We start from the raw sequence: 56,518 nt of genomic DNA, 5'->3' as shown, positions 1-56,518 counted from the left end.
GGCGGGACGTCGCTGTGGCACCCGTTTTCAGCGACCATCCAACTCGCGATGGCGCCGCAGAACGGTCCATCGGTCGCTGAATGCCTGGGCCAATTGCTCCACGAGATAGACGGATCTGTGCTGACCGCCCGTGCATCCGACGGCTACCGTCACATAGCTTCGGTGGTTTCGGTCCAGCATGTCCAGCCAATAGGAGAGAAATTTCTCGATGTGCTGGCCCATCAGCCCCACATCCACCTGCTGGCGTAGAAAGTCCGCGACGGGGGCATCCAGTCCTGTCAGATCGCGCAGCGCGGGCTCGTAATGGGGGTTGGGCAACATCCGGACGTCGAACACATAGTCGGCATCCACGGGAATTCCCCGCTTGAATGCGAACGACTGGAAAACCAGTGTGAGCTGCCCAGGCGCCGATGGCATCAGGTCTTTGACATAGCTCTGGAGCTGGGATGCCCTGATCGTGCTGGTGTCTATGACATGTGCCTGCTCCCGCAGATCGGCCAGCAACTCGCGCTCCAGTTCAATCACTTGCGTGAGTGCTCGACGGCCATCTGGAACATCATCATGCGACAAAGGATGGCGACGCCGTGTTTCAGAAAAACGGCGAACCAGTGTTTCTGTGGTGGCATCCAGGAAGATGGACTGAACAATCACCCCCTGTTTGCGCAGACGGTCCAGTTCCCGGGGTACTTGCGGTAGTGACGTGGCGCTGCGCACATCCATGGCGATTGCCACGCGGTTCCCGTGGTGCTTGTGTTCCAGTGCCACAAAGGCGGGGAGCAATTCAGGGGGCAGGTTGTCAACGCAGTAATAGCCGGAATCCTCCATCGCATGCAATGCCACGGATTTTCCCGAGCCAGACATCCCGGTGATCAGCACAATTTCCAGCGACATGGTCATCACACCTTTGGGGGGGTAGCGGCAAGGCCCAGCATTTCGCTGGCATGCGCCAGGGTGGTTCCAGTGGGGTGTTCACCGCCGAGCATGCGGGCCACTTCTGCAATCCGCTGCTCGCCCGAAAGCGGCGCGACAGTGCTGGTGGTTCCGGCCGCATCGCGACGTTTGGACACCATGAGGTGGTGGTCTGCATAGGCTGCCACCTGCGGCAAGTGGGTGACTGCCAGCACCTGCCGGTCGCGCCCCAGTTGCCGCATCAATCGACCCACCGTTTCTGCCACGGCCCCTCCGACGCCGGAATCCACTTCGTCAAAAACGAGGGTGGGTGCCGTACCCAGTTCGCTGGTGGTCACGGAGATGGCCAGGGAAAGCCGTGACAGCTCTCCGCCAGATGCGACCTTGCCGATGGGGCGCGGCGTCATGCCAGGGTGGCCTGCCACGAGAAAGGCAACGTCGTCCAATCCATGCAGTGCGGGTTCAGAGGCCTTTGTCACCGAAACCTCAAACACGCCTCCCGTCATTCCCAGGCCCTGCATCGCCTGTGTGATGGCTGCGGACAGCTGGGGAGCAGCCTTTGTCCTACCGCGCGAAATGGCGCGTGCGATGGTTTGGTAGGCTTTGGCGGTGCTCGCCTGGGTTGATTCGAGGCTGGCGAGGTCGGCTGCAGCGTCCAGACGCAACAGTTCTGTTTTCCAAGCTTGCAGCAAGGCGGGCAATTCTGAAGGTTGACGCTTGTAGCGCCTCGCCAGAGTCATCCATTGCGACACGCGCAGGTCGAGATCTGCAAGACGTTCCGGGTCCAGGTCGGTACGTCTCAGATAGGCTTGCAGCGAGCGGATGACATCGCTGGTTTGCGCCAGGCTGGACGAGAGGATATTTGCCAGGTCGCCAAATGCCGGTTCAAGCTGTTCGTGGTTTTGCAGTCGTGAGACCGCGCGCGTCAGTCTGGAATGTGCGCCCGACTCCTCCTCGTCAAGGGTTGCCAGTGCATCCTGAGCGGCTTCCAGCAGCGTGTGGGCGTGCGAGAGACGCTGGTGCTGGATTTCCAGGTCCACCCACTCATCGTCTCCGGGGGCCAGTTTGCTGATTTCAGCAATTTGCCATTGCAGCCGCTCGCGCTCTTGCTGAAGAGATGATTGGGCCGCACGTGCTTCCTCCAGGATCTTCTGGGCGACACGCCATTGGGTCCAGCTTGCGGCCAATTCCTGCAGCGAAATACCCGCATAAGCGTCCAGCAAGCCGCGCACGGAATCCGGGCGGGTCAGACTCTGCCATGCGTGCTGGCCATGAATGTCCAATAGTTGATCCCCGAGATAGCGCAGTTGTGTTGCGGTCGCCGGCGTGCCATTGATCCACGCTCGGCTTTTCCCCTGGGTGTCCACGGTTCTGCGCAGTAGCAAGATATCGTTGGCCTCTATCCCCGCTTCTTCGAGCCATGGCTGCAAGTGGTGGGGGGAATCGAATTCCGCGCACACATCGGCATGGCGGGCACCTTCACGCACGTACCCTGCATCCGCGCGAGCGCCCAGTGCCAGTTGCAGCGCATCCACCAGAATCGATTTGCCGGCCCCGGTTTCCCCGGTCAACACGGTGAAGCCTGTCTGTAGATCCAGAGCAAGTTCTCGAACAATCACGAAGTCCCGCAGGGTGATTCGCCTGAGCGCCATGATCAGGAGCCCCCTTCGTTCCAGCGTAACTTCTTGCGCAGTGTCGCGAAATAGTTCCAGCCGAGCGGGTGCAAGAACCGGACGCTGTGCTCGGAGCGCTGAACAAGAATCCGGTCACCGTGCAGCAGTGACGCCAGAGACTGCATGTCGAAATTGGCGCTGACGTCCCTGCCACTCACTATCTCGACGGCCACTTCGGTGGCGTCCGATAGAACGATAGGGCGGTTTGAAAGGGTATGGGGTGCAATCGGAACCAGTACCCACCCTGGGATGGACGGATGGAGCATGGGGCCGCCCGCGGAAAGTGCGTAGGCTGTTGATCCGGTGGGTGAAGCAATGATGAGCCCGTCAGCCCTCTGGTTGGCCACGAATTGCCCGCCCACTTCCACGCGAAGCTCCACCATGCCGGATGTGGCTCCGCGGTTCACCACGACATCGTTCATGGCAAGGGCTTCGAAAACCGTGGCCTGCCCACGAACCACGCGTGCGCGCATCAGGGGGCGCAAATCCTCTTCGTACTCTCCGCAAAGCATGGGAGTGAGCGCCGCCTGAAAGCTGCCGAAGGGGATGTCGGTGATGAAGCCCAGGCGCCCCTGATTGATTCCGATCAGCGGGGTGCCATAGCGTGCGAGCTGTCGACCGATGCCGAGCATGGTGCCATCTCCGCCAACGACGAGCCCCAGTTCGCATTGGGCACCAATGGTGTCCACGTCCATGGCGGGATAGGTGCTCAGTTTGGTGTTGATGGCGGTTTCTTTTTCAAGCACCACCTGACATCCCTGGCGAACCAGAAACTGAGCTATCTCTTCGAGGGCGTGGCGCGAGCTATCGGTCATGGCGCCTGCAGCAGTTGCCTGATACTTGCCGATAAGCGCAACATGGCGGAAATTGGACGTCATCGCGAAATTACATCATTAAAATCATTCCATGCTCGATGACCGTGCCAAGTTGTTGCTGAAAGCGCTGGTCGAGCGCTACATCGCCGATGGGCAGCCCGTGGGTTCTCGCACCCTTTCACGCGCTTCCGGGTTGGAGCTATCCCCGGCAACGATACGCAATGTCATGGCGGATCTGGAGGAACTGGGGTTGATCGCAAGCCCCCATACGTCCGCTGGAAGGATCCCCACGGCGCGTGGCTACCGCCTGTTTGTGGACACCATGCTGACGGTGCAGCGGGACCCCCTGACGCCGCCACAACTGGCGCCAGAGCAGCCGCAAAAAGTGATTGCCAATGCGGCGCACCTTTTGTCGAACCTCTCCCAGTTTGTGGGCGTCGTGATGGCGCCGCGGCGCACCTCCGTGTTCCGCCATATCGAATTTCTTCGACTTTCGGAGCGCCGGTTGCTGGTGATCATTGTTTCACCGGAGGGCGATGTGCAAAACCGTGTCATCTTCACCGAGGTGGACTATTCACAGTCGCAGTTGATCGAGGCCGCCAACTTCCTGAATGCCCACTATGCCGGTTTGGCCATGGAGCAAGTCCGTGAAAAGCTCAAATCGGAGGTGGACATGCTGCGAGGGGAGATCGCTTCATTGATGCAGGCTGCGGTCAACATCAGTTCGGAAGCCCTTTCCGAAGCCCAGGATGAAGTCGTCATTTCTGGCGAAAGAAACCTGCTGGCAGTGAGCGATTTCTCTAGCGACATGGGCAATCTTCGCAGGGCCTTCGATTTGTTCGAGCAGAAAACCCAGATACTTCGCCTTCTGGACATCTCCAGCCAGGCAGAGGGCGTCCGTATCTACATCGGCGGAGAGAGCCAAGTTGTGCCGTTCGAAGAGCTTTCGATTGTTAGCGCACCTTACGAAGTGGATGGCCGGGTGGTGGGTACGCTGGGGGTGATCGGCCCCACCCGCATGCCCTATGACCGAATGATCCAGATCGTGGACATCACTTCCAAGCTGGTGTCCAACGCGCTCAGTTACCGCAAATAAACACCCTACAATACTTGCAGTGTCCCGTCTGCTTCAGCGTTGGCGCGAGGGGCGTTAGCTCAGTTGGTTAGAGCAGAGGACTCATAATACATCGTTCAAGATGTTGAGGTGAGGAAATAAGCTCAATAAAATCAACAGCTTGCACGGGGGCGAAAGCGAAGCCACCGTGTAATAGCCAAGTAACAAAGCCAAAAATTTCGGGACGCTAGCTCATGCTTGGTTAGAGCAGTAGACTCATAATCTATTGGTGCCGTGTTCGACTCACGGGCGTCCTACCAAAACAAAACCCCAGCCCTCACCATCTGGGGTTTTTTCGTTATTGCACCCCGCGAAACCCCCGGCTACAAATTGTGCAGTGGCAACGCAGTTTTGTAGCGTACCTGCTTGAGTGCAAAACTGGAGCGGATTTTCTCTACCTGGGCAATGGGCGAGAGCTGTTCCAGGATGAAGCTCTCCAGCGTCGGCATGTCAGGCACGGCCACACGCAACAGGTAGTCGGCATCCCCCGTCATGAGGTAGCACTCCATTACCTCATCGCGGATGGTGATGCGTTCTTCAAATTCCTGCAGAGCCTGGCGGCTCTGCTGCTTGAGGCTGATGGAGATGAACACGTTCAGATGCAGCCCCAGCTGTTGTGCGTCAAGCAGCGCCACGTATTGCCGGACCAACCCCCGTACTTCCAGCGCCCGCACGCGGGCCAGGCATGGAGAGGGCGACAAGTGAACCCGGCGGGCCAACTCGACATTGGACAGGCTGGCGTCAGCCTGAAGCTCGGAAAGAATCTTCAGATCGGTGGCATCGAGGTAATTTGTGCTTTGATTCATGGTACTGGCAGTGTTTTGTGCCTTTTTTTGATTTTATAGATCGCAGTTCAACATCAACTGCCTGCCATTGATCCCTACAGTCTTGATCTTCTCGGGAGACCCTTGCCATGAACGACATGACCCAGCAGAGCCATTTCACTCAGCTGACTGCGGCGGACACCAATCCAACAGAAACCCAGGAGTGGCGCGATGCCTTGCTGTCGCTGGCCGCCACCGAAGGTTCGGCACGCGTGCGACAGATCCTGGATGAACTGGCCCGCCTGGCACGCACGCAGCGCATAGGCTGGCAGCCCGAGCTGAACACGCCTTACATCAACACCATCGGGGTTGAGCAGCAGCCGGTGTTCCCCGGCGACCTGGCCATCGAGGAGCGCCTGGCCTCGCTGATGCGCTGGAACGCGCTGGCCATGGTGGTGCGCGCCAACCAGGCCTACGGCGAACTCGGCGGCCACATCGCCAGCTACGCCAGCGCGGCCGATCTGTTCGAGACCGGTTTCAACCACTTCTTCCATGCGCGCAACGCCACGCACGGCGGTGACCTCGTGTTCTTCCAGCCGCACAGCGCGCCCGGTGTGTACGCCCGCGCGTACCTCGAAGGCCGTCTGAGCGAGGCCGATCTGATGCACTACCGCCAGGAGATCACCGCGCCTGAGAGCGGCGCGCGCGGCCTCTCCAGCTACCCGCACCCGTGGCTGATGCCCGACTTCTGGCAGTTCCCGACCGGCTCCATGGGCATCGGTCCGATCAGCTCCATCTACCACGCGCGCTTCATGCGCTACCTCACTCACCGCCAGTTGCTCGATTGCGGTGCACGCAAAGTCTGGGGCGTTTTCGGCGACGGCGAGATGGACGAGCCCGAGAGCATGAGCGCGCTCACGCTGGCCGCGCGCGAGAAGCTCGACAACCTGGTCTGGGTGGTCAACTGCAACCTGCAGCGCCTGGACGGTCCGGTGCGGGGCAACGGCCGCATCATCGACGAGCTGGAAAAGCTCTTTGCCGGCGCGGGCTGGAATGTGATCAAGCTGGTCTGGGGCAGCGACTGGGACGGCCTGTTCGCACGCGACACCACCGGAGCCCTGGTGCGCGCCTTTGCCAATACGGTGGACGGACAGATGCAGACCTTTGCCGCCAAGGATGGCCGCTTCAACCGCGACAACTTCTTTGGCCAGAACCCCGAGCTGGCAGCGCTGGCCCAGGGCATGACCGACGAGCAGATCGATCGTCTCAAGCGCGGCGGTCACGACCTGGTGAAGATCCACGCCGCCTATGCGGCTGCTTCGGCCCACACCGGCCAGCCCACCGTCATCCTGGCGCAAACCAAAAAAGGCTACGGCATGGGCAGCGCGGGCCAGGGCAAGATGACCACGCACAGCCAGAAAAAGCTGGACGAGACCGATCTGATCGAATTTCGCAACCGCTTCAATCTGCCACTTACCGACGAGCAGGCCAAGGGGCTGGAATTCTTCAAGCCCGCGGATGACAGCCCCGAGATGCACTACCTGCGCGAGCACCGCGCGGCGCTGGGCGGTGCCCTGCCGCAGCGCGAGACCGCGTGCGCCGTGGTGCCGGTACCCGCGATCGACCGCTACGCGCAGTTCGCGCTCAAGGCAGATGGCAAGGAGATGAGCACCACCATGGCCTTCGTGCGCATGCTCGGCACCCTGCTCAAGGAGCAGGAGCTGGGCCCGCGCATCGTGCCCATCGTGGCCGACGAGGCGCGCACCTTCGGCATGGCCAACCTGTTCAAGCAGGTCGGCATCTACAGCAGCGTCGGCCAGCGCTACGCGCCCGAAGATATCGGCTCGGTGCTCTCGTACCGCGAGGCGCTGGAAGGCCAGATCCTGGAAGAAGGCATCAGCGAGGCCGGTGCCATCGCCAGCTGGACGGCTGCGGCCACCAGCTACAGCGTGCACGGCCTGGCCATGCTGCCGTTCTACATCTACTACTCCATGTTCGGCTTCCAGCGCGTGGGCGACGCCATCTGGGCCGCCGCCGACCAGCGCGCACGTGGTTTCCTGCTGGGTGCCACCTCGGGCCGCACCACGTTGAGCGGCGAAGGTCTGCAGCACCAGGACGGCAGCAGCCACCTGGTGGCGGCCACCATTCCCAACTGCAAGGCCTACGACCCGGCGTTTGCGGGAGAGCTGGCCGTGATCATCGACGCGGGCATGCGCGAGATGCTGGTCGAGCAGCAGGACGTGTTCTATTACGTCACGCTCATGAACGAGAACTACGCCAACCCCGACCTGCCAGAAGGCGCGGCCGGGGGCGTGCTGCGCGGTGGCTACCACTTCGGCAGCTACGGGCCACAGGGTGGCGAGCGCGTCACCTTGCTGGGCTCGGGTGCCATCTTCACCGAAGTGGTTCAGGCCGCCCAGCAGCTGGCTGACCAGAACATTGGCGTGAACGTGTTCAGCATCACCAGCTGGAGCGAGCTGGCGCGCGACGGCATGGCGCAGGAGGCCCACGGAGCTGATGCCTACGTGGCGCAATTGCTGGCCGCCAGCGCAGGCCCCATTGTGGCCGCCACCGACTACGTGCGCGCCGTGCCCGAGAGCGTGCGCGCCTTCATGCCGCAGGGCCGGCGCTACAGCACGCTGGGCACCGACGGCTTTGGCCGTAGCGACACGCGCGCGGCCTTGCGCTCTTTCTTCAGGGTCGATGCGGAAAGCATCGTGGCACGCGCCTTGGCCGATATGGGAGTGAAGGCGTGGGTATCGTAGAGGTGACGGTCCCGGACATCGGCGACATCGACGAAGTGGGCATCATCGAAGTGCTGGTTCAACCCGGCGACACCATCAAGGCCGGGCAAAGTCTGATCACCGTGGAGTCTGGCAAGGCCTCGACCCAAGCTTTCTTGTATGAGAAAGTTCATGAATCTGGGGGAGGGACCCTTCCGGTTGCATTACAATCGCAGCTGTGATTTGAATGAGCGAACACTGACAGCAAATGATGCTGTGAGTGGTTGCCAAAAATAGTGTGAGGTTCAGATGAATCTGATTTTCATGCTATAATTCAAAGCTTAGCGGCTGTAGCTCAGCTGGATAGAGTACTTGGCTACGAACCAAGGGGTCGTGGGTTCGATTCCTGCCAGCCGCACCAATGTTTAAAGCCTGCAACTGAAAAGTTGCAGGCTTTTTCATTTGCCGATTGCTTTTCCTCTTTCGGGCAAGATGCAGCCATGAGCAAAGCCTTTACCAAGGAAGCGGATACCGACGATGATGGTGATCTGACTTCGCCACCGCTTCCGGCCGGTGGAAAAAACTACATCACCCCGCAAGGTTACGCTCGATTGCGGTCAGAGCTCTTGGCGTTGATCGACACCGAGCGTCCCAAGATCGTGGACATCGTTCACTGGGCTGCCAGCAATGGCGATCGCTCCGAGAACGGGGACTATCTCTATGGCAAGAAGCGATTGCGCGAAATTGACCGGCGAATCAGATTTCTGACCAAGCGACTGGAGATCGCGGAGATCGTGGATCCTGCCATCCACCAAGGAGGCGATCAGGTTTTTTTTGGCGCCACCGTTACGTACCTGGAAGATGGCAGCGTGGAGCGTACTGTCACCATCCTGGGGATCGATGAGGCCGATGGCAAACGTGGTCAGGTGAGCTGGATATCCCCGGTAGCGCGTGCGCTCCTGAAGTCCAGGGTGGGTGACGAAATCTCACTGGCCGCACCGAGTGGCTTGCATCGCCTGGAGGTGTTGGAAGTCCGGTATCCCGGCAAGCCAGTGCAAAAGGGAACCTGACGCTGTACTGTCGATGCCGTTGTTCTTTCATCAGGCGTGCGGGATGACGCGAGACGCTCGAATCACGGCCTGTGTGCGCCGCAGGCCCCGCAATGCCGTTTCGAGATGGGCTTGATCCCGCACCGCCACCACGAAGCGCAGATCTGTGGTGTCCAGCGCTGCCTCGTCGTCCATGTCCACGTGGGTGATATCGGCTTCCGAGTTGGCGAGTTCCGCGGCTACGCGTGCCAGCACACCTTTGCCGTTGCTTACGGTAACCACCACCCCCGTCTCAAACATGCGAGCGGGTTCGTCCGACCAGTCCACGGCGATAAAGCGTTCGCTGTCCTTGTGCTGCAGTCGTTTGGCTACGCCGCAATGGGCATTGTGAACCACCAGACCTTCTCCGCGGCCGAGATATCCGACAATGCTGTCCCCGGGGACGGGGCGGCAACAGTGTGCATACTGGACTGAAGCATTTTCGCTGCCATCCAGCGTCACTGCGCCCTGAGACAAGGTCTCATGGGATGTATAGCGTTCGCGGGTCATGAGCAGCGCATCGGGCCGGTGTCCATGCTCTGACATCAGAATCATGAGGCGCTTGGCCACAATGCTGGCGATGCGCTTGCCGAGGCCCAGGTCTGTCATCAGCTCATTGCGCGTGCGGTTTCCGGTGAAGCGCAGCAACTTGTCCCACATGGGCTGGGTTTCGGCATCCATGGGTGGGAGGCTCACCAGGCCTTCGGCACGCAGGGCCTGGGTCAGCAACTTTTCGCCCAGGCTTTCCGATTCTGTCTGCGCCAGGGTCTTGAGATAGTGACGTATCTTGGATCGTGCACGGCCCGTTCGTACAAACCCGAGCCATGCCGGATTGGGTGTAGAGACGGGGGCCGTGATGATTTCCACCACATCGCCATTTTTCAGCTCGGTGCGCAGCGGCACCAATTCATTGTTGATCTTGCCCGCAGTGGTGCGGTCACCCACGTTGCTATGGATGGCATAAGCGAAATCGACAACGGTCGCGCCCCGTGGCATGGCCATGATCTGGCTTTTGGGCGTGAAGACATACACGGCATCCGGGAACAGGTCGACCTTGACGTGATCCCAGAACTCGGCGGCATCACGGGTTTCATTCTGAATATCCAGCAGCGATTGAAGCCACTTCGTGCCCAGGCGCTCGGCCGCGTTGCCGTCGCTGTCCTGGGCCTTGTAAAGCCAGTGTGCCGCAACGCCTGCCTCCGCAACCACGTGCATTTCGTCCGTGCGCATCTGGAACTCGATGTTCACGCCCGAAGGGCCCACCAGGGTGGTGTGCAGTGACTGGTAGCCATTGAGCTTGGGAATGGCAATGTGGTCTTTGAACTTTCCGGGCACCGGCTTGTACATCTGGTGCAGGATGCCCAGGGCCGTGTAGCAGTCCGTGACGTTGGGGACAATCACCCGAAAGCCATAGATGTCCGTAACCTGTGCAAAGCTCAGATGCTTGAGATCCATCTTCTGGTAGATGGCATACAGCGTTTTCTCGCGCCCTGCCAGGCGAACCGACATGCCAATGCGGGAAAATGCAGCATCCACTTCCGCCTGCACCTTCTGCACCAGATCACGGCGCCGGTTGCGCGACTTGTTGATCGCCTTGGAGAGGGTGTGATAACGCCATGGATGCAAATGCCGGAAGGCCAGGTCCTGCAACTCGCGATACGTCTGGTTCAATCCCAGCCGGTGGGCAATCGGTGCATAGATCTCCAGCGTTTCAGAGGAAATCCGGCTCCATTTGGTGCGCGGCATGTCGGACAGCGTGCGCATGTTGTGCGTGCGATCTGCCAGCTTGATCAAAATCACGCGAACGTCGCGCGCCATGGCCAGCAGCATCTTGCGGAAGGACTCGGCCTGGTTTTCCTCGCGCGTATTGAACTGAAGCTTGTCGAGCTTGGTGAGTCCATCCACGAGTTCGGCCACAGGGGCACCAAAGCGGTCAATCAGATCGGCCTTGGTCACGCCGCAATCTTCCATGGCGTCGTGCAGCAGTGCCGCCATCAATGCCTGGGCGTCCAGCTTCCAGCTGGCGCATAACGCAGCCACGGCGATCGGGTGGGTGATATAGGGTTCGCCGCTGTTGCGCAGTTGGCCCAGGTGTGCTTCGTCGGCAAAGCGGTAGGCCTGTCGCACCAGTTCGATGCTGGCGGGGTCCAGGTAATCAAGGCGGTCTGTGAGCGCGGCAAAACTGGCCGCCGCTGCATTGGCGGCTGCCGCTGACGCACTGACCGTGCCCGAAACGGGGTTGTCGTCGGGCCGAATTTGCGTTGCGGAAAATGAATTGAGCACCGCGTTCATGCCTTAAATGTAGCGCGGCAGTGCGGGAGACGCCCATAGCGCAAAAAAAAGCACCGCTGTGCGGTGCTTTTTGTCCAAGGTGCCGGTTGAACAATCAACCGGGAACCTTCTTCAGCATTTCCAGGCCAACCTTGCCTTCGGCGATTTCGCGCAGGGCCGTCACGGCGGGTTTGTTGCGGCTTTCGATGCGCGGGGCATGGCCCTGGCTCAGCATGCGCGCGCGGTATGTGGCGGCGAGCACGAGCTGGAAGCGATTGGGAATCTTTTCCAGACAGTCTTCTACGGTGATGCGTGCCATCGGTGTTCTCCGGGAATCAGGTGATATTGAGCGACTGGAAGGTGTCAGCACGGGCGCGGCGCTGGGCGGCGTACTTGAGTCGCTGGGCGTGAACTACGGCTTTCAGGTCGAAAAGCGCGCGCTCAAACAACTCGTTGATTATAACGAAGTCGAATTTGCTCACTTGGGCCATCTCTATGGCTGCGTTCTTGAGGCGAACTTCAATGACATCCGCCGAATCTTCACCCCGCCGTTCCAGGCGCGAGCGCAACTCTTCCCAGCTGGGCGGCAGGATGAAGACAAGGATGGCGTTGGCAAAAGCTTTCTTGATCTGCAGCGCCCCCTGAAAGTCGATTTCCAGGATCACGTCCGAGCCCTGTGCGATGCGCTCCTCGATGGCCTTCTTGGAGGTGCCATAGCGGTTGCCATGCACCCTGGCCCATTCCACAAAGGCGTTGCCCTGCACCATGGCGTCGAACTCCGGTTCTGACGCAAAAAAGTACTCGCGGCCATGTTTTTCCTGCCCGCGCGGTGCACGGGTGGTGTGCGAAATGGATGGGTGAACGTGGGAGTCGAGTTCGAGAAGTGCCTTGACCAGGCTGGATTTGCCAGCACCGCTGGGAGCAGCCACTACAAAGAGATTTCCAGGGTAATCCATGGTTGATGTTCGCTGGGTGCTATCAAAAAATGAGTATCACTCGATATTCTGCACTTGCTCGCGCATCTGCTCGATCAACACCTTCATGTCGACACTGATGCGGGTGAGGTCCAGGGCTGCCGATTTGGAGCCCAGGGTGTTGGCTTCGCGGTGCAGTTCCTGGATCAGAAAATCCAGGCGTTTGCCGACTTCGCCGCCTTTTTGGAGCAAGCGCTCGATTTCGTCCAGGTGCGAGTTCAGGCGCGTGATTTCTTCTGCGACGTCGATGCGGATGGCAAAGGCCGTGGCCTCGGTGAGCGCGCGGTCGCGTGCCGCTTCTGGCAGGGTGGAGCCGTCGGTCAGGGCCATGGCTTCTTTCCAGCGTTCCATGAAACGCTGGCGTTGCTGCTCGACCAGCAGGGGCACCATGGGGCCCGCCTGTTGCGCCAGGCTGCGCAGCTGGCCGAGCCGGTCGTGCAGCATGGCGGCCAGGCGCTCGCCTTCGCGTGCGCGTGCCGCCAGCAATTGTGCGAGTACCTCTTCCGCCAGAGGGGGCACGGCCTCACTCCAGTCCTCGGGGCCGGCGCCGGCATTGGCGCACAGGCGCAGCGCATCCGCGACAGTCAGGGGCGCGGCCTGGGGCAGCCAGGATTTCACGGCATCCTGCAGCGAGTTGATGCGTTGCAGCAGGCGCGGCGCCGGATCCTGGAGGCTGCTGCCATCGTCGTTTTCCAGCGCGGCACGCACTTCCACCTTGCCTCGCTTGAGCTGCGCGGTCAGCAGACTGCGCAAGACGGGTTCCAGGGCGCGCAGTTCGTCGGGAAGCCGGAATGACAGGTCCAGAAAGCGGCTGTTGACCGATCGGATTTCAAGCCCCAGCCGGCGGCCGTGGGGGGCGCGGGTGTCGGTATCAGCGCCAGTGGCAGAGGCGCCATGCTGAGCGCTGGCGTATCCGGTCATGCTGTAAACTGGCATTGGACTTTTTGATGGTTGCTTGCGATCCGGCGATTATCCGGGTTCCGCTCTACACCCGCGTCATCTTCGCAAAATATGTCAAAAATCAAGCCGGCGCCCTTGCCTCCCGACACCACCATTGGGGGCTACCGTGTGGTCCGCCGGTTGTCCTCCGGCGGTTTTGGCGTGGTTTATCTGGCGCTGGATGCCGAAGGCCAGCAGATCGCCATCAAGGAGTATCTGCCATCCTCCCTGGCCACCCGTGCCCCGGGGGAGTTGCTGCCCAAGGTGCCACCCGAAAAGCTGTCGCTCTACCGCCTGGGTCTCAAGAGTTTCTTTGAAGAAGGCCGCGCGCTGGCTCAGATCTCGCACGCCTCGGTGGTCAGCGTGCTCAACTTCTTCCGTGAAAACGAAACCGTTTACATGGTGATGAACTACCTGGAAGGGGCCACCCTGCAGGATTTCATCATCACCGCGCGCGACCTCAAGACGCAGAAGGTGTTTCGCGAGTCCACCATCCGCTCGCTGTTTGACGAGGTGCTGCGCGGCCTGCGCATCGTGCACCAGCACAAGATGCTGCACCTGGATATCAAGCCCGCCAACATCTTCATCACCGACGACAACAAGGCCGTGATGATCGACTTCGGCGCCGCGCGCGAGGTGCTGTCCAAAGAGGGCAACTTCATCCGCCCCATGTACACCCCCGGCTTTGCCGCGCCCGAGATGTATAGGCGCGATTCGTCCATGGGCCCCTGGACCGATATTTATGCGATTGGCGCCTGCATCTACGCCTGCATGCAGGGCTTTCCGCCCAACGAGGCGCCCCAGCGCATCGAGAAAGACCGCCTGTCGCTGGCGCTGACCAAGCTGCGTGGCGTGTATTCGGACAACCTCATCGAGGTGGTGGAATGGTGCATGGCGCTCGATCCGCTGTCGCGCCCGCAGTCGGTGTTTGCGCTGCAAAAAGAGCTCAGCCGTGAAGGCGAGCGTCGCTATACCAAGCTTTCGGTGACCGAGAAAATGCGTCTGCAGCTCGACACCCTGGTGTCCGACACCAAGAAAAATGTGCAAAAAGTGGGTGAAGCCACGGGAATCGGGGCCAAACCCAAATGAAATTCTCTGTATTCCAGATCAGCCGCCGCGGGGGACGCGAGAAGAACGAAGACCGCATGGGTTACTGCTACACGCGCGAAGCGGGCCTGTTCGTGCTGGCCGACGGCATGGGCGGGCACCCCGAGGGCGAGGTGGCTGCGCAGATAGCGCTGCAAACCATTTCGTCCCTGTTCCAGCGCCAGGCCAAGCCGCAGCTCGACAATGTGCAGGAATTCCTGTCGTCCGCCCTGCTGGCGGCCCACCACCAGATCCTGCGCTATGCCTCCGACAAAGGCATGCTCGACACGCCGCGCACCACGCTGGTGGCTGCCGTGCTGCAGGCCGGCGCCGCCTCGTGGATCCATTGCGGCGACTCGCGCCTGTACATGGTGCGCGGTGGAGAGTTGCTGAGCCGCACGCGCGACCACTCCTACCTCGAATTGCGCAATGCCCCGCCGCCGGGGCTGGACCGCATCAATCGCAACGTGCTGTTCACCTGCCTGGGCTCGCCCACCAAACCCATTTACGACGTCACCGGCCCCGTTTACCTGGAGCAGGGCGATCGCATCTTGCTGTGCTCGGATGGCCTGTGGGGCTCGCTCAGCGATGAGGACATTGCCACCCAGCTCAGCCAGCAGACAGTGTCGTATGCGGTGCCCGATCTGGTCGAGAACGCTTTGCGCAAGGCAGGCGAGGGCAGTGACAACGTCACCGTGGTGGCGTTCGAGTGGGAAACCCCTGACACCTTCGAGTCCACGCAAGGTGTGTCGACCGACAGCATCAGCGACGATGTTTTCGCCTCGACCATCCAGGCCGGCCCGCTCGATGGGCTGGTGGATGATCTCGACGATGATGCCATTGAGCGATCCATTGCCGAGATCAACGAAGCCATCCGCCAGTCCGCTGCACGCAAAGCATGACAACCACCTGAGTCGCTGCGCACCTTCCCCCTTCTCCCGATTTGCGGGGCCTTTCGGGATAGGGGCACCGCCAGCGCGGCGGTTGCAGGCCTGGGCCGCGTGTATTGCAGGGGCCTGGTCTGACGGACGGGCTCGTTGACATGGGTCTTGGGGGCCATGCAGGAGTTCTGCCCATTTTTGACACCGGAAACCACATGACCACTTTCAACCGCACCGACGGCCGCGCCACCAACCAGCTGCGCCCCGTGCGCATCACGCGCCACTACACCATGCATGCCGAGGGCTCGGTGCTGATCGAGTTTGGCAATACCAAGGTGCTGTGCACGGCCTCGGTGGAAGACAAAGTGCCGCCGCACCAGCGCGGCACGGGCGAGGGCTGGGTGACCGCCGAATACGGCATGTTGCCCCGCGCCACGCACCGGCGCAGCGACCGCGAGGCGGCCAAGGGCAAGCAGAGCGGCCGCACGCAGGAGATACAGCGCCTGATTGGCCGCTCGCTGCGGGCGGTATTTGACCTGAGGCTGCTGGGCGAGCGCACCATTCAGCTCGACTGCGATGTGATCCAGGCCGACGGGGGCACGCGCACCGCCGCCATCACCGGCGCCTGGGTGGCGGCGCAGGACGCCGTGAGCCAGCTGCTGGCCAGCGGCAAGATCGCGGCGAGCCCCATCCTGGGGCCGGTGGCCGCCATCTCGGTGGGCATCGTGCAGGGCACGCCGCTGCTGGATCTGGAATATGTGGAGGATGTGGGCTGCGACACCGACATGAACGTGGTCATGACGGGGGCGGGCCACTTCGTGGAAGTGCAGGGAACGGCAGAGGGTGTGGCCTTTACCCGGGCCGAGATGGACCAGCTGCTGGCACTGGCCGACAAGGGTGTTGCCGAACTGGTGAGTCTGCAACAACAGTCGCTATTAAAATAATAGCTAATTGCGATTCATGCACAAGCGCTACAGACCATTTTTACTATGAAACTCGTTCTTGCCTCGAACAACCGCGGCAAACTGCTCGAACTGCAGGCCATGCTGGCGCCGCTGGGCATTGAGCTGGTGCGCCAGGCTGACCTGGGCGTGGGTGAGGCCGAAGAGCCGCACCGCACCTTCGTCGAGAACGCGTTGGCCAAGGCGCGGTTTGCCAGCGCGCACACCGGCCTGCCCGCGCTGGCCGACGACGCCGGCCTGTGCGTGGACGCCTTTGGCGGCCTGCCCGGTGTGGACACGGCTTATTACGCCACCCAGTTCGGCTACGAGAAGGGCGACGACACCAACGTGCGCGCCCTGCTGGAGCAGATGCAGGGCCAGGACAACCGCCGCGCAGCCATGGTCAGCACCCTGGTGGCCGTGCGCAGCCCGCAAGACCCCGAGCCCCTGATTGCCGTGGGCCGCGTGGTGGGCGAGATCACGCGCGCGCCGCGCGGCAGCAATGGCTTCGGCTTCGACCCCGTGATGTTCATCCCTGAGTTTGGCCAGGCCTTTGCCGAGCTGCCCACCGAAGTCAAGAACGCCCACAGCCACCGCGGCCGTGCGGCACAGCAGATGCTGGCGTTGATGCGCGAGCGCTGGTGTGTATGAAGTACCCCTCTGAGTCGCTTCGCGCCTTCCCCCCAACGGGATACCGCCGGCGCATGTACGCCGATGCATTGGCGGCCCTTGTGCGGCGGTCGCTCGTAGGGCCGCTCGCGCTACAAGCGGCGGCTGCGGCGTGAGTGCTCTGAACTTTTGATGCTTTCAATGGCTATTCCCATCCTTCCTGCAACGGATGCCGCCCCCGCCGTGGTGCGCGACATCCAGCACTACATGCGACCGGGGCTGCTGCAGCTCACCAGCCTGCCGCCGCTGGCCCTGTATGTGCACCTGCCCTGGTGTCTGAAGAAATGCCCCTACTGCGACTTCAACTCGCACGAGTGGCGCGAGACGGGCACTGCGGGCGCGTTGCCCGAGGCCCGCTACCTGGATGCCCTGGTGGCCGACCTGGAGGCGGCGCTGCCCCTGGTGTGGGGGCGCAGCGTGCACAGCATCTTCATCGGCGGTGGCACGCCCAGCCTGTTTTCACCCCGGTCCATCGACCGGCTGATCGGTGACATCCGCGCGCGCCTGCCGCTGGCCGCCGATTGCGAGATCACCCTGGAGGCCAACCCCGGTACCTTCGAAAAAGACCGGTTCCGCGCCTTTCGCGCGGCGGGTGTCACGCGCCTGTCGGTGGGCGTGCAAAGCTTCAACGATAGGCACCTGCAGGCCCTGGGCCGGGTGCACGACCGCGCCCAGGCCCTGGCCGCCGTGCAGGAGGCGGCCAGCGCTTTCGACACCTTCAACCTCGACATCATGTACGCGCTGCCGGGCCAGACGCTGCCCGAACTGGAGCAGGACATGGCCACGGCGCTGGCGCTGGCGCCGCAGCACATCTCCATCTACCACCTGACCATCGAGCCCAACACCTACTTCGCCAAGTTTCCGCCCGCCATTCCTGCGGACGATGACGCCTACGCCATGCTGGACCGCATCACCGAGATGACGGCGCAAGCCGGGCTGGCACGCTACGAGATTTCGGCCTACGCCCGGCCGGGCCATGCGTGTTTTCACAACACCAACTACTGGCAGTTTGGCGACTACCTGGGGCTGGGCGCGGGCGCACACAGCAAGCTCAGCTTTGCCCACCGCGTGGTGCGCCAGACGCGCTTTCGCGACCCGCGCCTGTACATGGACAACGCACTGGCGGGCCACGCCCTGGCGCAGGACGAGGAGGTGCGCCGCGCCGATCTGCCGTTCGAGTTCATGCTCAATGCACTGCGGCTGCGCGAGGGCTTTGCGCTGCAGGATTTTGTGGAACGCACGGGCCTGCCCCTGACCGCCATTGCCAAGGCGCTGGAGGAAGCCGAGCGCAAGGGCCTGATCACCCGCGACATGGCCCATGTGCGCCCCACCGAGCGTGGGTTTGATTTTCTGAACGATCTGCAGGCGCTGTTTCTGGCCGACTGACCGCCTGGTACACCGTCCCATTCTGTGAGAGGTGTTGGCATGAAATGGCCTAAAGCGCTTTAGGCCATTTCAACGGGAGCAAAAGGGCGATGGCCCCCGTGGTACCTCTGGAGGCAGAGCGTTGTTCAGCCGCAGCGCACCGCCGTGATGCGCCCATTGCTGTCCACCACCAGGTTCAGGCGTTCGGCGTTGAACTCCTGCGTCACCGGCTGGCGTGGGTGCAGCAGGCGTGCCATGGCGGCGCCCGAAGCCACCCGGGCCTGTTCGATCACCGAGGGCGTGCCCTGCTTGCCGATCACCCCCTGGGCGGGCGCCGCATTGCACACGCCACCCCGTGGCCCAGGGCCCACCGAGGCCGGAGGCGTCGCCCCGCCTGGCAAGCCCGAGCAGCCCGCCAGCAAGGCGGCGCACAGGCAGGTGGTCAGGGTGAAGGTTCGGCGCATTGGCATGGTTTTCTCCGGTGGGAATCTGGGGCGTGGCACGCCGGGTGAGGGGACACCTTATCTTGCGCCAGAGCCTGTGGCTGTCACCATGGGTAACCGGTGCGGTCTGGATTTTCGCCTCCCTTGCTCCGACGGTGCGCAGTTCTGGCCAAGACGTTGTGGTTCCGGGGCCGTGGTCGCGCGCACTGGGATGCGGGGCCGGCCGAGACGCGAGGTGTGCAGGGGGGGAATACCCATAATTGTTCAATAATTCGATAATTGTTGTATATTTGTCGAATGAACGAAATCGATGCTGTCCGTTCCCTCGCAGCCCTGGCCCAGGAAGTGCGCCTGCGGGTGTTTCGTGCGCTGGTCGTTGCCGGCAATGAGGGGCTGACACCCGGTGCGTTGGCGGAGTTGCTGGAGGTGGCACCCAATACCTTGTCGTTCCATCTCAAGGAGCTCACCCATGCGGGCCTGGTCAGCCAGGAGCGCCAGGGCCGCAACCTGATTTACCGCGCCTCGATCACCACCATGAACGAGTTGCTGGGATTTCTCACCGAAAACTGCTGCCAGGGCGCGGACTGCCTGGCGCCCCAGGCAAGGTCCTGCGCTTGCTGAAAATCAAGGAAACCCCATGAAAAGATTCTACGTCCACATCCATGTCGATGACCTCGCCAAGAGCATTGCGTTCTATTCCAGGCTCTTTGCGGCCGAGCCCGCACGCGTTGAAGCCGATTACGCCAAGTGGATGCTGGACGACCCGCGCGTGAACTTTGCCATCTCCACCCGGGGCAACCAGCCGGGGCTGGATCACCTGGGTTTCCAGGTGGACGACACCGCCGAGCTGGCGCAACTGAAGGCCCGGGCGGAATCGGCCGACATGGCGCTGCTGGACGAGGGCGCCACCAGCTGCTGCTATGCCCGCAGCGAGAAGCACTGGATCACCGATCCGCAGGGCATTGCATGGGAGCATTTCCACACGCTGGGCAATATCCCGGTGTTCAACGAGGCCGGCACTGCTGTGGCCACGGGTGCCTGTTGCACCCCGGCGTCGGGCCTCGAGACGGTGGCATCCGCGTGCTGCTCTCCTGAGGCCGGCGATGCCGGTTCTGCCTGCTGCACGCCTGCCGTCAAGGCAGAAAAGCCTGCTTGCTGTGCCCCGACCCCCTCCACGGAGCCCACCCGCAAACCCCTGAATGTGCTGTTTCTATGCACGCACAATTCGGCGCGAAGCATCCTGGCCGAGGCATTGCTCAATTCGATGGCGCAGGGCCGTTTCAAGGCCTATTCGGCAGGCAGCAGCCCCCGTCAGAACCAGCAGCCCCATCCCCTGGGCCTGCAGTTGTTGCAGAAAGCGGGCATCTCCATTGAAGGGTTGCGCAGCAAAAGCTGGGACGAGTTCACCCGGCCCGATGCGCCGCACATGGACCTGATCATCACCGTCTGCGACAACGCAGCCGGCGAGGTGTGCCCCGTTTGGCCGGGGCATCCCGCCTCTGCCCACTGGGGCTACCCCGACCCGTCCGAGGGTGATGCGCCTGAAGCCCAAAAAATGGAAGCTTTCCGCAAGACGATGCACATGCTCCATCAGCGTCTGGAGCTGTTGATCCACCTGCCCGGTGACAAGCTGGAGAAAGCCGCTCTGCAAGGCGCCGCGCGTGCGCTCGCCGTGCACTGACCCCGTGCGGCACCGTGATCGCGTGGGCTGGCTTGGTTTTCTGCGCACAGGCTGTGTGGAGCTGCGCAATGCCGGCGTGCGCTGGGGACGTTGAGCTCCCGTTGCGGAGTAATCGGATGGGGCGGCAGTGAACCAGGTGTTCAACGCCGTGCAGGGTTCAGTTTTTTGGATTGAATGAGGAAGAGGGTCACCATGGGGCTGTTTGAGCGGTATTTGACGATCTGGGTCGCGCTGGGCATTGCCGCCGGCGTGGCGCTGGGACTGGTTCTTCCAGATTTTTTTCAGGCCGTCGCGGGTCTGGAGCTGGCGCAGGTCAATCTTGTGGTGGCGGTGTTCATCTGGGTGATGATTTATCCGATGATGATCCAGATTGACTGGGCCGCCATCAAGGATGTGGGCAAGAAACCGCAAGGCCTGCTGCTGACACTGGTGGTCAATTGGCTCATCAAGCCGTTCACCATGGCTGCACTGGGCGTGCTTTTCTTTCAGCACCTTTTCGCCCCCTGGGTGGACCCCCAATCGGCCAGCGAATACATCGCCGGCATGATCTTGCTGGGCGTTGCGCCTTGCACCGCCATGGTGTTCGTGTGGAGCCAGCTCGTCAAAGGCGACGCGAACTACACGCTGGTCCAGGTGTCGGTGAACGATCTGGTGATGGTGGTGGCGTTTGCGCCCATTGCCGCGTTCTTGCTGGGTGTGACCAACGTCACCGTGCCTTGGGAAACCCTGGTTCTGTCCACCGTGCTGTATGTGGTGCTGCCCTTGGCCGCCGGCATGGCGACCCGCCACCTGCTGGCCAGGAGATCTCCCCTGGCGGTAGGCGCCTTGGTGGCGAAGCTCAAGCCCTGGTCCATCGTGGGTCTCATTGCCACCGTAGTGCTGCTGTTCGGCTTCCAGGCGGGAACCATCATTGAAAAACCAGCGGTCATCGGCTTGATCGCCATTCCCCTGGTGCTGCAGACCTACGGCATCTTCTTCATCAGCTGGTGGGGCGCCAAGCTGCTCAAGCTGCCCCACGATGTCGCCGGCCCTGCCTGCCTGATTGGTACCTCCAACTTCTTTGAGCTGGCAGTGGCAGTGGCGATTTCGCTTTTCGGCCTCAACTCGGGCGCTGCCCTTGCCACGGTGGTCGGGGTATTGGTCGAGGTGCCTGTGATGCTCTCGCTGGTGGCGATCGTCAATGCCTGGCGGCCCCGTGTTCACACGCCTCGCGCATGAGTTGGCGAGTGCTTGGGCTGACGCGTTTCATCGCTTCGAAAACCGAGTGCGATCCAGCGCCTGGATCTGGCTCTGCTCATCCACGCACAACACCATCGCCTTGACCGGCGGATCGGCGCTCTGTGTTGCGCTCTACCAAGTGGTGCGAACTCTCCGCAGATATAAAACCGGGTGCGGTGTGTCCTCGTCGACTTGACTGGTGATCGACGCTCAGCCTTGGTGGGATTCTTTGTTTGCTGTCTGGCGGAGACTGTGAGATTCGAACTCACGGACGGTTGCCCGTCGGCAGTTTTCAAGACTGCTGGTTTAAACCACTCACCCAAGTCTCCAGTTGGAAGCCGCGTATTCTAGCCCGCCCGCCGCAGTCCATTGGCGTGGCATGCCCAGTGACCCGAGCAGTGCGTTGGTGTCGCTGGCGGGCACCGGGGGCAGGGGCATTTCGGCGCCTGCGTTTGCGCAGGTCACAGCCCTGTCAAACAGTGTCCAGACACTCAGGCCCTTCTTCAACCCATGGGCCTTTTCATGCTGGAACCCTCTTTCCGCGACCCGTTCCGTATTTCGCGCCGTGTGGCCACCCTCGGCGTGGTCGCCGCGGCGGCCTTCCTGACCGCCTGCGGCGGTGACGGTTCCTCCAATGCTGGTGCCACCGCCACGCTGGCCGTGCTGGAGACGACCGACCTGCACTTCAATGTGCGCAGCTACGACTATTTCAAGCTGGCCGAAGACAAGACCTACGGTTTTGAGCGCACCGCCACGCTGGTGCGCGCCGCCCGCAAGGAATTTGCCAACACCTTGCTGGTGGACAACGGCGACACCATCCAGGGCACGGCGCTGGCCGATTACGAGGCCACGATCAGCCCCATCCCCTGCACGCAGCAGCTGTCGATGTACAAGGCCATGGGCGCGCTGGGCTTTGATGCGGGCACGCTGGGCAACCACGAGTTCAACTACGGCCTGCCTTTCCTGAACCAGGTGCTGGGCGGTGGGCTGGACGTGGAGGGCGTGGACGCCAGCAAGAAATGCGCGGGCGCCGGCTATCCCATGGCGCTGGCCAATGTGTACAGCAGCAAGACCCAAAAGCCGCTGGTGCAGCCCTACATGCTGCTGGAGCGCTCCCTCATTGCCAAGGGCACCGATGGCAAGGAAGTGAAGCTGCCCATCAAGGTGGGTGTGATCGGCTTCACCACCCCCGGCATCATGAACTGGGACAAGCGCTACCTCGAAGGCAAGGTCTATACCGAAGGCGCTGTGGAGGCCGCCAGCAAGTATGTGCCCGAGTTGCGCGCCAAGGGCGCCGACATCGTGGTGGCTCTGCTGCACGGCGGGCTGGACAGCTCGGCCTACTCGCCCACCATGGAGAACCCCGGCCTGTACCTGTCGAAGGTGGCGGGCATCGATGCCATGGTGATGGGCCACCAGCACAGCGTGTTCCCCGACACGGCGGCCAAGCCCGCCTATAGCCAGGCTGGGGTGGACAACAACGCCGGCACCATCAATGGCGTGCCCGCCGTCATGGCCAGTTCCTGGGGCAAGGCGCTGGGCGTGATCCAGCTGTCGCTGCAGTGGGACGGCACCAAGTGGGCCGTCAACAAGGCGGCCAGCAAGAGCGAGCTGCGCAACATCCAGAGCAAGAACGCTGCCGGCACCACGGTTTATGTCGACCCCGATGCCACCGTGGCGCCGCTGATCGAGACGCAGCACCAGGCCGCCATCCAGTATGTGAAGACGCCCATCGGGCAGACCGACTTTCGCATGAGCACGCTGTTTGCCGACGTGGGCGACCCCGGTGCCATCCAGATCGTGAACCAGGCCCAGCAGACCTACGTGGCGGCCTACATCCAGGCCAGCCTGCCGCAGTACGCGCAGCTTCCCGTGCTGTCGGTGAGCGCGCCGTTCAAGTCGGGCTTCCAGGGCGGGTCGGATTACACCGATGTGGCCGTGGGTCCCCTGGCCATCAACAACGCGGCCGACCTGTACCTGTACCCCAACACCGTGTATGCGGTGAAGGTGAACGGCGCCGACATCAAGAACTGGCTGGAGGCCGCAGCCCAGCGCTTCAACCAGATCGACCCGGCCAAGACCACCGAGCAGGCGCTCATCAGCACCTTCCCGGGCTACAACTTCGACATGTTCACCACGGCCGACGTGCAGTATGAGATTGATGTGACGCAGGCCAGGGGCAGCCGCATCAAGAACCTCATGTACCTGGGCAAGGCCATCGATCCCGCGCAGGAGTTCGTGATCGCCACCAACAACTACCGCGCCACCAGCGGCAGGAGTTTCAGCGACAAGCTCGACGGCTCGGGCACCATCTGGGCCTCGCCCGATGCCAACCGCGACGTGGTGATCGACTACATCCGCAAGAACCCCGCCGTGACCCGCGCCGCCAACGGCGCAGCCAAGAGCTGGCGCTTTGCCTCGGTGAGCGTGGCCGGGCCGGTGGTGTTCAGCTCGGGCGCCAACGCGCTGGCCGTGGCACAGGCCGCAGGTCTGAACAATGTGAGCCTGGTGGCCGCCGACGACGGCAGCGGCAAGGGAACGTCCAAGTACGCGGTGGACTTGTCCAAGTAAGCAGACGGGCCTGCTTACCCCATGGGTCGGGCAGGCCGCGTCATTCAAGCCACCCCGTGGGCATCTGCGGGGTGTTTTTTGTCATCTAAATAATAGCTTTTTGCGCTTGTTGGCCGGGCAGTAGAGCCGCTTTTGGCCTGAATGCCTGCGTCCTTCAGGCGTTGCGCCCAGCCGCAGGCTGCAGCAGCACCAGCAGCGCCCCTGCGCCGCCGTCGAGGGGGCGGGCCTGCACAAAGGCCAGCACCTCTTTCTTTTGCACCAGCCAGCTTTGCACGCGGCCCTTGAGCACCGGGTTTTTGCCGGGCGAGCCCAGGCCCTTGCCATGCACCACGCGCACGCAGCGCAGGCCTGTCTTGTGGGCGAGGCGGATGAAATCGCCCAGGGCCTGTCGGGCTTCGTCCACGCGCAGGCCGTGCAGGTCCAGCTGGCGCTGGATGCTCCAGTGGCCCGAGCGCAGGCGGCGGGTGATCTCCAACCCGATGCCCGGGCGGCGAAAGCTCAGCTGATCATCGGTGTCGAGCAAGGTGCTCACATCAAAGTCATCGCTGATGGATTCGAGCAGCACCCGCTCTTCGTCCAGCCAGTGCTGCACTGGCAGGGGCGGGGGCTGCAGCGGCTGCAGCTGCGCCAGATTGGGCTGGCGCAGGGGCGTGATGCGGCCGACGCTGCGGCTGAACAGGGTGCGCTCGGCCTCTTGACGGGCGGCGGCTTCGCGGCGGGCCTGGGCCTCGGCTGCGGCGCGCTGCTGCTCCTCGCGCAGGCGGCGGCCCACAGCCGCCAGGTCGCTCAGGTCATGCAGGCGCAGGCTGGGGCGGCGCGGGCGGGTCGGGGTGTGCTGGGCCTTGGCTGGTGGCGTCACACCAGCCCTTTCTCGGCCATCGACAAGGCCTGGCCCGGCGCCACGATGACATGGTCGAGCACGCGCACGTCCACCAGCGCCAGCGTGGTCTTGAGGGTCTGGGTCAGCGCCTCGTCGGCGCGGCTGGGCTGCACGCTGCCGCTGGGGTGGTTGTGCGCCAGCACCACGGCGGCGGCCTGGTGGTGCAGGGCGCGCAGCACCACCTCGCGCGGGTACACGCTGGTCTGCGTGAGCGTGCCCCTGAAGAGTTCTTCCATGGCCAGCAGGCGGTTCTGGCTGTCGAGGAACAGCACGCCAAACACCTCATGGCCCTTGGCGCCCAGGTGCAGCTGCAGGTAGTGCTTGACGGCGTCGGGCGAGTCGAACACCTCGCGCTCGCGCAGCTGCTGTGCCAGGGCGCGGCGCGCCAGTTCGAGCACAGCCACCAGCTCGGCGCGCTTGGCGGGGCCCAGGCCCTTGATGCGCTCCAGGTCGGCCGCGCTGGTGTGCAGCAACCCGGCTATGCCGCCGAAGCCGCCGGTGATGCCGCCCGTGGCCGGGTCCATGCCGGGTGGATCTAGCAGCTCCTGCGCCATCTGCAGCACGCCCTTGCCCACGATGCCGGTGCGCAGCAAGATGGCCAGCAGCTCGGCATCGGCCAGTGCGGCGGGGCCGCGCGCCAGCAGTTTTTCGCGGGGCTGGGCGTCGGCGGGCAGGTCTTTGAGGGGCATGGCGCGAGGAAAGTGCGTACGGGGCTGTGCACCGGTGGGTGCTGCCGGTAGGGGTTTGCCCGGTTTTCTACAATCGGGGCAGTTTATCGGGACTTTCATGACCACTACTGCCGCCTCCCTTCCCGCCGTCCAGCCGGGCTCTTTCCTTACGCTGCACTACCGCCTGGCCGGTCCGGCCGGGGATGTGATCAATACTTTCGAGGACAAGCCCGCCACCTTGTCGCTGGGCACGGGTGAGCTGTCGCCTGCCATGGAGCAGCGCCTGCTGGGCCTGCCCGAAGGCACGCACGCCACGTTCGAGCTGGCCGCCGGCGAGGCCTTTGGCGAGCGCAATGCCGACATGCAGCAATGGGTGGCGCGCAAGCTTTTGACCGAGCTGGGCGATCCGGACGAGAAATATAACGTGGGCGACGTGGTGCAGTTTCCCACCCCCGACGGGCAGGGCAGCTACGCCGGCGCGGTGATGCAGGTGCGCGATGACGGCGCCGTGCTGTTTGACTTCAACCACCCGCTGGCGGGCCAGCCGGTGACGTTTGAAGTGCAGATCATCGGCGTGCTCTGAACCATGAACAAACCCCAGGAAATCCTGCTGGCCGAGCCGCGCGGCTTTTGCGCCGGCGTGGACCGCGCCATCGAGATCGTCGAGCGCGCGCTGCAGAAGTTTGGTCGCCCCATCTACGTGCGCCACGAAATCGTGCACAACACCTATGTGGTCAACGACCTCAAGGCCAAGGGCGCGATCTTCATCGAAGAGCTGTCCGACGTGCCGCCCGGTGCCACGCTGGTGTTCAGCGCCCACGGCGTGAGCCGTGCGGTGCAGCAGGAGGCCCAGGCGCGCGGCTTCAGCATTTTTGACGCCACCTGCCCGCTGGTGACCAAGGTGCATGTCGAGGTGGCCAAGCTCGCGAAAGAGGGCTACGAGTTCATCATGATCGGCCACAAGGGCCACCCCGAGGTGGAAGGCACCATGGGCCAGCTCGACCATGGCATCCACCTGGTGGAAGAAGTGGCCGATGTGGCCCTGGTACAGCCCGCGCAGACCGACAAGCTGGCCGTGGTCACGCAGACCACGCTCTCGGTGGACGACGCCGCCGAGATCACCGCCGCCGTGCGTGCGCGCTTTCCCAAGGTGCGCGAGCCCAAGCAGCAGGACATCTGCTATGCCACGCAGAACCGGCAGGACGCCGTCAAGCTGCTGAGCCCGCAGGTGGACCTGGTGATCGTGGTGGGCAGTCCCACCAGCTCCAACAGCAACCGCCTGCGCGAGCTGGCGGCCCGCCTGGGCACCACGGCCTACATGGTGGACAGCGTGGACGAGCTGCGCCACGAATGGTTCGACGGCATTGCGCGCGTGGGCCTCACGGCCGGTGCCTCGGCCCCCGAAATCCTGGTGCAACAGGTGATCGAGCGCATCAAGGCGCTGGGCGCGGTGTCGGTGCGCAAGATGCAGGGCATCGAGGAAACCATCAAGTTCCCGCTGCCCAAGGGCCTCAAGATCGATGCAGCCACCGGCCTGGAAATTTCCGAGCGCCTGCCCGAGACGGGGCCGGCGGGGCATTGAGTGATTGCTTGGCGATTGCTTCTTGATTGAGAGCTCTTGCGTTTGATGGACATGCGCTGGCGGTCTTGTTGATTCAAATGCGGCACCCCGCTTGCTACAGCGGCACCGCCGGCCCGCGCCACAGATCCAGCGGCGGCATGCCGCTCACTTCCGCGCTGCGCGTGCGCAGAGCTTGGGGGCGCCCGTTTGTGGGTCTGCTCTGCCCGGCTTCGCGCTGCACCACCCTCTAAACTGCCTGTCTTTGCCCGTCCGGAGCTCCTGCATGATCGACCGCAACGCCATTGCCGCTGCCCGCCGTCAACTGGCCGCCCAGCCTGATTTTCTGCGCACCACGCCGCTGATGCGCGTGCCGGGTCGATCCCTGGGGGTGGGCTGCGGCGAGGTCTGGCTGAAACTGGAACACCTGCAGGTGGGCGGCAGCTTCAAGGCGCGCGGCATGCTCTACCGCCTGCTGGCCAACCCCGTGCCCGAGAGCGGCGTGATCATCGCATCCGGCGGCAACGCCGGCATTGCCGTGGCCGCTGCCGCCAGGGCACTGGGCGTGCGCTGCGAGGTCTTCGTCCCCGAGACCTCGCCCGAGGCCAAGCGTGCACGCCTGCGCGACCTGGGAGCGGAGGTGGTCGTCACGGGTGCGGCCTATGCCGAGGCGTTTGCAGCCTGCGTGGTCCGCCAGCAGGTCACCGGCGCCCTGCAGGCCCACGCCTACGACCAGCCCGAGGTGGTGGCGGGTGCTGGCACGCTGGCGCTGGAGATGGAGGAACAGGCCGGACGTCTGCCCGACAGCGTGCTGGTCAGCGTGGGCGGCGGCGGCCTGATCGGCGGTGTGGCTGCGTGGGTGGAGAGCCGCGCCGATGTAGTGGCGCTGGAACCCCAACGCGCGCCCACACTGCACTCCGCGCGTGCCGCGGGCCAGCCGGTGGACGTAGAGGTGGGTGGCGTGGCCGCCGACTCGCTGGGTGCCCGCCGCATCGGCGCCATCGGCTGGGAAGTGAGCCAGCGGCATGTGCACGATGCGCTGCTGCTGCCCGACGACGCGATTCGCGCTGCCCAGCGCTGGCTGTGGAAGGAGCTGAAGCTGGCCGTGGAGCCCGCTGCCGCGCTGGGCCTGGCGGCGCTGCAGACCGGCGCCTACCGGCCCCAGCCGCAGGAAACGGTGGCCCTCATCCTGTGCGGCGCCAACTTCGACCCTGGAACGCTTGCCTGAGCCGGCACCGACCGCCCCTTTAAAATCCAGCCCATGCTTGACATCCTTCTCCTCCGCAAAGACCTCGACACCGCCATCGCGCGCCTGGAAACCCGCAAAAAGCCCCAGGCCTTCCTGGACGTTTCCGCTTTCCAGGCTCTGGAAGCCGAGCGCAAGACGCTGCAGACCCGCACCGAAGAGCTGCAGGCCCAGCGCAACCAGCTGTCCAAGCAGGTCGGCATGCTGATGAGCCGGGGTGACAAGGACGGCGCCGAAGCCGTCAAGGCCCAGGTGGCTGCGGGCAAGGCAGAACTGGAACAATCCGCCGCCCGCCTGGACCAGATCCAGGCCGAGCTGCAGGCCATGCTGGCGGCCGTACCCAACCTGCCGCACGCATCGGTTCCCGTGGGCAGCGATGAGGCCGGCAATGTGGAAGTGCGCCGCTGGGGCACTCCCGCCACTTTCGCCTTCGACGTGAAGGACCATGTGGACGTGGGCACTCCGCTGGGCCTGGACTTCGACATGGGCGTCAAGCTCTCGGGCTCGCGCTTCACCGTGATGAAGGGCCCCATTGCCCGCCTGCACCGCGCACTCAGCCAGTTCATGCTGGACGTGCAGACGCAGGAGCACGGCTACACCGAGTGCTATGTGCCCTACGCCGTGAATGCCGATTCGCTCAAGGGCACCGGCCAGTTGCCCAAGTTCGAGGGCGACCTGTTCGCCGCCAAGAAGGGCGGCCAGGACGGCGAGCCCGTGCCCGACAACGCGGCCCTGTACCTCATCCCCACCAGCGAAGTGCCGCTGACCAACTTTGTGCGCGATGTGGTGGTGGCCGAAACCGAGCTGCCCATCAAGCTCACCGCCCACACGCCGTGCTTTCGCTCCGAAGCCGGCAGCTACGGCCGCGACACGCGCGGCATGATCCGCCAGCACCAGTTCGACAAGGTCGAGATGGTGCAGATCGTGCACCCCGACAAGAGCTACGAAGCGCTGGAAGAAATGACCCGCCACGCAGAAGCCGTGCTGCAGAAGCTGGGCCTGCCCTACCGCGTGATGAGCCTGTGCACCGGCGACATGGGCTTTGGCGCCGCCAAGACCTACGACCTGGAAGTGTGGCTGCCCGCGCAGAACACCTACCGCGAGATCAGCTCGGTGAGCAACTGCGAAGCCTTCCAGGCCCGCCGCCTGCAGGCCCGCTTCAAGAACGCACAAGGCAAGAACGAGCTGCTGCACACCCTCAACGGCTCGGGCCTGGCCGTGGGCCGCACCCTGGTGGCCGTGCTGGAGAACTACCAGCAGGCCGATGGCAGCGTGGTGGTGCCCGAGGTGCTGCGCCCCTATCTGGGCGGCATGGCCGTGCTCACTCCCTGAAAACCTTGCTATACTCGCAGGCTTCGACACACAGGAGAGGTGGCAGAGTGGTCGAATGTACCTGACTCGAAATCAGGCGTAGTGGCAACACTACCGTGGGTTCGAATCCCACCCTCTCCGCCAGTATGCACAAGGGTTTGTTGCTATGAAAATAGCAGCAAACCTTTTTTGCTTTCTGGTGTCCTGGCATGTAGCGGGCAGGTCTGGCCGCTGATTCTGTCCATGGGGACGCCACCGGAATTCGCGGAGGATGCGCCCTACAACGCCACGAAGGTGGGGGGCAGCAGGGCCGCCATTGCGGCAGCGCCGGGAGCGCCGCCACCGGTCACTTATCGGACCGGCCTGGTCAGGGGGCTCTCCGTACCGCTGTTTTATTTGCCGCCCAGCAGCGAGGAGATAAGGGCCATGCCAATGGGAGCGCCCGACTTGTCCTTGACGGACGTAATGGCCTTGAAGGCCGCCGCCTGCACGCGGTCTGGCAGGCGGACGAAATTGTTTTCCTGCACCAGCGTATCGCCATTGAGGAATGCCCAGGCAAAGAACTTGAGCGCTGCCAATGTTTGCCCGGGGTTGCTCGCTACCTTGGGGACGACAACGAAAGTACCCATGGTGATGGGCCAGGAGCCTTTTCCGGGCTTTTGGGTCAGCGTTTCCGAGAAGGAGCCGGAGGTGGCCCATTCACTGTTGGCCAGTGCGGCCTTGAATGAGCTGACCGAGGGGTGGACAAATTCGCCTTGTGCATTTCTCATCTGGGCAGCGGCCAGTCCATATTCCTTCACATAACCGTGGTCGATATAGGCAATGGAGCCCGGATTTTCCTGGAGTGCCTTGGCAACGCCATCGCTGCCCTTGGCCCCGATAAAGCCTTCGGGCCATTGGATGCTTGTTTTGGCGCCGTAGGCACTCTTCCATTTGGCAGACACCTTGCCGAGATAATCCGTAAAGTTGTAGGTGGTGCCGGAGCCGTCCGAGCGCACGATGACCTTGATGGCCTCATTGGGCAGGGCCAGGCCGGGATTGAGGGCGGTGATTTCTGGTGCATTCCATCGGCTGATTTCGCCCATGAAAATGCGGCTCAATACCTCGCCAGACAGGCGCAATTGGCCGTCGGCTATTTTGGCCAGGTGGAATACGGGCGATATTCCGGTGATGGCCACCGGGAAGGTGACCAGACCACCCTCGGTGAGTTCCTTGGTGGAAGGCGCCACATCCGATGCTCCGAATCCCACCTCGTTCTGGCGAATCTTCTTGATGCCGCCCGAGGAGCCCACGGGATCGTATTCAACGATGGCCCCCGTCGAACGGTTGTATGCCTTGGCCCAGCTGCGGTAAATGGGTGCGGCGGCCGAAGAGCCGGCACCGGTAATGCTTTGGGCCATGGCACCCATGGAACCCAGGGTGGAAAAAATACAAACCAATGCGAAAAAAATGCGAGTCATGACGTTGGGTTTTCTCTGCGATTGAAGTGGAATCAACCCAGAGAGTTTTTTGCGGAAGCCGAAGGGGGCAGTTTTCAATGCGAGGCCAGCTGCATCTTGTGCAGTGGAATGCCATGCGGGCATGGAGGGGCATTGAAATTCCTGATCATGAGAATGACCAGCAAACGAATCGTAGCAGACGCCCTGTTTCCCCCGGTGAGACCGGGAAACAAGGGGGCTGCAGATGGTTTCCAGCGCCCATCGCGGCGCAGTGCAGCGAGGGGTGCGCCTGCGGTCGTCAGCCTGCCGCCATCAGTGCTGCGGGCGGCGTGCTTTCTTGCCCGCGTGCTGGCTGCGCAGTTCTGACAGCCGCGCGCGCAGCGCGGTGTCGGGCACCAGGGCGCTGGTCGCCTGGCCTGCATAGATGGCACCGTCGTTGCCGTCCAGCGTGATCATGTCGTTCTCGTTCAGAGTCTGGGTGCCCAGGTGCAGGGTGCGCGCTGCTTCGTTGATGTGCAATGCTGTGCAGCCGACCAGGCAGGTTTTTCCCATCTGCCGGGCCACCACGGCGGCGTGCGATGTGCGGGCGCCGCGCTGGGTCAGCAGGCCCTGCGTGCCCTGCATGGCGGCAATGTCGCTGGTTTCGGCGTCCTGGCGGACCAGGATGGCCGGCACGCCGCGCTGCACCAGGCGTTCGACCGCCTGCGCATCCAGCGCAACGGCACCCGACACCACGCCAGAACAGGCCGGGTTGGCCAGGGCCAGGGGCGTTGGCGTGCTGTCGGTGTCGTCGCTGGCAACCATGCGCACGGTGCCCAGCGCGTCTTCGTGAATGGATTCGGTGCGGCGCAAGGCCTCGGTGCTGTCGATCAGGCCTTCGTCCAGCAGGTCCAGGGCAATGCGCACGGTGGCCAGCGGCGTGCGCTTGCCCGCGCGCGTTTGCAGCAGGTGCAGCACGCTGTCCTGCACGGTGAACTCGAAATCCTGCATGTCCTTGAAATGCTGCTCCAGTGCCTGGGCCGAGGCCTGCAGCTGCTGCCAGGCATCGGGCGCCACGGCAGCCAGGGTGGCGTGGCCGTGCGCGTTGCGCCGGCCCGAAACCACGTCTTCGCCTTGCGCATTGGCCAGAAAGTCCACCCACAGGCGGTTTTCTCCGGTGCTGGGGTCGCGCGTGAAGCCCACGCCGGCGCCAGAATGCCCGCCGGTGTTGCCGAACACCATGCGCTGCAGGATCACGGCGGTGCCCATGCCATGGTCGATCTGGTGGATGCGCCGGTATGCCACCGCCTTGTCGGCATTCCACGAGGCAAACACCGCCCCGATGGCGCCGGAGAGCTGTTCCCGCGCGTCCTGCGGAAAGGCCCGGCCGGCATGGGTTTCATAAAGGGCGAGAAAGCTGCGTGTGAGCTGGCGCAGCTGGCTGAAGTCGAGCAGCCGCTCGTCCTGGCCCTGGGTGACGCGTTCGATCTCGGTTTCAAAAAGCGCGGCCGGCAGTCCCTGCACCACCTCGCCGTAGCTGGCCACCAGGCGCCGGTAGGCATCCCAGACCATGCGGGGGTTGCCGGTCTGGCGCACCAGGCCGGGCAGGGTGTGGTCGTTCAGGCCGATGTTGAGCAGGGTTTCGAGCATGCCCGGCATCGATACCGGTGCGCCCGAGCGCACCGACAGGATCAGCGGGTTGCGCTCGTCGCCAAACAGCAGGCCGGTGCTCTCTTCGAGCGCGTGCAGGCCCACGGAGAACACCGGCAGAAAGCAGTCCTGCGGGGCGTGGGTGTAGTGCGTGCCAATCACCAGCGCCACGGGCACGTTCAGCCCGGCCTGGGTCATGCGGTGCAGATTGAAACCCTTGGAGCCCATGGTTTCCGGCGAGGGCTTGTGCAGGTTCGGGCTGGCCGGCTGTGCGATGAGGTACAGATGCTTTGGCAGACTGGAGCTGGATTTCATGCCGACATTCCGGTTTTGTTGAACACCATCTGGCGCAGTGCGTAGCCCACCCGCAGCAGCTTGTCGGTGGCTTTTTCGAGCGTGGCGGCCAGGTCGTTGGCCAGCATCAGGTCCACCGGGGCACTGCGCAGGCTCTTGACCATGGTGGTGCGGGCCTGGCGAAACAGATCGTCGCACTGGCGTTCGGCGCGCAGCATGCGCCACAGCGTCTGCAGGAACAGTTCGCTGTCGGGTCCGTCGGCCCGCTGGCTGACCTGGCGGGCGATTTCGATGGCCTTGACCAGATCCTGGATGGCCGACAGCGTGGTGGCCGCCAGCTGGCACAGTGCGGCGCGCACTTCGGCGGGCAGGCCTGGCGCCGGATGGATGAGGGTGAGCGAGTGCATGAAGGTGGCTTCTTCCAGCGCATCGGCCACATCATCGGCCTGGGCCAGGCAGTCCACCACCGGCAGCCAGCGGGGCCGGCGCTCGGCCCGCTGGCGGGCGTCCATGAGCAGGTGGTCGGCCTGGCGTTCCCAGTTTTTTGCGCGCAGCACCTGGGCCTGGGTCTGGGCGGCATCGCCGGGGTTTTCCAGGGCATCGCACAGGCCCTCGGCCAGCGCGTGCGTGAAGGCGGCGTGCTCGGCCAGCAGGTCGAATTCGAAGGTGCGCTGGCGCAGCACGCGGGCCAGCAGCAGACGGGCTTCATCGGCCACCAGCGACACGGGCTGCTGCTGGCGCAGCAGCATGCTGGAAATGCGCAGCAGCTCCAGCAGGTAGGCGCTGGCGGCGGCTTCACCCAGCACGTCATCGAGCCGGTCGCCGACGTGGAAGGCTTCGCTGTCCACGGCCTGCATGGCGTTATAGACCAGGCGCTCGGCCCCGGCCTGCAGCCAGGCCATGTGGCCCCAGTCGCTGCGCGCTGCCTGCGCGAGCAGCTGCTGCGCCCGGGGCTTGTTCACGAAATGCTGCAGGCGCTTGCGCGCCCGGTTCCAGTCGATCACGAAGACGATGCGCGAAGCCACGTTGTCCAGCCCGGTTTGCAGCTGGGCGCTGTCCTGCGCCTCCAGGCGGGCCTGGCCCACCAGGTAGGGCTTGCCGGCGTTGAGCCCTTCGGAGACCCGGGGGTCGAACACCTGCCACCCAAACCCCATGTCTTCGAGCATCTGCCGGAAAAAGCCGAAGCGGCCTGGGTGCAGGTCGGAATAGGTGAGCGAGATGGTGCTGTCCTGCACCTCGATCACCAGCACATGCACGTCGTTGGTGCCGATATCGTTCTGGATCAGCAGCCGCTTGCCGTCGCGCGTCACGGCGGTGTCCAGCCCGGGGTGCGAGAACTTCAGGGCGGCCGTACGGTGCAGTCCGCGCATGAAGGCGCGGATCAGCGGCCGGTCGTCGTCCTGCACCTGCCAGGCGTGGGCGCCATCGATGTCTTCGGTGGCGAGTTCGTTCGACAGCGCATTGATCTGCCTGTGCAGGTCCATCACCAGCAGGTGCAGGCTGTCGCCCCGTTGGCGATCTCCGTGGGTGAGTTCGGTCAGGGCGGCATGGCGCAAGCCCTCATCGTCGGCCAGGGCGTGCAGTTGCTGCAGCCAGTGGTCGCGCCGCACGGTCAGCGCCGCGGCGCTGGGCTGCCCGGTGTCGCACAGGGGGCGGGCCATGGTGGTCAGGTCGTTCGACAGCGCCTCCAGCAGGTTCTCCAGGTGCGGCAGGATCAGCAGATCGTCGTCGCAATAGGCGCCGCCCACCAGCTCCAGGGCCCAGGGCGCGTCCTGCAGTTCTGTGCGCGCAAGGCTTTTTTCCCATTGCCCTGCCGGCGCATCGGGCGTGGATGCGTGCTGCGCTGCCGATTGCAGCAGGGTCAGGTACAGCTTGAGCCGGTCATTGGCCGCCAGGGCGGATTGGATCCACGCGGGCATCAGCAGCGAGGGCTGCCCCAGGGATGCCACCGCTTTTTCCTTGAGCATCGGTAGAGTCTCCGCAAGTTCAAGGGGATTAGCGCCCGTGCGGATGGCACGGTGATGACACCGCCGGCAGTGGCGGGGCCCCTGCGCTGCTCAGCGGGCGGCTGGTGCAGCCAGGGCGGGCAGGTAGATGCGGCAAAACTCCTCGGGCATGCGCCGCGGTTTGCCGCTGCCCAGATCGATGCACACCAGCTCCCAGTGGCCCCGCAAGATGGTGGCCTGATCGCGGTTGCGGATGAGCTGGAAGCGCCGCTCCATGGTCAGCTTGCCGTCGCTGGCCGTCAGCCAGGTGCCCAGGGTGAGCGCGTCGCCCAGCACCGAGGGCAGCTGGTAGTCGTAGGTGCTGCGGCGGATGGCCATGGCGCGGTCCAGGCGGTGGTAGTCGGCAAGGTCCAGCCCCAGGGCCTGCGAGTGCGCCCAGGCGGTTTTTTCGCACCACTGCACATAGACGGCATTGTTGGTGTGGTTCAGGCCGTCAATGTCGTGCGCCTGCGGCGCAGCGGCCTGCGTGAACGGTTGTGGATAGTCCCATGGCATGCGGGCCATTGTCGCCTGCGTCGGCGGCGGGCAGAACAGCGCAGACATCCATTCGCATCAACGCGCTCGGGGCCGCCCGATTTCGCGCACCAGGCGCATGCCCACCAGCGTGTAGCGCGTGTCGGGGCTGTTCCAGTTGCGGTAGCCGCAGCGGGCATAGAACGCCCAGGTGTGCCATGAGCCGCCCCGGCGCACCCGCACGCTGCCATCGGCGGGGCCTCGCGGGTCGGTGCGGGGGGACTGGGCGTAGTAGTGGTCGCCATGCCAGTCCGCCACCCACTCCCAGGCATTGCCCAGCATGTCGTGCAGCCCGAACGCGTTGGGGGCCAGGCGGCCTGCGGGTGCCGTGAAGGCGTAGCCGTCGCTGCCGGCCAGTGCGTGCTGCTGCCAGCGCGGCCAATAGGGTGCGGCGGCCTGGTCGAAGACATTGGCCGCGCGCTCCAGCCCCTTGGGTGCATCGCCGTGCGGGTAGCGGGTGCGGGTGCCGGCGCGGCAGGCGTATTCCCATTCGGCTTCGGTGGGCAGGCGGTAGCGCTGGTCTTCGGTGCGGCTGAGCCAGGCAGCCAGCGCCTGGGCGTCGTTCCAGGTCACGTTGACGACGGGGTGGTCGTCATCCTGGGGAAAACCGGGGTTGCGCCAGGAGTAGCGCGTATCGCGCCCTTCGAAGGCATCGCCGCGGGTGGTGGTGGCGGGGTCGTAATCGAGGTTGTAGCCATAGCCACCCGTGCCATCGGCCTCTGATTCCGGGCGGTAGCCCGAGGCCTCGATGAAGCGCCGAAACTGCCCCACGGTGACTTCATGCTGCCCCATATAAAAAGCGCGGCCGATGCGCACGCGGTGCGCCGGGCCTTCGTCGGTGATCTCGGTGAACCGCTTGCGCTCCAGTTGGGGGAAGGCCTCGGCCAGCGTTTCGGGGGCTTCATCGCTGCCCATCCAAAAGCTGCCGGCCGGCACCTTCACGAAGGCCATGCCGAGCGTGTTGGTCCAGACCTGGGGGCCAGGCGCCTTGGGTGGCGCCGCCAGCGCGCCAGCCACGGGCGCCAGCGCACAAAGCAGCAGGAGGGCAAGCTTGTCATTCATTCTGGCCTCCAGTGCTTATTTATCAGGCGCTAATTGCTATATAAACAATAGCATTTGGTGCTGCCCATCAGCTGTTGGCGGCCTCGGCCAGTTGCTGCAGGGCCGCGGCCACGTCCTGTGGCAGCACGCCTTCCACGGGGGCCAGCTGGCCGGACAGGGCGCCTTCACCCTGCTGCTGCAGCCGGGCGATGGCCTGGCCTGCGTCCTTGGGTGCTGCAAAGCCCGTGCTTTGCAGCAGCAGGCGGCCGTCGGCAGCCACGAACTTGAAGTAGAACTGGCCGTCGGCTTCGCGGTATTGCTTGAAGCTCGGCAGGGCGGCCTTGCTGGCCTTGGCGGCCTTGGGGGCCGTGGCACCCTGGGCCAGGCTGCGCAGGCCCACGGCAGCGCGCAGCGTGCGCACAAAGGGCGTGGCGATCTGGCGCGCGCGCTCGGCTCCCGCCAGCAGGGTCTGCTCGATCTTCTCGGGGTGGGCGATCAGGTCCTCGTAGCGCGCGCGCAGGGGGGCCACGTCGCGGTCGATGCGCTCGAACAGCATCTGCTTGGCATCGCCCCAGGCAATGCCCTCGGCATAGTGCTTGCGCAGCGCCTCGGTTTCGGCGGGCGTGGCAAAGGCCTGGTAGATCTGGAACAGGGCCGAGCCCTCGACCTCCTTGGGCTCGCCGGGCGCGCGCGAGTCGGTCAGGATGCCGCCAATCAGCTTGCGCAGTTGCTCGCGCGAGGAGAACAGCGGGATCGTGTTGTCGTAGCTCTTGCTCATCTTGCGGCCATCGAGTCCCGGCAGCGTGGCCACATGCTCGTCGATCGCCGCTTCGGGCAGCGTGAAATGCTCGCCATACAGGTGGTTGAAGCTGGCCGCCATGTCGCGCGCCATCTCGATGTGCTGGATCTGGTCGCGGCCCACGGGTACCTTGTGGGCGTTGAAGATCAGGATGTCGGCTCCCATCAGCACCGGGTACATGAACAGGCCCGCGGTCACGCCATCGTCGGGCTCGCGGCCGGCGGCGGCGTTCTTGTCCTGCGCCGCCTTGTAGGCGTGGGCGCGGTTGAGCAGGCCCTTGCCGGTGACGCAGGTGAGCAGCCAGGTCAGCTCGGTGGTCTCGGGAATGTCGGACTGGCGGTAGAACGTGACCCGCTCGGGGTCCAGCCCCGCGGCCAGCCAGCTGGCGGCGATTTCCAGCGTGGAGCGCTGGATGCGGGCCGGGTCCTCGCACTTGATGAGTGCGTGGTAGTCGGCCAGGAAGTAGAAACTTTGCACGCCGGGCGTGCGGCTGGCCGCCACCGAGGGGCGGATGGAGCCCACGTAGTTGCCCAGGTGGGGCGTGCCCGTGGTGGTGATGCCGGTGAGAAAGCGGGTGGTGCTCATGAAACGAAGCCGCAGAAAGAGTGAGGGGGTCAGCGCAGGAGCGCCGTGAGGGGTGTGAGCAGCAGGTTGATGGCGCTGTAGCCCAGCGACATCAGCGGGCGCAGCCACAGCGCGCCCACCACGCCGGCGATCACCAGGCCCATCACGATGAAGAAGCCCCAGGGCTCGATGCGCGACACCATGTGCGCCTGCTTCCATGGCAGCAGGCCTACCAGAATGCGCCCGCCATCGAGCGGAGGCAGCGGAAACAGGTTGAACGCCCACATCACCAGGTTGACCAGCACGCCGGCGCGCGCCATCTCGACGAAGAAGCGCTCGTCCACGCCCGTGCCCACCAGGGTCACCAGCAAAATGGCCCACAGCACGGCCTGGATGAAGTTGGAGGCCGGCCCCGCCAGGGCCACCCACACCATGTGGCGCTTGGGGTTGCGCAGGTTGCCGAAATTCACCGGCACCGGTTTGGCATAGCCGAACAGGAAGGCGCCCGAGGTGGCGAAGTACAGCAGCAGCGGCATCAGGATGGTGCCGACCGGGTCGATGTGCTTGAGCGGGTTGAGGGTGATGCGCCCCATCATGTACGCGGTGTTGTCGCCAAAGTGGCGCGCGGCGTAGCCATGGGCCGCCTCGTGCACGGTGATGGCAAACAGCACCGGCAGGGCGTAGATCAGAACGGTTTGGATGAGATTGGAGATGTCCACCAGCCAGATTGTCTCAGAGCCCCAGGGCCTGCACACTGCCGCGGCCTTCGCGCAGCACTTCGGGGTCGCCGCCGTTGCCCATGGGCGTGAGGTCGATCACGGTGGTGGGCTCCAGGGGGCAGGCGCCCGCGTCCACGATGGCGTCCACCAGTTTTTCATAGCGGTCGCGGATGTCCTGCGGGTCGTTGAGGGGTTCGGTCTCGCCGGCCGGAATCAGGGTGGTGGCCAGCAGCGGGGCGCCGTGCAGCTCCAGCAGCAGTTGCAGGCCCTTGCGGTCGGGCACGCGCAGGCCGATGGTCTTGCGCGAAGGGTGGCTCACGCGGCGCGGCACCTCTTTGGTGGCTTCCAGGATGAAGGTGTAGGGCCCCGGCGTACCCAGCTTGAGCAGCCGGTACTGGCGGTTGTCGACGCGGGCGTAGTTGGCCAGCTCCGACAGGTCGCGGCACAGCAGGGTCAGGTGGTGCTTGTCGTCCACCTGGCGGATGCGGCGCAGGCGGTCGACGGCGTCCTTGTCGTCGAGATGGCACACCAGCGCGTAGCTCGAATCGGTGGGCACGGCCACGATGCCGCCTTTTTGCAGCAGGGCCGCCGCCTGTTTGAGCAGGCGGGGTTGCGGGTTTTCGGGGTGGACTTCGAAATACTGGGCCATGGCAGTCAATGCCTCCAGGTCAATGTCAGGCGGCGGGTCGCACCCGCTCGGCCAGCAGTTCCCACACGGGGGTGAGGGTGCCGGGCAGCAGGGGCAGGGCGCCCAGGTCGGTGTGGGATTCTTCGGGGCTGTGAAAGTCGCTGCCGCGCGAGGCGGCCAGGCCAAACTCGTGGGCCATGGCCCCGTAGGTGACGTATTCGGCTGCGCTGTGGCTGCCGGTGACCACTTCCACGCCCTGGCCGCCATGGGCCTTGAATTCGGAGAACAGCGCGTATTCCTCGTTGGCGGTGAGCTTGTAGCGCGCGGGGTGGGCGATGACCGCCACGCCCCCTGCCTCGGTGATCCATCGCACCGCATCGGAGAGCGCCGCCCAGCGGTGCGGCACATAGCCGGGCTTGCCTTCGATCAGGTATTTGCGAAACACCTCGGCGGTGTCCCGGCAGACCTTGGTGTCCACCAGAAAACGGGCAAAGTGGGTGCGCGAAACCAGCTCGGGGTTGCCCACGAACTGCAGGGCACCTTCATAGGCGCCGGAAATGCCTGCCTGCGCCAGCTGAGTGGCCATTTCGCGTGCGCGCCCGCCGCGGCCGCCGCGGGTGGCCGCCAGGCCTTGCGCGAGTTGTGGGTTGTCGGGGTCGAACCCCAGGCCCACGATATGCACCGTGGTGCCGGCAAAGCTGACCGAGATTTCGGTGCCGGTGAGATAGGCCATGCCCAGGCTGCGGGCGGCGGCAGCGGCGCGCTGCTGGCCGCCGATTTCGTCATGGTCGGTCAGGGCCCACAGCTCGACCCCGTTGGCCTTGGCCCGTGCCGCCAGGTCCTCGGGCGCCATGGTTCCGTCCGATACCACGGAGTGGCAGTGCAGGTCGGCATTGAGGTAGGTGGTCACCAACCGATTCTATGGGTTTGCCGCGCCGAACGCTGGCGTTGGAGAGCCACGCAGCCGCCTTGGGGGCGACGCACACCGGGCCTGCGCCGGACGCCAGAATGTCTCTGGATGCATGGCGCTGGGTGCTTTATCCATCGGATCTGCCGGCTGTTGTTCTTGAAACCAGCCAGATCATGTCTGGGCGCCTTCCACCAGAAACTGCACCTTGCGCTCGCCCTTCCACTCGTTCACGTCGAGCCGGAACGCCAGCAGCACCCGCGCAGGCAGCTGCTCGGTGTGGCCGAACCAGATGGCGTCGACGGGGTTGCCCTGGTGCATGAGCTTGATCGACAGGTGGTTCTTGGCCTCGCCCACCAGGCGCTGGCTCAGCACCTGCACTTCTTCGCTGAAGGTGGGCGGCGCAAAGCCCTGGCCCCACACCTCGTGGTGCAGGGTATCCACGATGTCGGCGCGGCAGTATTCGGGCGCGAGCGGGCCGTCGGTCTCGATGCGGCGGGTGAGGGTGGCGGCGTCCAGCCATTCCTGCGCCACCTGGGCCAGGGCGCGCTCAAACACCTCAAACGTTTCTTCGGCCACGGTGCAGCCCGCCGCCATGGCATGGCCGCCAAATTTCAGCAGCACGCCCGGGTGGCGCTTGGCCACCAGGTCGAGCGCATCGCGCAGGTGAAAGCCGGGGATGGAGCGGCCCGAGCCCTTGAGCTCATGCGCCTTGCCCGGCGCGCTGCTGGCGGCAAACACGAAGGTCGGGCGGTGCAGCTTGTCCTTGATGCGGCTGGCCACGATGCCGACCACGCCTTCGTGGAAGTCGGGGTCGAACACGCTGATGGCGGGCGGCGGCTCTTCGTCCTCCTGGAACAGGCTCTCGGCCATCAGCAGGGCCTGGTCGCGCATGCCGCCCTCGATCTCGCGGCGCTCGCGGTTGATGGCGTCCAGCGTGGCGGCCAGCTCGGCGGCGCGGCCCGCGTCGTCGGTCAGCAGGCATTCGATGCCCAGCGTCATGTCGGCCAGGCGGCCTGCGGCGTTGATGCGCGGGCCCAGGGCAAAGCCAAAGTCGAAGGTGGTGGCCACGGGTGCCTTGCGGCCGGCGGCATGGAACAGGGCGGCGATGCCCGCGGGCATCTGGCCCGCGCGGATGCGCTTGAGGCCCTGGGCGACCAGGCGGCGGTTGTTGGCGTCGAGCTTGACCACGTCGGCCACGGTGCCCAGCGCCACCAGGGTGAGCAGCGGGTCGAGCTTGGGCTGGGGTCTGGGTGCCCCCACGCTCCCCGCTGCGCGTGGTTCGCTGCCCCCCAAGGGGGTGCTCGCGCCTTGGGGCGGCCCGGCGGCGCTCGATGCATCAAACACGCCGCGCGCACGCAGCTCGGCGCGCAGGGCCAGCAGCACGTAGAACATCACGCCTACCCCGGCCATGGATTTGCTCTCGAACGGGCAGCCGGGCTGGTTCGGGTTGACGATGGCGTCGGCTGCAGGCAGCTCGGGGCCGGGCAGGTGGTGGTCGGTCACCAGCACCTGCAGGCCCAGTGCCTTGGCCTCGGCCACGCCGTCCACGCTGGCGATGCCGTTGTCCACGGTGATGAGCACGTCGGCGCCGCGCTCGGCCACGCGGCGGGCGATGGGGGGCGTGAGGCCGTAGCCGTCGGTCACGCGGTCGGGCACCAGGTAATCCACGTTTTTTGCGCCCAGCAGGCGCAGGCCGCGCACGCCCACGGCGCAGGCGGTGGCGCCGTCGCAGTCGTAGTCGGCCACGATGACCAGGTGCTGGTTCTGCGCCATGGCATCGGCCAGCAGCCGCGCTGCTTCCCCAATGCCTTTCAGGCCGCTGGGTGGCAGCAGGCGCGCCAGGCCATCGTCGAGCTCGTCCTTGGTGCGCACGCCGCGTGCGGCGTACAGGCGCGCCAGCAGCGGGTGCACACCGGCCTGTTCCAGCGCCCAGGCGGCGCGGGGGGGAATGTCTCTAGCTATTATTTTCATAGCTCTTCGCGTACGTCAACAAATCTCTGGGGCCGAAAAAAACTGGAAAACTTGTGCCGCAGACTGCGTTGGCTGGTGTGCCAGGTAAGGGCGCTGTGCAGGCCGCACAGCGTGAGCTGTGCGCTGGCGCCGCGCGCCACCTGGGCGTGCAACTGGGCCAGGGGGCCAGCGTCCAGTGCGGCCCAGGCGCTGGCCCAGGCAGCCCAGTCTTGGCGCAGGGCGCTGGCGCGCAGGTTGTCTTGCACCTGCACTGCGCGGGGCTGCGGGGCGGTATCGAGGCGGCCTGCGCCATGCACCCAGAAGGCGTTGACCGGCAGCAGCCCCTGGGCGCTGCGGGTGTCGTTGAAGGGATGGGTGTAGAGCAGCATTTGCAACTCGCTGTGCAGGCGCTGCCAGGTTTGCGCAGCCTGCGCCTGCGCGTTGTGCCGGCCGTTGGCTTGTGCCTGGTGCTGCAGCCAGCCGCGCACATCGCTGCCTTGTGCGCGCTCCAGCGACGGCGTAGCCAGGTGGGCCAGCAGCGCGCCGCTGGCCAGCCAGCGCGTGGGCTGGTCGTAGGTCAGGGCGATGCCATCGCTTTGCAGCCAGGGCGCCACGATGTCCAGCAGGGCACGCGAGGCCGCCTCGTCCAGAGCCAGCGCTTGCGGGTCGAGCAGCGTGATGTGGTCGGTGCCCACCTGCCAGTGGCAGGGCGTGACGAAGGCCCAGGCCTGCGCATCCGTCGCCTGTGTTTGCCGCTGCACCTGCCAGGCCGCCCAGGGGGCCTGTACGCCGTCGCCCGGCAGGCCCAGGGCACGCGCCAGCGCCCGCTCGTGGGGCATGGCGGGGTGGTCTTCGTCGAAGGTGTCGCTGCCGGTGCGCTGCAGGTGGCGCAGCAGCCAGTCGAGGTGGGGCAGGGAAAGCGTTTGCAGCGCGTGCTGGCAGCCGGGGTGTTGGCTGGCAGCGTAGGGAACAAGCACATGGATCGGGTCGGACATGGGGCGCTATTGTCCCGGATGGGCCCAGGGCGGCTAAAAACCTCTCCTGACGCCGTTGCCGCGTATTGCCATCTCCTTGTACTGTCTCGGCGCCAGAATCGCATGGCCGAGTTGTGCATGCCGTTTTAAACCGCAAGCTCGTCTGGCCCCCCGTCCAGCCGGGCCAGCGCGGCCAGCAGCTCGGCATCGGTGCGGTACAGGCGCAGCCAGTGGTCCGAGGGCAGGGCACCCGCCCGGCGCAGGGGCGTTTCCACGGGCAGCTTCAGGCCGCTGAGGTGCAGCGTGGTGCCTTGCCGGTGCAACTGGGCACAGAGCTGGGCCATGGCCTCGATGCCGGTGGCATCGATGCGATTGATGGGCTGGGCAAACAGGCACACATGCTGCGTGCCCGGGTGCTGTGCCAGGTGTTCGACGATGGTGCGCTCAAAACTGCTGGCGGCGGCAAAGTCCAGTGCGGCATCCATGCGCAGCGCATACAGGTGCGGGGCCAGCGGCGGCAGATGCCACAGGTGGCGGTCGCGCAGGCTGCCGTCGGGGTGCTGGCCCACTTCAATGATGCGCGGGTGCAGGCGCTGGTACAAAAAATGGCTCAGTGCCATCAATATTCCGGTCAGCACGCCCCAGTACAGGCGCGGCGCTGCCAGCAGGGTGACGGCAAAGGTGGTGCCGGCAATGGCCGCTTCTACGCGCGAGATGCGCCACAGCCGCACAAACTCGTGCGGCTTGAGCAGTCCGATCACCGCCACCACCACAATCGCCGCCAGCACAGCGCTGGGCACCTGCTGCAGCACCGGCATGAACACCAGCAGCGCCAACACCACCACCAGCACCGAGGCCACCGTAGCCCAGCCGGTGCGTGCTCCGGCGTACACATTGAGTGCCGAGCGCGAAAACGATGAGCTGGTCGGAAACGCCCCGCTGAGGCCCGCCGCGAGCTTGCCCAGCCCCTGGCCGATCAGGTCCTGGTTCTGGTCCCAGGGCTTGCCCGCGCGCGCGCTGTCCACCCGTGCGCTGGAGGCTGTCTCCAGAAAGCTCACCAGCGTGATCACCAGCGTGGGCAAGACCAGTTGGCCCAGCGTCTCCCAGCCCGGCCAGCTTGGCAGGTACAGCGAGGGCAGCCCGTGCGGCAGCACCCCCACCACCTTGCCACCCAGCGCCTCAAAGCCGATGGCTAACGAAGCCCCAGCGCTCAGCACAACGATCAGCAGCACCGAAGGAAACGCAGGCCGCCAGCGGCGCACCAGCACCAGCAGGGCCAGGCTGACCAGACCAAATCCCATGGCGTACAGGTCGGGCCAGCCGCCTTCCCACACCCGCAGCCCCGTGCTGCCCAGCCCCAGCAGCGCGGGCAATTGCGAGGCCACGATCAGCACCGCCGCCGCCTGGGTAAAAGCCATCAGCACCGGGGCGCTGACCAGGTTCAGTAGCCAGCCAAAGCGCAGCAGCCCCAGCGCCGTTTGCAGCAGGCCACTGAGCAGCGCCAGCCACACCGCCAGGTTGACCCATTGCGCACTGCCCGGCGTGGCCAGGCCGTTGAGGGATGCGCTGATCAGCAGGCAGCTGAGCGCCGTCGGCCCCACCGACAGCCGCGTGGAAGCGCTGAACAGTACGGCGATCAGCGCGGGCAGGATCGAGGCGTAAATGCCCGTCACCAGCGGCATGCCCGCCAGTGCCGCGTAGGCCACGCCCTGGGGCAAGACCATCAGGCCTACCGTCAGCCCGGCCAGTGCCTCTTGGCGCAGCAGGGCGGCATCGGGCCGGGGCCATTGCAGAAAAGGAAGCAGTTGTTTCATTGCGCCAAGACCGGGGCTTCAAGCGCGCCCTGCCACAGGCGCATGGGCGTGTCAGCGCTGCGGCATGTCCTTGGCCGAATAGCCCAGCGATACCGTGGCATCCTGCGGGATGGGGGGCATGGTGGCGTTCCAGGCTTCCCAGCTGGCGCGCATCTGGGCCAGGCGCTCGGGTTGGCGCATGCCCAGGTTGGCGCGCTCGCGCTCGTCCTGCGGGATGTTGAACAGGTAATCGTTGCCATCGACGCGCAGGTACTTCCAGTCGCCATCGCGCAGCGCCCGCTGGCCACGGTGGTTCATGCGGAAATGTACGGGTCGGTCAAACTCTTGTCCCGGCGTGCGCAGCACGGGCAGCAGCGAGACGCCGTCCAGCGGGTAGTCGGGGTGCGCTGTTACGCCTGCGGCATCCAGCATGGTGGCTGTCCAGTCCATGGTCAGGCACTGCTGGGTGCTTTCGCGGCCTGGGGCGATCACGGCGGGCCAGTGGGCAATCCAGGGCACGCGGATGCCGCCTTCGGTCAGGTCCATCTTGCCGCCTACCAGCGGCCAGTTGTCCGAGAAACGCTCGCCGCCGTTGTCGCTGGTGAACACGATCAACGTGTTGTCCAGCTGACCATTGGTGCGCAGGGCCTCCACCAGCCAGCCAACGCCCTCGTCCATGTGGTGGATCATGCGGCGGTACTGGTGGATGTTGCCGCCATGCAGGTGAAAGAGGTTGGATTTCACCTCTTCGGACAGCGCCTGGTCGTCGCGCGTCTCCCAGGGCCAGTGGGGCGCGGTGTAGTGCAGGCTGAGCAGAAAGGGGACATCCTGCCCGGCCATGCGGTTCACACAGTCCACCGCGCGCTGCGAGAGCAGGTCGGTCAGGTAGCCCTCTTCGGTGTGGCTTTCTTCGCCCAAGTACAGATCGTGGTGGCCCGCGCTGCTATGGTGGCTGAAATAGTCCACCCCGCCCGACATGGGGCCGAAGAATTCCTCATACCCCGACTGCAGTGGCCCAAAGGCCGGCGGGTAGCCGAGGTGCCATTTGCCGATCAGCGCGGTGCGGTAGCCCGCCTCCTTGAGCAGCGAGGGCAGGGTGGGGTGCTCGGGCGGCAGGCCCAGCGTCGTGCTGCCCTTGCTGCGGCTGTTGATGGGCTCTTCCGCCGCGCCGCGCAAGCGGTATTGGTAGCGCCCGGTGATCATGGCAAAGCGGGTGGGCGAGCACACCGGCGAGTTGGAATAGCCCTGGGTGAGCTTGAGGCCGTGGGAGGCCAGACCGTCGAGCACTGGCGAGACCGGGCCGAACGCGGCATCGCGGCCGCCGTAGCAGCCCAGGTCGGCAAAGCCCAGGTCGTCGGCCACGATAAAGATCAGATTGGGTTTTTGCATGGTGGGTGCTTTCAATCCACCTTCATGTTGGTGGCTTTGGCGATGCGGCCATATTGCGCTGACAAATCCGCCAGGCGTTTGCTGGCAGCCGCCCCCACGGAACCATCGACCTGCAAATCCAGCGCCGTCAGGCGGGCCTGGATGTCGGGGCTGCGCAGGGCTTCGAGCATGCCGCGCTGCAAGGTTTGCATAAGGGGCTCGGGCATGGCGGCGGGCACCATGGCCACGTACAGAATTTCCTGCACCAGCTGGGGGTAACCGGCCTCTGCCACGGTGGGCACGTCGGGTGCTACCTTGGAGCGCTGGCGGCTGGTCACGGCCAGGGCCGTGATCTTGCCGGCCTTGATGTGTTGCAGCATCGTGGGCGCCGCCAGCACCCCGCCATCCACCTCACCGGCCAGCACGGCATTGGCTGCGGGTGCGTTGCCTTTGTAGGGAATGTGCTGAATCTTCGTGCCCGTGGCGTTGCCAAGCACCTCGGCGGCCAGGTGGCCCGGGCTGCCGTTGCCGGCGGAACTGAAGTTCACGCCCTTGCTCTTGCCGGCGGTGACCATGTCGGCCAGACTTTTAAAGCCGGTGGATGGGTGCGCCACCACCATCATTCCCGAGGTGGCCAGCACCATCAGCGGCTTCAGATCGCCCTGTTTGAAGGGCATGCTGGGGTAGATGTGCGGGTTGACGGTGAAGGTGGTGTCTATGCCTATCATCACGGTGTAGCCATCGGCCGGGCTCTTGGCCACCATGTCGGCACCAATGTTGCCTGCTGCGCCGGGCTTGTTCTCGACGATGAAGGGCTGCTTGAACTGCGTTTGCAGGGCTTCGCCCAGTGAGCGGGCCAACACATCGGTCGGGCCGCCCGGCGTAAAGGCGTTGACGAACTTCACCGGCTTGCTGGGGTAGTCAGCGATTTGGGCGTGCAGCAGCGGGGCCTGGGCCAGGGCGCAGGTGCTGAGGGCCAGCAAGGCCAGGCGGCGGGTGGGAAAAACAGTGCGCATCTTGGTGTCTCGCTCGCAAAAATGAAGAAGCTGCATCGACTGTAAGATTGATGTGGATCATTGTTCTAATCAATTCATTACCGTGAAAACCCTCAACCCCCAGAGCATCGACGACATGCTGCTGTACCGCCTGGGTCGGGTACTGGGAAAGGCCGGCAGCCTGGTCACCCGCATCTGCGAGGGTGAGTTCGGCATCACCCGGCGCGAATGGCGGGTGCTGGCGCAACTGGGCAAGCGTGACGGCATTTTGTCGTCCGAGCTGGCCGACGCGGCGCAGCTGGACCGGGCGCGCACCTCGCGGGCCGTCACGGCGCTGGTGGCCAGGCAACTGGTGGTGCGTGTGCCCCGCCCGCACGACCGCCGTCAAGTGGTCCTGCACCTGAGCGACGCGGGCCGTGCCCTGTACGAGGCTGTGCTGCCCCGGGTGATGGCTATCCACCAGGCGTTGGTGGCTCCCTTGAGCCCGGTCGAGGCAGACCAGCTGGACGCGCTGCTGGCAGTGTTGCAGTCCCAGGCCGATGCCATGCAGTGCGGCGCCGACCTGCCCAAGGCCGACCGGCGCCGGGGCGGGCGTGGGCTGCGCGCGAGCAGCTGAAGACCGGGCGCGCTGGCGTGCGGTGCCACAATCGCCAGCTTATGCAAATTCCCTACGAACTGGCCCTGGGCTGGCGCTACACGCGCGCTGGCCGCGCCACGCGGCGCAATGGTTTCATCTCGTTCATCTCGGGCGTGTCCATGCTGGGCATTGCCCTCGGTGTGGCGGCGCTCATCATCGTGCTCAGTGTGATGAACGGCTTTCAGAAAGAGGTGCGCGACCGCATGCTCAGCGTGGTCTCGCACATCGAGATCTTTGCGCCCCAGGGCGCGGCCCTGCCCGATGTGGCGCGCACGCTGGCCGAGGCCCGGCAAAACCCCAACGTGATCGGCGCCGCGCCCTTCGTGGGGGCGCAGGCCCTGCTGGCCCGCGGCGAGGACATGAAGGGCACGCTGGTGCGCGGCATCGACCCGGCGCTCGAAGGCGCGGTGACCGACCTGGCTGCCACCAACGAGGAAACACTCAAGCTGCTGGTGCCCGGCGAGTTCCGTGTGGTGCTGGGTGGCGAGCTGGCCCGCACCCTGGGCGTGCGTGCGGGCGATGTGGTGACGCTGATCGCGCCAGCCGGGCAGGTCACACCCGCGGGCGTGGTGCCGCGCCTCAAGCAGATGACGGTGGCGGGCACATTCGACTCGGGCCACTACGAATACGACTCGGCCCTGGTGCTGCTGCACCACGAGGATGCGCAGCGCATCTTCCGCCTCGAAGGCCCCACGGGCATCCGCCTCAAGCTCAAGGACCTGCACCAGGCGCGCGAGGTGACCCGGCAACTGGCCGGCAGCCTGAGCGACCAGCTGCTGATCCGCGACTGGACGCAGCAGAACAAGACCTGGTTTGCCGCGGTACAGCTCGAAAAACGCATGATGTTCATCATCCTCACGCTGATCGTGGCCGTGGCGGCCTTCAATCTGGTGAGCACGCTGGTGATGACGGTGACCGACAAGCGCGCCGACATCGCCATCCTGCGCACGCTGGGCGCCAGCCCCAAAAGCATCATGGGCATTTTTGTGGTGCAGGGCGCCATGGTGGGCGTGATCGGTACGGCGGTGGGCCTGCTGCTGGGCCTGGGCATCGCGCTCAACATCGACGTGATCGTGCCGGCGATTGAAAAGGCCTTGAACGCGAGCTTCCTGCCCAAGGACATCTACCTCATCAGCAAGATGCCCAGCGAGCCGCAGAGCAGCGACATCGTGCCCATCGGCGTCATCTCGCTCGTGCTGGCCTTCGTGGCCACGCTCTACCCCAGCTGGCGTGCCAGCCGTGTGAATCCCGCCGAGGCATTGCGCTATGAGTAACACCACCCCCACGCTTGGCACTGGCGTGTCCTCGCTGCCCCCATCCGGGGAAGGGCTCCCGGGTTCCCGCGATCCCGGGGCGCTCGCCGCCTTGGGGCGGCCCGGCGGCGGCTCGGTCATGAACCCTGCACACGCTGGATTGGACGCCGAAGTGGTGCTGGAGGCCAGGGGCCTCACCAAGCGCTTCACCGAGGGCCGCCTGGATGTGACCGTGCTCCAGGGTGTGGACCTGCAGATCCATGCCGGTGAAACCCTGGCCATCGTCGGCGCCTCGGGCTCCGGCAAGAGCACGCTGCTGCACCTGCTGGGCGGGCTGGATGCGCCCACGACGGGCACGGTGCGCCTCAAGGGCGAGGAGATGTCAGCGCTGTCGGCCGAACGCCAGGGCCAGCTGCGCAACCGGCACCTGGGCTTCATCTACCAGTTCCACCACCTGCTGCCCGAGTTCAGCGCGCTCGACAACGTGGCCATGCCGCTGCGCATCCGGCGCCTGCCGCTGGCGCAGTGCCATGCCGAGGCCGGGCGGGTGCTCACCTCCGTCGGATTGAAAGACCGCCTGCACCACCGCCCGGCAGAGCTTTCGGGCGGCGAGCGCCAGCGGGTGGCGATTGCGCGCGCCCTGGTGACGCGGCCGGCCTGCGTGCTGGCCGACGAACCCACCGGCAACCTGGACCGCAGCACGGCGAACAGCGTGTTTGCGCTGATGCTGCAGCTGGCGCGCGAGCAGGGCACGGCGTTCGTGATGGTGACGCACGATGAATCTCTGGCCGCCCGCTGCGACCGCGTGGTGCGGCTGGTGGCGGGGCGTCTGGGTGATTGACGGGGGCAGGCGCGCGCCGCCTGCCACGGCACTGCCTTCGGCTTTCCGCCCCGTTATTCGCTGGAAGGCAAAAACGTATCAGCGTGCGCTTCTGACGCGCAGCAGCTCGTCCAGGATCAGGCAGACCGCCCCCACGGTGATGGCCGCGTCGGCGATGTTGAACGCCGGAAAATGCCAGCCGCGCAGATGGAAGTCGAGAAAATCGACCACGTAGCCGTGCATCAGCCGGTCCACCACATTGCCCACGGCGCCGCCCAGGATGCTCGACAGCGCAAAGCAGAACAGCTTTTGCCCCGGGTGTGCGCGCAGCTGCCAGACGATGAACAGCGTGGCGGCCACGCCGATGCCCGTGAACAGCCAGCGCTGCCAGCCGCCCGCGTCGGATAGGAACGAGAAGGCCGCACCCGTGTTGTGCGCGCGCACGATGTTGAAAAAGCTGGTGATGGTGGTGGCATCGCCGAGCCGGTAGTAGCCCAGGATCAGCGTCTTGGTGAACTGGTCGGCCAGCAAAATGACCACCGCCCAGGCCAGCCAGGGCCACAGGCTGGCGCCTGGGCTGCGCATGAATGAGGTGCTGCCCCGGGCCATCAGGCCACCTTCCGTTCTTCGCCGCTGCCAAAGAGGTTGCTGGTGCAGCGCCCGCACAGGGTGGGATGGGCCGCGTCGTGGCCCACGTCGTCGCGGTAGTGCCAGCAGCGCTCGCATTTGGCATCCGAACTGGCCCTGGCGTTTGCCTTTAAAGCGCTTCCAGCTATTAATTCAATAGTGGAGGTGATGAAAACGAACTTCAGGTCATCGCCCAGGCTGGCGAGCAGCGCGTGGTCCTCGGGGGGCGCTGTCAGCGTGATGCAGGCCTGCAGCGAGGCGCCCACCTGGCCGGCGGCGCGCAGCGCCTCGATGTCCTTGTTGACGGCGTCGCGGATCTCGCGGATGCGGCTCCACTTGGCCAGCAGGCCGTCGTCGCTGTGGCCCAGCGCCGAGAAGGTCTCGATGAAGATCGACTCGGAGTGACCAAAGATCTTCCACGCTTCTTCGGCCGTGAATGACAGGAATGGCGCCATCCAGCGCAGCATGGCGTGCGTGATCTGGTGCAGCGCGGTCTGGGCGCTGCGCCGCGCCAGGCTCTTGGGGGCCGTGGTGTAGAGGCGGTCCTTGAGTACATCGAGGTAAAAGCCGCCCAGGTCTTCCGAGCAGTACAGCTGCAGCTTGGCCACCACGGGGTGGAACTCGTACACCCGGTAGTGGGCCAGCAGGTCTTCCTGGAACTGCGCGGCGCGCACCAGCGCGTAGCGGTCGATCTCCAGCATCTGCTCGAACGGCACGGCGTCCTTGGCCGGGTCGAAGTCGCTCACGTTGGCCAGCAAAAAGCGCAGCGTGTTGCGGATGCGGCGGTAGGCATCGACCACGCGCGCCAGGATCTTGTCGTCAATCGCCAGGTCGCCCGAGTAGTCGGTGGCGGCGCACCACAGGCGGATGATTTCGGCGCCCAGCTTGCCGCTTACCTCCTGCGGCGAGACGGTGTTGCCCAGCGACTTGCTCATCTTCTTGCCCTGGCCGTCCACGGTGAAGCCGTGCGTCAGCAGGCCGCGGTAGGGCGCGCGGCCGAAGATGGCGCTGGCCAGCAGCAGCGAGCTGTGGAACCAGCCGCGGTGCTGGTCGTGGCCTTCGAGGTAGAGGTCGGCCTCGGGTCCTTCGTCGTGGTGCATGCTGCCGTGCGTGCCGCGCATCACATGCCAGAAGGTGGAGCCCGAGTCGAACCACACTTCGAGGATGTCGGTGCTCTTGGTGTAGTGCACGGCGTCCTCGGCGCCGAGCACCTCTTCGGCCGTCATGCGGCTCCAGGCCTCGATGCCGCCCTGCTCGACGATGGAAGCGGCCTGGTCGATGATTTCCATGGTGCGCGGGTGCAGCTCGCCCGAATCCTTGTGCAGGAAAAAGGGCAGGGGCACGCCCCAGCTGCGCTGGCGCGAGATGCACCAGTCGGGCCGGCCGGCGATCATGTCGCGCAGGCGCGATTTGCCGTTCTCGGGGTAGAAGTGGGTCTGCTCGATGGCGGCCAGAGCGGTCTGGCGCAGCGTGCCGGGGGCCTTGTCGGTGGTGAACACGCCCTCGCCCTCGTCCATGCGCACGAACCACTGGGCGGCGGCGCGGTAGATCACCGGCGTCTTGTGGCGCCAGCAGTGCGGGTAGCTGTGGGTGATGGTGGTGGTGCCCAGCAGGCGCCCGGCGGCCTGCAGCGCCTCGATGATGATGGGGCAGGCCTTCCAGATGTTGAGCCCGCCGAACAGCGCCAGCGATTCGTCGTAGCGGCCGTTGCCCAGCACGGGGTTCAGGATGTCGTCGTACTGCATGCCGTGCGCCACGCACGAGTTGAAGTCTTCCACGCCGTATGCAGGCGAGGAGTGCACGAGGCCGGTGCCGTCGGTGGCCGTGGCGTATTCGGCCAGGTACACGGGCGAGAGGCGGCGGTAGCCGGCATCCACATCGTGCAGCGGGTGCTCGAATTCGAGGCCGGCGAGCTGTTTGCCCTGGGTCACGGCCAGCACCTGGCCTTGCAGGTTCCAGCGCTGCAGGCAGGATTCCACCAGCGTTTCGGCCACGATCAGCAGGCCACGCTCGGTGTCCACCAGCGCATAGGGCAGGTCGGGGTTGAGGTTGAGCGCCTGGTTGGCGGGGATGGTCCAGGCGGTGGTGGTCCAGATGACGGCAAAGGCGTCCTTGGGCACGCTACCGGAGGGGCCTTCCAGCCCTGGCAGACCGAAGGCCGCAGCCAGCCGGGCTGGGTCGTGCGCCTTGAAGGCCACGTCCAGCGTCTGGCTCTTCTTGTCCTGGTATTCGATCTCGAACTCGGCCAGCGACGAGCCGCAGTCGAAGCACCAGTACACGGGCTTGAGGCCGCGGTACACGTAGCCGCGCTCCATCACGCGCTTCAAGGCGCGCAGCTCGCCCGCCTCGTTGGCGTAGTTCATGGTCTTGTAGGGGTTGTCCCACTCGCCCAGCACACCGAGGCGCTTGAAATCCTGCATCTGCTGCGCGATCTGCTCGGTGGCAAAGGCGCGGCTCTTGGCCTGCATCTCGTCGCGCGGCAGGTTGCGGCCATGCAGTTTTTCGATGGCGTTTTCGATGGGCAGGCCGTGGCAGTCCCAGCCGGGCACATACAGCGCGTCAAAGCCTTCGAGCTGGCGCGCCTTGGTGATCATGTCCTTGAGGATCTTGTTGACCGCGTGGCCGATGTGCAGTTGCCCGTTGGCATAGGGCGGGCCGTCGTGCAGGATGAACTTGGGCTTGCCGCAGCGCGCATCGCGCAGCTTCTTGTAGACGCCCTGGTCTTCCCACTCCTTGACCCAGGCCGGCTCGCGCTTGGGCAGATCGCCGCGCATCGGGAACGGCGTGTCGGGCAGGTTCAGTGTGCTGCGGTAGTCGGTGGGTGCGGGACTGGCGTTGTCGGACATGGATAAGCCTTAAAACAGGGCATTCCGGGGCGGGCCCGGGTCAAAACGGGAGGAGGGCACGGGAGGCGAATGGGTCGCCCGTGCAGGTGCTGCGCAGGGCAGCCACCTCAAATTCGGTCGCGCGTGGTCTGGCGCCGGGTCTCGGTATCGGAGGGGGCGTGGGCCGACGCAAAGTAGGCACGTGCATCGGCGCAGTCTTTGGCAATACCCGCCGTCAGGGCATCGAGACCGTCGTATTTCAGCTCGTCGTGCAGTTTGTGCAGCAGTTCCACGCGGATGATTTTACCGTACGCCCCCTCGGGCCCCAGATCGGCGGGCCAGTCCAGGCAATGGGTTTCGAGCAGCACGCGGCCGCCGTTCACATCCGCTGGATCGAGCGAGGGCCGCACGCCCAGGTTGGCGACCCCGGGCAGGGGCGCATGGCCCAGGCCATGCACCAGCACGGCAAAGATGCCGCTGGCGGCGGGCTTCCAGTGCGCGAAGCGCAGGTTCAGGGTGCGAAAACCGTCGTCGGCACCAGCGTTGCTGGCCCCCAGCGCACGCCCGAGCTTGCGCCCGTGCACGACATGGCCGCTGATGGTGTAGGGCCGGCCCAGCAGGCCGGCGGCGGCGGCCATGTCGCCGCGCTGCAGCGCATCGCGCACGGCCGAGCTGGAAACGCGCAACCCATGGACCTCATAGCTGTTCATGCGGGCCACGTCAAAACCCAGATGCTGGCCCGCCGAGTCCAGCATGGTGTAGTCGCCCGCCCGCTGGGCACCAAAGCGGAAATCGTCGCCCACCAGTACATAGCGTGCGCCCAGGCCGCGCACCAGCACCTCGTCGATGAAGGCCTGGGGCGGCTGGGCGGCCAACCGCGCATCGAATGGCAGCACCACGGCCTGCTGCACGCCGCAGCGCTGCAGCTCGGTGAGCTTGTCGCGCAGCGTGCCGATGCGGGCCGGAGCCAGGTCCGGCTTGCGCAGCGCACCGGCGAAATAGTCGCGTGGATGGGGCTCGAAGGTCAGCACGCAGCTGTCCACGCCCCGGTGGGCGGCCTCGCTGTTCAGCAGGGCCAGCATGGCCTGGTGGCCCCTGTGCACGCCGTCGAAATTGCCAATGGTCAGCGCGCAGGCGCGGGCGATGTCCGGGTGGTGGAAGCCGCGAAAGATCTTCATCGGTTTGATATTGTTTTGATAGCAGCTTGCGCTGATGTATCAAGCGCAAGACGCCAATTTGTCATGAAAACGGAGTATATTGTGATCGCAGTGCCATCCGTGTTCCGAATCCTTGTGTACTTTTGTTCCAGGAGGCGTGTTGTGAAGGTCTTGAAGCTGTCGGCCCAAGGGCTGCCCCAATCGTGGATCACATTGGAGCAGGCGGTGATTCACTATGCCGCCGGGGAGGTGCGCTGGGAGTCGGGCGGACAGATCGCCCGTTTCCGGGGCGGCTACAGCGCCATCACGGGCGAGCAATCGGTGATTGCCGTCAACAGCATCGTCGGCACCCGCGGCGTGCCGGGCATCAACCCTTTCGATCTCAAGCCCAGCCTCACCAACAGCAAGCTGTTTGCGCGCGATCGCAATGTGTGCGCCTATTGCGGCGGCCATTTTCACGAAGAAGACCTCACGCGCGAGCACATCGTGCCGTTTGCGCGCAACGGCCAGAACCACTGGATGAACGTGGTCACGGCCTGCCGACCCTGCAACCACCGCAAGGGCCCACGCACGCCTGAGCAGGCCCACATGCCCCTGCTGTATGCGCCCTATGTGCCCAGCCTGTGGGAAGACTTCATCCTGCGCAACCGGCGCATCCTGGCCGACCAGATGGAGTTTTTGATGGCCCATGTGCCCAAATCGTCGCGGTTGCTGGTCTGATCGGGCCGTCCCGCCCGTGGCCCATCGGGGGATGCACCGCCTTGGCGCCACGGGGTGGGCTGTGGTCAAATAAGGGTTTTCCCTTGGTTTTCCAGCATGATTGTTCGTGAGCGTCCGTCGGGGCTGCGCTTGTTTCTGGTCCTGCGCGGCTCGGTGTTGCACCGCATTCGCCTCACCTTGCTGCTCAACATCTTGCTGGCGACCCTGGTGACGCTGGTGCATGGCAACCTGTTCACGCTCAAGATCACGCTCACCGCCATTCCTTTTACCCTGATCGGTCTGCCGCTGGCGATTTTTCTGGGCTTTCGCAACACCACCGCCTACGACCGCTACTGGGAAGCCCGCAAGCTCTGGGGCGAGATCGTGCACCGCACGCGCACGCTTTCGCGCCAGTGCCAAGGCCTGATCCAGCTGTCTGCGCCGCTCAACCCCGCCCAGCGTGACGACGATGTGCGGGTGCGCATGGTGCACCGCGCCATCGCGTTCGTGCATGCGCTGCGGCTGCAGCTGCGCGACCAGCGCGATGACGCCGTGCTGCAGCGCTGGCTGACAACGGCAGAGTTTGAAAAAGCGCGCAGCACCTCGAACCCCGCCGACGCCATCATGCTGCACATGGGCCGTGACCTGGGCGAGTGCGTGCGCCAGGGCCAGATCGAGCCCTGCCTGGCGGCATCGGTGGATGCCACGCTGTCCTCCCTGACCGCCTCGGCCGCCTCGTGCGAGCGCATCAAGAACACCCCCGTGCCGTTTTCCTACACGCTGCTGCTGCACCGCACGGCCTACATGTACTGCTTTTTGCTGCCCTTCGGTCTGGTGGACACCACGGGGTTCATGACGCCTTTTGTGGTGGGCATCGTGGCCTACACCTTCTTCGGTCTGGACGCGCTGGGCGACGAGATCGAGGAACCCTTCGGCCTGGAAAGCAACGATCTGCCGCTCGACACCCTGTGCAGGGCCATCGAGATCCATTTGCGCGAATCGCTGGGCGAGAAAGACCTGCCGCCCGCGCTGGAGCCGGTGAACTTCCAGCTGACCTGAGCGACAGGCCAGCAAGAAAAAACCGCCCGAA

49 protein-coding genes, 4 tRNA genes and 2 pseudogenes are annotated in these 56,518 nt (G+C 64.9%); 26 read left to right on the top strand and 29 right to left on the bottom strand.

What is annotated here, in order from left to right; all coding sequences use genetic code 11:
* Positions 1–27: 27 nt before the first annotated feature.
* From rapZ to AC1RDS_RS17085, 3 genes are read right to left on the bottom strand one after another with little or no spacing between them, the layout of a single operon-like run.
* Positions 28–891: an RNase adapter RapZ gene (rapZ, locus tag AC1RDS_RS17095; protein ID WP_287878906.1), complete on the bottom strand. Its 864-nt coding sequence runs from the start codon at positions 889–891 to the stop codon at positions 28–30.
* Positions 892–896: 5 nt separating this feature from the next.
* Positions 897–2,561, bottom strand: a complete 1,665-nt coding sequence (recN, locus tag AC1RDS_RS17090; protein ID WP_287878903.1) for a DNA repair protein RecN — start codon at positions 2,559–2,561, stop codon at positions 897–899.
* 2 nt (positions 2,562–2,563) lie between these two features.
* Positions 2,564–3,460 (bottom strand): NAD kinase, encoded by an 897-nt coding sequence (locus tag AC1RDS_RS17085; RefSeq protein WP_348682990.1) that lies wholly within the window; start codon positions 3,458–3,460, stop codon positions 2,564–2,566.
* Between the two features lie 28 nt (positions 3,461–3,488).
* Between AC1RDS_RS17085 and hrcA the strand changes: the two genes are divergently transcribed.
* A complete protein-coding gene (gene hrcA, locus AC1RDS_RS17080) occupies positions 3,489–4,493 on the top strand; it encodes a heat-inducible transcriptional repressor HrcA (RefSeq protein ID WP_092699142.1) in 1,005 nt (334 codons plus the stop codon).
* 199 nt (positions 4,494–4,692) lie between these two features.
* Positions 4,693–4,771: transfer RNA gene (locus tag AC1RDS_RS17075), tRNA-Ile, on the top strand.
* Positions 4,772–4,834: 63 nt separating this feature from the next.
* On the opposite strand, the gene AC1RDS_RS17070 is transcribed toward AC1RDS_RS17075, so the two are convergent.
* Positions 4,835–5,317 (bottom strand): Lrp/AsnC family transcriptional regulator, encoded by a 483-nt coding sequence (locus AC1RDS_RS17070; RefSeq protein ID WP_348682992.1) that lies wholly within the window; start codon positions 5,315–5,317, stop codon positions 4,835–4,837.
* A gap of 107 nt (positions 5,318–5,424) precedes the next feature.
* Here AC1RDS_RS17070 and mdeB point away from each other — a divergent pair, with 107 nt between their 5' ends.
* The 4 genes and pseudogenes from mdeB to greB all read left to right on the top strand — a co-directional run bounded on the left by mdeB (position 5,425) and on the right by greB (position 9,068).
* Positions 5,425–8,040, top strand: coding sequence for an alpha-ketoglutarate dehydrogenase (mdeB, locus tag AC1RDS_RS17065; protein WP_348682993.1), 2,616 nt, complete (start codon positions 5,425–5,427; stop codon positions 8,038–8,040).
* Positions 8,028–8,168 (top strand): annotated as a pseudogene (locus AC1RDS_RS17060) (biotin/lipoyl-containing protein); the annotation flags it as partial. The gene mdeB and the pseudogene AC1RDS_RS17060, both read left to right, overlap by 13 nt.
* A gap of 174 nt (positions 8,169–8,342) precedes the next feature.
* Positions 8,343–8,419, top strand: a tRNA-Arg gene (locus AC1RDS_RS17055).
* Positions 8,420–8,498: 79 nt separating this feature from the next.
* The gene (gene greB, locus AC1RDS_RS17050) at positions 8,499–9,068 is read left to right on the top strand and encodes a transcription elongation factor GreB (RefSeq protein ID WP_287878896.1); all 570 of its coding nucleotides are present in this window, start codon (positions 8,499–8,501) and stop codon (positions 9,066–9,068) included.
* Between the two features lie 30 nt (positions 9,069–9,098).
* On the opposite strand, the gene AC1RDS_RS17045 is transcribed toward greB, so the two are convergent.
* The 4 genes from AC1RDS_RS17045 to AC1RDS_RS17030 all read right to left on the bottom strand — a co-directional run bounded on the left by AC1RDS_RS17045 (position 9,099) and on the right by AC1RDS_RS17030 (position 13,267).
* On the bottom strand, positions 9,099–11,378 hold the full coding sequence (locus AC1RDS_RS17045) for a RelA/SpoT family protein (protein WP_348682995.1): 2,280 nt from the start codon (positions 11,376–11,378) through the stop codon (positions 9,099–9,101).
* Positions 11,379–11,472: 94 nt separating this feature from the next.
* On the bottom strand, positions 11,473–11,676 hold the full coding sequence (rpoZ, locus tag AC1RDS_RS17040; protein WP_005794722.1) for a DNA-directed RNA polymerase subunit omega: 204 nt from the start codon (positions 11,674–11,676) through the stop codon (positions 11,473–11,475).
* Positions 11,677–11,692: 16 nt separating this feature from the next.
* Positions 11,693–12,313: a guanylate kinase gene (gmk, locus tag AC1RDS_RS17035; RefSeq protein WP_092699152.1), complete on the bottom strand. Its 621-nt coding sequence runs from the start codon at positions 12,311–12,313 to the stop codon at positions 11,693–11,695.
* Between the two features lie 36 nt (positions 12,314–12,349).
* Positions 12,350–13,267 carry a YicC/YloC family endoribonuclease gene (locus AC1RDS_RS17030; protein ID WP_208859730.1) on the bottom strand — a complete coding sequence of 306 codons (918 nt, stop codon included), beginning with the start codon at positions 13,265–13,267 and terminating at the stop codon, positions 12,350–12,352.
* A 75-nt stretch (positions 13,268–13,342) separates the two neighbouring features.
* Here AC1RDS_RS17030 and AC1RDS_RS17025 point away from each other — a divergent pair, with 75 nt between their 5' ends.
* The 5 genes from AC1RDS_RS17025 to hemW all read left to right on the top strand — a co-directional run bounded on the left by AC1RDS_RS17025 (position 13,343) and on the right by hemW (position 18,233).
* Positions 13,343–14,359, top strand: coding sequence for a serine/threonine protein kinase (locus AC1RDS_RS17025; RefSeq protein WP_092699156.1), 1,017 nt, complete (start codon positions 13,343–13,345; stop codon positions 14,357–14,359).
* Positions 14,356–15,258 carry a PP2C family protein-serine/threonine phosphatase gene (locus AC1RDS_RS17020; protein WP_348682997.1) on the top strand — a complete coding sequence of 301 codons (903 nt, stop codon included), beginning with the start codon at positions 14,356–14,358 and terminating at the stop codon, positions 15,256–15,258. The genes AC1RDS_RS17025 and AC1RDS_RS17020 overlap by 4 nt, the downstream gene beginning before the upstream one ends.
* 194 nt (positions 15,259–15,452) lie before the next feature.
* The gene (gene rph, locus AC1RDS_RS17015) at positions 15,453–16,181 is read left to right on the top strand and encodes a ribonuclease PH (protein WP_348682998.1); all 729 of its coding nucleotides are present in this window, start codon (positions 15,453–15,455) and stop codon (positions 16,179–16,181) included.
* A 45-nt stretch (positions 16,182–16,226) separates the two neighbouring features.
* The gene (gene rdgB, locus AC1RDS_RS17010) at positions 16,227–16,829 is read left to right on the top strand and encodes an RdgB/HAM1 family non-canonical purine NTP pyrophosphatase (protein WP_348683000.1); all 603 of its coding nucleotides are present in this window, start codon (positions 16,227–16,229) and stop codon (positions 16,827–16,829) included.
* A gap of 159 nt (positions 16,830–16,988) precedes the next feature.
* On the top strand, positions 16,989–18,233 hold the full coding sequence (gene hemW / locus AC1RDS_RS17005) for a radical SAM family heme chaperone HemW (RefSeq protein ID WP_092699164.1): 1,245 nt from the start codon (positions 16,989–16,991) through the stop codon (positions 18,231–18,233).
* A gap of 125 nt (positions 18,234–18,358) precedes the next feature.
* Here the strand turns inward: hemW and AC1RDS_RS17000 are convergent, their stop codons facing one another.
* On the bottom strand, positions 18,359–18,682 hold the full coding sequence (locus AC1RDS_RS17000) for an I78 family peptidase inhibitor (protein WP_244273687.1): 324 nt from the start codon (positions 18,680–18,682) through the stop codon (positions 18,359–18,361).
* 270 nt (positions 18,683–18,952) lie between these two features.
* Here AC1RDS_RS17000 and AC1RDS_RS16995 point away from each other — a divergent pair, with 270 nt between their 5' ends.
* The 4 genes and pseudogenes from AC1RDS_RS16995 to arsB all read left to right on the top strand — a co-directional run bounded on the left by AC1RDS_RS16995 (position 18,953) and on the right by arsB (position 21,554).
* Positions 18,953–19,276: an ArsR/SmtB family transcription factor gene (locus AC1RDS_RS16995; protein ID WP_092699168.1), complete on the top strand. Its 324-nt coding sequence runs from the start codon at positions 18,953–18,955 to the stop codon at positions 19,274–19,276.
* 16 nt (positions 19,277–19,292) lie between these two features.
* Positions 19,293–19,742 (top strand): annotated as a pseudogene (locus AC1RDS_RS16990) (ArsI/CadI family heavy metal resistance metalloenzyme); the annotation flags it as partial.
* A gap of 108 nt (positions 19,743–19,850) precedes the next feature.
* The gene (locus AC1RDS_RS16985; protein ID WP_092699220.1) at positions 19,851–20,336 is read left to right on the top strand and encodes an arsenate reductase ArsC; all 486 of its coding nucleotides are present in this window, start codon (positions 19,851–19,853) and stop codon (positions 20,334–20,336) included.
* 192 nt (positions 20,337–20,528) lie between these two features.
* A complete protein-coding gene (gene arsB / locus AC1RDS_RS16980; RefSeq protein WP_092699170.1) occupies positions 20,529–21,554 on the top strand; it encodes an ACR3 family arsenite efflux transporter in 1,026 nt (341 codons plus the stop codon).
* 241 nt (positions 21,555–21,795) lie between these two features.
* Here the strand turns inward: arsB and AC1RDS_RS16975 are convergent.
* Positions 21,796–21,883: transfer RNA gene (locus tag AC1RDS_RS16975), tRNA-Ser, on the bottom strand.
* A gap of 181 nt (positions 21,884–22,064) precedes the next feature.
* On the opposite strand from AC1RDS_RS16975, the gene AC1RDS_RS16970 reads away from it, so the two are divergent.
* Positions 22,065–24,125 (top strand): bifunctional 2',3'-cyclic-nucleotide 2'-phosphodiesterase/3'-nucleotidase, encoded by a 2,061-nt coding sequence (locus AC1RDS_RS16970; RefSeq protein WP_092699172.1) that lies wholly within the window; start codon positions 22,065–22,067, stop codon positions 24,123–24,125.
* A 154-nt stretch (positions 24,126–24,279) separates the two neighbouring features.
* Here AC1RDS_RS16970 and AC1RDS_RS16965 read toward each other — a convergent pair whose 3' ends face one another.
* Both AC1RDS_RS16965 and radC read right to left on the bottom strand, forming a co-directional pair.
* Positions 24,280–24,930, bottom strand: coding sequence for a Smr/MutS family protein (locus AC1RDS_RS16965; protein WP_092699222.1), 651 nt, complete (start codon positions 24,928–24,930; stop codon positions 24,280–24,282).
* A gap of 50 nt (positions 24,931–24,980) precedes the next feature.
* Entirely contained in the window at positions 24,981–25,694 is a 714-nt protein-coding gene (radC, locus tag AC1RDS_RS16960; protein ID WP_092699174.1) for a RadC family protein, read from the bottom strand.
* A 97-nt stretch (positions 25,695–25,791) separates the two neighbouring features.
* On the opposite strand from radC, the gene AC1RDS_RS16955 reads away from it, so the two are divergent.
* The 5 genes from AC1RDS_RS16955 (at position 25,792) to AC1RDS_RS16935 (ending at position 29,932) form a co-directional block, all read left to right on the top strand.
* The gene (locus AC1RDS_RS16955) at positions 25,792–26,256 is read left to right on the top strand and encodes an FKBP-type peptidyl-prolyl cis-trans isomerase (RefSeq protein ID WP_287879514.1); all 465 of its coding nucleotides are present in this window, start codon (positions 25,792–25,794) and stop codon (positions 26,254–26,256) included.
* 3 nt (positions 26,257–26,259) lie between these two features.
* Complete coding sequence (gene ispH, locus AC1RDS_RS16950; RefSeq protein ID WP_092699178.1) at positions 26,260–27,255, top strand: 4-hydroxy-3-methylbut-2-enyl diphosphate reductase; 996 nt, start codon at positions 26,260–26,262, stop codon at positions 27,253–27,255.
* 262 nt (positions 27,256–27,517) lie between these two features.
* Positions 27,518–28,459, top strand: a complete 942-nt coding sequence (locus AC1RDS_RS16945) for a threonine/serine dehydratase (protein WP_287879510.1) — start codon at positions 27,518–27,520, stop codon at positions 28,457–28,459.
* Positions 28,460–28,492: 33 nt separating this feature from the next.
* Positions 28,493–29,809, top strand: a complete 1,317-nt coding sequence (gene serS / locus AC1RDS_RS16940; protein ID WP_092699182.1) for a serine--tRNA ligase — start codon at positions 28,493–28,495, stop codon at positions 29,807–29,809.
* A gap of 33 nt (positions 29,810–29,842) precedes the next feature.
* A tRNA-Ser gene (locus AC1RDS_RS16935) sits at positions 29,843–29,932 on the top strand.
* 248 nt (positions 29,933–30,180) lie between these two features.
* Here the strand turns inward: AC1RDS_RS16935 and pstS are convergent.
* The 14 genes from pstS to AC1RDS_RS16865 form a co-directional block, all read right to left on the bottom strand.
* Positions 30,181–31,371, bottom strand: a complete 1,191-nt coding sequence (gene pstS / locus AC1RDS_RS16930; RefSeq protein WP_244273689.1) for a phosphate ABC transporter substrate-binding protein PstS — start codon at positions 31,369–31,371, stop codon at positions 30,181–30,183.
* A gap of 168 nt (positions 31,372–31,539) precedes the next feature.
* Positions 31,540–33,171: a PEP/pyruvate-binding domain-containing protein gene (locus AC1RDS_RS16925; RefSeq protein ID WP_092699186.1), complete on the bottom strand. Its 1,632-nt coding sequence runs from the start codon at positions 33,169–33,171 to the stop codon at positions 31,540–31,542.
* A complete protein-coding gene (locus AC1RDS_RS16920) occupies positions 33,168–35,117 on the bottom strand; it encodes a phosphate transport regulator (protein ID WP_348683029.1) in 1,950 nt (649 codons plus the stop codon). The genes AC1RDS_RS16925 and AC1RDS_RS16920 overlap by 4 nt, the downstream gene beginning before the upstream one ends.
* A gap of 90 nt (positions 35,118–35,207) precedes the next feature.
* Positions 35,208–35,651, bottom strand: a complete 444-nt coding sequence (locus AC1RDS_RS16915; RefSeq protein WP_092699224.1) for an acyl-CoA thioesterase — start codon at positions 35,649–35,651, stop codon at positions 35,208–35,210.
* Between the two features lie 57 nt (positions 35,652–35,708).
* Positions 35,709–36,731: a formylglycine-generating enzyme family protein gene (locus AC1RDS_RS16910; protein WP_092699190.1), complete on the bottom strand. Its 1,023-nt coding sequence runs from the start codon at positions 36,729–36,731 to the stop codon at positions 35,709–35,711.
* A gap of 67 nt (positions 36,732–36,798) precedes the next feature.
* On the bottom strand, positions 36,799–38,094 hold the full coding sequence (locus AC1RDS_RS16905) for a tryptophan--tRNA ligase (RefSeq protein ID WP_092699192.1): 1,296 nt from the start codon (positions 38,092–38,094) through the stop codon (positions 36,799–36,801).
* A gap of 29 nt (positions 38,095–38,123) precedes the next feature.
* Positions 38,124–38,792, bottom strand: coding sequence for a site-2 protease family protein (locus AC1RDS_RS16900; RefSeq protein ID WP_092699194.1), 669 nt, complete (start codon positions 38,790–38,792; stop codon positions 38,124–38,126).
* A gap of 13 nt (positions 38,793–38,805) precedes the next feature.
* Positions 38,806–39,441 (bottom strand): L-threonylcarbamoyladenylate synthase, encoded by a 636-nt coding sequence (locus AC1RDS_RS16895; protein ID WP_092699196.1) that lies wholly within the window; start codon positions 39,439–39,441, stop codon positions 38,806–38,808.
* A 25-nt stretch (positions 39,442–39,466) separates the two neighbouring features.
* Entirely contained in the window at positions 39,467–40,330 is an 864-nt protein-coding gene (locus AC1RDS_RS16890; RefSeq protein ID WP_092699226.1) for a 3',5'-nucleoside bisphosphate phosphatase, read from the bottom strand.
* A gap of 171 nt (positions 40,331–40,501) precedes the next feature.
* On the bottom strand, positions 40,502–42,301 hold the full coding sequence (gene recJ / locus AC1RDS_RS16885; RefSeq protein ID WP_348683032.1) for a single-stranded-DNA-specific exonuclease RecJ: 1,800 nt from the start codon (positions 42,299–42,301) through the stop codon (positions 40,502–40,504).
* The gene (locus AC1RDS_RS16880) at positions 42,298–43,275 is read right to left on the bottom strand and encodes a phosphoglycerate mutase (RefSeq protein ID WP_026435835.1); all 978 of its coding nucleotides are present in this window, start codon (positions 43,273–43,275) and stop codon (positions 42,298–42,300) included. Before AC1RDS_RS16880 ends, recJ begins: the two co-directional genes overlap by 4 nt.
* Before the next feature lie 125 nt (positions 43,276–43,400).
* Positions 43,401–45,068 (bottom strand): SulP family inorganic anion transporter, encoded by a 1,668-nt coding sequence (locus AC1RDS_RS16875; RefSeq protein WP_026435836.1) that lies wholly within the window; start codon positions 45,066–45,068, stop codon positions 43,401–43,403.
* A 51-nt stretch (positions 45,069–45,119) separates the two neighbouring features.
* Positions 45,120–46,436, bottom strand: coding sequence for a sulfatase family protein (locus tag AC1RDS_RS16870; protein ID WP_026435837.1), 1,317 nt, complete (start codon positions 46,434–46,436; stop codon positions 45,120–45,122).
* A gap of 11 nt (positions 46,437–46,447) precedes the next feature.
* Complete coding sequence (locus AC1RDS_RS16865) at positions 46,448–47,431, bottom strand: Bug family tripartite tricarboxylate transporter substrate binding protein (protein WP_026435838.1); 984 nt, start codon at positions 47,429–47,431, stop codon at positions 46,448–46,450.
* A gap of 82 nt (positions 47,432–47,513) precedes the next feature.
* On the opposite strand from AC1RDS_RS16865, the gene AC1RDS_RS16860 reads away from it, so the two are divergent.
* The 3 genes from AC1RDS_RS16860 to lolD all read left to right on the top strand — a co-directional run bounded on the left by AC1RDS_RS16860 (position 47,514) and on the right by lolD (position 50,141).
* Entirely contained in the window at positions 47,514–48,026 is a 513-nt protein-coding gene (locus AC1RDS_RS16860; RefSeq protein WP_026435839.1) for a MarR family winged helix-turn-helix transcriptional regulator, read from the top strand.
* A 41-nt stretch (positions 48,027–48,067) separates the two neighbouring features.
* Positions 48,068–49,321: a lipoprotein-releasing ABC transporter permease subunit gene (locus tag AC1RDS_RS16855; protein WP_026435840.1), complete on the top strand. Its 1,254-nt coding sequence runs from the start codon at positions 48,068–48,070 to the stop codon at positions 49,319–49,321.
* Between the two features lie 118 nt (positions 49,322–49,439).
* Positions 49,440–50,141, top strand: coding sequence for a lipoprotein-releasing ABC transporter ATP-binding protein LolD (gene lolD, locus AC1RDS_RS16850; protein WP_026435841.1), 702 nt, complete (start codon positions 49,440–49,442; stop codon positions 50,139–50,141).
* A 78-nt stretch (positions 50,142–50,219) separates the two neighbouring features.
* Here lolD and lspA read toward each other — a convergent pair whose 3' ends face one another.
* From lspA to AC1RDS_RS16835, 3 genes are all read right to left on the bottom strand, one after another.
* A complete protein-coding gene (lspA, locus tag AC1RDS_RS16845) occupies positions 50,220–50,729 on the bottom strand; it encodes a signal peptidase II (protein ID WP_026435842.1) in 510 nt (169 codons plus the stop codon).
* Entirely contained in the window at positions 50,729–53,593 is a 2,865-nt protein-coding gene (gene ileS / locus AC1RDS_RS16840) for an isoleucine--tRNA ligase (RefSeq protein WP_026435843.1), read from the bottom strand. Before ileS ends, lspA begins: the two co-directional genes overlap by 1 nt.
* A 107-nt stretch (positions 53,594–53,700) precedes the next feature.
* Positions 53,701–54,750, bottom strand: coding sequence for a bifunctional riboflavin kinase/FAD synthetase (locus tag AC1RDS_RS16835; protein ID WP_026435844.1), 1,050 nt, complete (start codon positions 54,748–54,750; stop codon positions 53,701–53,703).
* Positions 54,751–54,891: 141 nt separating this feature from the next.
* Between AC1RDS_RS16835 and AC1RDS_RS16830 the strand changes: the two genes are divergently transcribed.
* Both AC1RDS_RS16830 and AC1RDS_RS16825 read left to right on the top strand, forming a co-directional pair.
* Positions 54,892–55,449 (top strand): HNH endonuclease, encoded by a 558-nt coding sequence (locus AC1RDS_RS16830; protein WP_026435845.1) that lies wholly within the window; start codon positions 54,892–54,894, stop codon positions 55,447–55,449.
* 96 nt (positions 55,450–55,545) lie between these two features.
* Entirely contained in the window at positions 55,546–56,487 is a 942-nt protein-coding gene (locus AC1RDS_RS16825; RefSeq protein WP_026435846.1) for a bestrophin family protein, read from the top strand.
* Positions 56,488–56,518: the final 31 nt, after the last annotated feature.

This window comes from Acidovorax sp. GW823-FHT02H02, assembly GCF_058797075.1.
This window is presented reverse-complemented; position numbering and strand designations above follow the sequence as displayed.

Coding starts and splice junctions, on each gene's coding strand:
- rapZ (WP_287878906.1), bottom strand. CDS start 891: ATGTCGCTGGAAATTGTGCTGATCACCGGGATGTCTGGCTCGGGAAAA.
- recN (WP_287878903.1), bottom strand. CDS start 2,561: ATGGCGCTCAGGCGAATCACCCTGCGGGACTTCGTGATTGTTCGAGAA.
- AC1RDS_RS17085 (WP_348682990.1), bottom strand. CDS start 3,460: ATGACGTCCAATTTCCGCCATGTTGCGCTTATCGGCAAGTATCAGGCA.
- hrcA (WP_092699142.1), top strand. CDS start 3,489: ATGCTCGATGACCGTGCCAAGTTGTTGCTGAAAGCGCTGGTCGAGCGC.
- AC1RDS_RS17070 (WP_348682992.1), bottom strand. CDS start 5,317: ATGAATCAAAGCACAAATTACCTCGATGCCACCGATCTGAAGATTCTT.
- mdeB (WP_348682993.1), top strand. CDS start 5,425: ATGAACGACATGACCCAGCAGAGCCATTTCACTCAGCTGACTGCGGCG.
- greB (WP_287878896.1), top strand. CDS start 8,499: ATGAGCAAAGCCTTTACCAAGGAAGCGGATACCGACGATGATGGTGAT.
- AC1RDS_RS17045 (WP_348682995.1), bottom strand. CDS start 11,378: ATGAACGCGGTGCTCAATTCATTTTCCGCAACGCAAATTCGGCCCGAC.
- rpoZ (WP_005794722.1), bottom strand. CDS start 11,676: ATGGCACGCATCACCGTAGAAGACTGTCTGGAAAAGATTCCCAATCGC.
- gmk (WP_092699152.1), bottom strand. CDS start 12,313: ATGGATTACCCTGGAAATCTCTTTGTAGTGGCTGCTCCCAGCGGTGCT.
- AC1RDS_RS17030 (WP_208859730.1), bottom strand. CDS start 13,267: ATGCCAGTTTACAGCATGACCGGATACGCCAGCGCTCAGCATGGCGCC.
- AC1RDS_RS17025 (WP_092699156.1), top strand. CDS start 13,343: ATGTCAAAAATCAAGCCGGCGCCCTTGCCTCCCGACACCACCATTGGG.
- AC1RDS_RS17020 (WP_348682997.1), top strand. CDS start 14,356: ATGAAATTCTCTGTATTCCAGATCAGCCGCCGCGGGGGACGCGAGAAG.
- rph (WP_348682998.1), top strand. CDS start 15,453: ATGACCACTTTCAACCGCACCGACGGCCGCGCCACCAACCAGCTGCGC.
- rdgB (WP_348683000.1), top strand. CDS start 16,227: ATGAAACTCGTTCTTGCCTCGAACAACCGCGGCAAACTGCTCGAACTG.
- hemW (WP_092699164.1), top strand. CDS start 16,989: ATGGCTATTCCCATCCTTCCTGCAACGGATGCCGCCCCCGCCGTGGTG.
- AC1RDS_RS17000 (WP_244273687.1), bottom strand. CDS start 18,682: ATGCCAATGCGCCGAACCTTCACCCTGACCACCTGCCTGTGCGCCGCC.
- AC1RDS_RS16995 (WP_092699168.1), top strand. CDS start 18,953: ATGAACGAAATCGATGCTGTCCGTTCCCTCGCAGCCCTGGCCCAGGAA.
- arsB (WP_092699170.1), top strand. CDS start 20,529: ATGGGGCTGTTTGAGCGGTATTTGACGATCTGGGTCGCGCTGGGCATT.
- AC1RDS_RS16970 (WP_092699172.1), top strand. CDS start 22,065: ATGGGCCTTTTCATGCTGGAACCCTCTTTCCGCGACCCGTTCCGTATT.
- radC (WP_092699174.1), bottom strand. CDS start 25,694: ATGCCCCTCAAAGACCTGCCCGCCGACGCCCAGCCCCGCGAAAAACTG.
- AC1RDS_RS16955 (WP_287879514.1), top strand. CDS start 25,792: ATGACCACTACTGCCGCCTCCCTTCCCGCCGTCCAGCCGGGCTCTTTC.
- ispH (WP_092699178.1), top strand. CDS start 26,260: ATGAACAAACCCCAGGAAATCCTGCTGGCCGAGCCGCGCGGCTTTTGC.
- AC1RDS_RS16945 (WP_287879510.1), top strand. CDS start 27,518: ATGATCGACCGCAACGCCATTGCCGCTGCCCGCCGTCAACTGGCCGCC.
- serS (WP_092699182.1), top strand. CDS start 28,493: ATGCTTGACATCCTTCTCCTCCGCAAAGACCTCGACACCGCCATCGCG.
- pstS (WP_244273689.1), bottom strand. CDS start 31,371: ATGCCCGCATGGCATTCCACTGCACAAGATGCAGCTGGCCTCGCATTG.
- AC1RDS_RS16925 (WP_092699186.1), bottom strand. CDS start 33,171: ATGAAATCCAGCTCCAGTCTGCCAAAGCATCTGTACCTCATCGCACAG.
- AC1RDS_RS16920 (WP_348683029.1), bottom strand. CDS start 35,117: ATGCTCAAGGAAAAAGCGGTGGCATCCCTGGGGCAGCCCTCGCTGCTG.
- AC1RDS_RS16915 (WP_092699224.1), bottom strand. CDS start 35,651: ATGCCATGGGACTATCCACAACCGTTCACGCAGGCCGCTGCGCCGCAG.
- AC1RDS_RS16910 (WP_092699190.1), bottom strand. CDS start 36,731: ATGAATGACAAGCTTGCCCTCCTGCTGCTTTGTGCGCTGGCGCCCGTG.
- AC1RDS_RS16905 (WP_092699192.1), bottom strand. CDS start 38,094: ATGAGCACCACCCGCTTTCTCACCGGCATCACCACCACGGGCACGCCC.
- AC1RDS_RS16895 (WP_092699196.1), bottom strand. CDS start 39,441: ATGGCCCAGTATTTCGAAGTCCACCCCGAAAACCCGCAACCCCGCCTG.
- recJ (WP_348683032.1), bottom strand. CDS start 42,301: ATGAAAATAATAGCTAGAGACATTCCCCCCCGCGCCGCCTGGGCGCTG.
- AC1RDS_RS16880 (WP_026435835.1), bottom strand. CDS start 43,275: ATGTCCGACCCGATCCATGTGCTTGTTCCCTACGCTGCCAGCCAACAC.
- AC1RDS_RS16875 (WP_026435836.1), bottom strand. CDS start 45,068: ATGAAACAACTGCTTCCTTTTCTGCAATGGCCCCGGCCCGATGCCGCC.
- AC1RDS_RS16870 (WP_026435837.1), bottom strand. CDS start 46,436: ATGCAAAAACCCAATCTGATCTTTATCGTGGCCGACGACCTGGGCTTT.
- AC1RDS_RS16865 (WP_026435838.1), bottom strand. CDS start 47,431: ATGCGCACTGTTTTTCCCACCCGCCGCCTGGCCTTGCTGGCCCTCAGC.
- AC1RDS_RS16855 (WP_026435840.1), top strand. CDS start 48,068: ATGCAAATTCCCTACGAACTGGCCCTGGGCTGGCGCTACACGCGCGCT.
- lolD (WP_026435841.1), top strand. CDS start 49,440: ATGAACCCTGCACACGCTGGATTGGACGCCGAAGTGGTGCTGGAGGCC.
- lspA (WP_026435842.1), bottom strand. CDS start 50,729: ATGGCCCGGGGCAGCACCTCATTCATGCGCAGCCCAGGCGCCAGCCTG.
- ileS (WP_026435843.1), bottom strand. CDS start 53,593: ATGTCCGACAACGCCAGTCCCGCACCCACCGACTACCGCAGCACACTG.
- AC1RDS_RS16835 (WP_026435844.1), bottom strand. CDS start 54,750: ATGAAGATCTTTCGCGGCTTCCACCACCCGGACATCGCCCGCGCCTGC.
- AC1RDS_RS16825 (WP_026435846.1), top strand. CDS start 55,546: ATGATTGTTCGTGAGCGTCCGTCGGGGCTGCGCTTGTTTCTGGTCCTG.